The sequence below is a fragment of the Arsenicicoccus cauae genome (genome assembly GCF_009707125.1).
Lineage (GTDB): Bacteria > Actinomycetota > Actinomycetes > Actinomycetales > Dermatophilaceae > Arsenicicoccus > Arsenicicoccus cauae.
In genome coordinates, this window is record NZ_WLVL01000002.1 from 1 (window position 1) to 55,326 (window position 55,326).

Genomic DNA, 55,326 nt, shown 5'->3' on the forward strand with positions numbered 1-55,326 from the left:
CTACCTCTCCGAAGGCTCCATGGCCAAGCTCTACCCAACCCGCGATACTGAGACCGTCGCCCTCGAAAAGAGCGACCGGTAGGCAACGAGCATCACCTCAAAGCCCACCACTCAACGGGGCTCTATCGTATTGCACGGGCCGTCGTCCGCCGCCGAATAGCGTTTTCCCCATGACTCAGACGCGCGCGGAGAAGGACAGCATGGGCACCATCGAGGTGGCCGCGGACAAGTACTGGGGCGCGCAGACCCAGCGCTCGCTCGGCAACTTCGACATCGGTCGCGACACCTTCGTCTGGGGCCGCTCGATGATCCGCGCCCTCGGCATCCTCAAGAAGTCCGCCGCCCTGGCCAACGCCGAGCTCGACGAGCTGCCGCAGGACGTCGCCGACCCCGTGGCGCAGGCGGCCGACGAGGTCATCTCCGGCGACCTCGACGACCACTTCCCGCTCGTCGTCTTCCAGACCGGCTCGGGCACGCAGTCCAACATGAACTCCAACGAGGTCATCTCCAACCGCGCCATCGAGATCGCCGGCGGCGAGATGGGCTCGAAGACCCCGGTCCACCCCAACGACCACGTCAACCGCGGCCAGTCGAGCAACGACACCTTCCCCACCGCGATGCACATCGCGATCGTCCTCGACCTCAATGAGCGCCTCCACCCCTTCGTCACGCAGCTGCGCGAGACCCTGGCCGCCAAGGCCAAGGAGTTCGCCGACATCGTCATGGTCGGCCGGACCCACCTGCAGGACGCCACCCCGGTCACCCTCGGCCAGGTCATCGACGGCTGGGTCGCCCAGATCGACTTCGCCCTCGACGCGGTCAAGCACGCCTCGCAGGCGTAGATCCCTGGTCGCTGACCCGAAAGCCCCCTTGGCCTGAAGAGGCAAGCGCCCGGGCCGGATTCGGCAAGGCGCGGCGTCTCTCGACGCCTACCTTGAGTGCTTGCTCATCCCCAAACCTCAACGAAAAGGAGCAGCTCTGATGGTGGAGTACAAGAACAAGTTCCGGGTGGCGACCACGCAGATCGCGCCTGTCTGGCTCGATGCGCAGGCGACGGTGGACAAGGCCATCGCGTGGGCTGCCGAGGCTGCCGACAACGGTGCCGAGTTGATCGCCTTTCCCGAGGTCTTCGTGCCCGGGTACCCCTACCACCTGTGGGGCAACAGCGCTCTGGCAGGGATGGCGAAGTTCACCATCCCCTATCACCAAAACTCGCTGACCATCGACGGCCCCGAGGTGCAGAGCCTTCAAGCAGCCGCCGCGGAGCACAAGATCGCGATCGTCATGGGGATCAGCGAACGAGCAGGTGCGAGCCTCTACATGACCCAGTTGATCATCGACCCGGACGGGAAGTTGGTTGCCGGGCGGCGCAAGCTCAAGCCAACTCACCTCGAGCGCTCCCTCTTCGGCGAGGGCAATGGGTCAGACCTGGCGGTCTTCGACCTGCCGATGGCCCGAGTTGGCGCGTTGAACTGTTGGGAGCACGTGCAGCCGCTGTCGAAGATGGCGTTGTACTCGCAGCACGAGCAGGTGCACGTCGCGTCCTGGCCGGGGATGAGTCTGTACCAGCCGGAAGTCTTTGCCTTCAGTGTCGAGGCGCAACTGATCGCGACGCGGTCCTATGCCCTCGAAGGCGGCACCTTCGTGCTGTGTTCAACGCAGGTCGTCGATCAGGCCGCGCACGAGACCTTCACTACCACGGACGAGGAGCGCAAGCTGATCGGATCGGGTGGGGGGTTTGGTCGGATCTTTGGGCCTGATGGATCGCAACTATCCGAAGCGCTGCCCGAAGACGCCGAAGGCATCTTGTACGCCGACGTCGACCTGGCGATGATCGCCCTTGCCAAACAGTCCGCAGACCCTGTCGGGCACTACGCGCGCCCGGATGTCTACTCGCTGCATCTCAACACGACGAACACCGCGCCCGCGTACGAGTGGCGCGAGCCGGTCAGGACGGTCAACCTCAACCGTGACGGAGCGCCACTTGCGCCTGCGAAGGAGCGCGGTGAGCCGATGCTCATCGACAGTCCACGCCCGCAGATCGAGGCCGCTGGCAGCGAGTGGCTGGCCGACGAGTCACATGGACAGGATGCCGCTGCGATCGCAGGGAGCCAGTGATGGCAGCTCTCGAGAGGCCGATGCGTCCCACCTTCAGCGTGAGCGCACCTGCCCCTTCCGACATCCGGGACTGCTGAGTCGACAATGTGTGGTGCGGTCATCGTGAGGACTCCTTTCGAGAGTGCTGTGAGAGGTTCGCTCGAAGGATCACGCGGTGGCCGCACCCACGTGCACTACCGGGACCGGCTCGGCGACCGCGCTACACCACTGTCGGGGACTCAACTACGTCCTTACCCAGCGGGCGAAGGCCCACCAGCTCCCCGCCGGTGTCGTCATCCTGGCCGACGGGGACCAGCCCGCCGTGGATCCGGACCCCGGGATCGACCTGTCCGCCCTGACAGGGGCGTGCAGACACAGGAGTCACCAAACCGCTTGACCTGCCCCAGATTGACCTCTGGGGCTCAAGCGCAGTTTCAACTTCACACGAACATCTCGATACCCCCGAATGCAACCACAGCCTCGCGGGGGCACACGCGCACCCTGAGTCACCACAACGCGGCCCTGACCACCCAGTCAGGGCCGCGTTGTGGTGAACGCCCCATCCTCTCGGCATCGTCCGTGCCGTGAAACACGAAACTGAACCGCCCCGGGTCTGGTGGAGGCAGCGATCCACCGAGAAGGTGGATTCATGCCAGCACCGAGGAAGTATCCAGATGAGTTGCGCCAGCGCGGTATGCGCCTGGTGACCGATCTGCTCGAGGACGCTGCCCCGGCGAGCCCGAGCAGCGGCAGCCCCACCGACCGCAGCCCCACGCTCAGCAGCACGGGCGCGGTCAGGTGGATCCGCCGCGACTGCCCCAGCTGCACGCCCAGCTGCAGCAGCACCAGCGGTATGGCGGCGGCCGCGAGCAGCTCGATCCCCCGCATGACGCCGACGGGGACCGTCATACCGGTCAGCCGCACGACCGAGGCGAGCACCAGCGCCCACAGCACGGGCAGGCGCACGAGCGAGCGCAGCCCGGCCCCCAGCCCGTCGTGCGAGCCGTAGAGCACCGGCCCGATGGTGAACATCACGACCACCGAGACGATGAAGATCACGAGGGCCTGGTCCAGCCCGGGCTGGCCCAGTGCCAGCAGCGCCACCGGCAGCCCGAAGTTGCCGTTGTTGCCGATCACCGTGCACGCGACCACGCCCCGCCGGGTGCGCCCCGGCCAGCGAGCCGCGACGCCCCACGCGACGAGCCCCGCGAGCACGTTCGCGGCGACGTAGCCCGCGACCAGCCACACCCCCTGCCCCGGGGACACCTCCGTCTTGACGATCGAGGTGAAGGCCAGCGCTGGGGTCAGCCCGTGCATGCCCACCTTGTTGAGCGTCTGCCGGTCCAGCTCGAAGGACCGCGCCAGGACGTAGCCGACCGCGGCGACGAGCACGACGGGCAGGACGACCTGGACCAGGGCAGCAAGCACCCCGGCAGGCTAGCCAGCCGTGCCGGGGTGCGAGCGGGGCGTCTCAGCGGTAGTTGGTGAACTGCACCGCGAAGTCCAGGTCGGCCTCCTTGACCAGCCGCTGCACGGCCTGCAGGTCGTCGCGGGACTTGGACGTGACGCGCAGCTCGTCGCCCTGGATCTGCGCCTTGACCGACTTGGGTCCCTCGTCGCGGATCAGCTTGGAGATCTTCTTGGCGTTGTCCTGGCTGATGCCGTCGCGCATCGCCCCCTCGAGGCGGTACTCCTTGCCCGAGGGCTTGGCCTCCTTGTCGTCGCCGAAGTCGAAGGACTTGAGCGACACCCCGCGCCGCACCAGCTTGGTCTCGAAGACGTCGAGCACCGCGGCGCACCGCTCGGGGGTGTTGGCCTTGATCAGCACGTTGTCGCCGCTCCACTCGATGGAGGCGCCGACCCCCTTGAAGTCGTAGCGCTGGGCGACCTCCTTGGCCGCCTGGTTGATCGCGTTGTCGACCTCCTGCTTGTCGACCTTGCTGACGATGTCGAACGAGCTGTCCGCCATGGCTCCTCCTTGGGTGGTCTGTTGCCTCGATCTTACGGATTCGGCTTCACCGCTCCTCGTTGCTATGCTTGCCGACGCACCATGGCGGGTTGCCCGAGCGGCCAATGGGAGCGGACTGTAAATCCGTCGCGAAAGCTTCGAAGGTTCGAATCCTTCACCCGCCACCATGCAGTGCAGGGGCCCCGGACCGACCGCCGTCGGACCGGGGCCTTCGTCGTGCTCCTCCCCAGTCCGTCCAGCCTCCCCGGCCTCCCCAGGGTCCCCTCCCCGGTGCCTGGTGCGCTGGGCCATGATGGGCCGTATGCCGATGGCCCCCCGCGCGCCCGCGCCGCTGCCACGCGGCCGGTTGCTGGCCGGGTGGGTGCTGGCGGTGGCGGCGCCGGCGCTGCTGACGGGTCTGCTGCTGCTCGTCGGGGAGACCGACCGGTGGGTCCCGGCGGCGGCGGTGCTCGGGCTGCTGCGCCTCCACCGGAAGTACGCCCGGGAGGCCCAGATCCTCGCCACCCACCCCGTGGCGCAGCCGATGCGCATCGCGCCGACCTCGATCGTCGTGGTGCTGGTCGACACGGTGGACCTCGCCCTGGTGCGGGCGCTGCGCTTCGCCCGCACCCTCAAGCCGGCCCAGCTGCGGTGCGTGCACCTCGTGGTGGACTCAGCGCACGCGGAGCGGCTGCAGCAGGCCTGGGACCAGCTCGAGACCCGGGCCCTGCCGCTGGAGCTCGTCGACTGCCCGGGTCGCCGCCTGGACCGGACCGCGATGGTCTACACGCACCGCCCGGTCGACCGTCACCCCACGGCTCAGGTCACCGTGCTGCTGCCCCGGCGCACCTACGGCGCCGTCCTCGGCCGGCTGCTGCACGACAAGACCGCGGACCGGCTGGCGGCGGCGCCGCCCCGGTCCGCCGGCCGGGGCTGCGGGCGGCGGTCCGGTCCGGTTAGATGCTGGTCAGGACCGAGGAGGCTCGTATGCCGTTCACCGACGCCCCGCTCGCGGGGACCCGGGTCGTGACGCTCGCCGTCAACGTGCCGGGGCCGGTGGCCGCCGCGCGGCTGCGCCGGATGGGGGCGTCCGTGGTCAAGGTGCAGCCGCCGGCGGGCGACCCGCTCGGGGACTACGCCGCCGGCTGGCTCGCCGAGCTGGACGCCGACCTCGAGGTGCGGTCGCTGGACCTGAAGTCCCCCGACGGTCGCGCCGAGCTGGACGAGCTGCTGGCGTCGGCGGACGTACTGCTCACCGCCAGCCGAGGGTCGGCGCTGCGGCGGCTCGGGCTCGGCTGGGAGGAGCTGCACGCGCGGTGCCCCCGGCTCGTGCACGTCGCGATCGTGGGGCACCCCGCGCCCGACGACGATCTTGCCGGGCACGACCTGACCTACCAGGCCGCGGCCGGGCTGCTCACCCCGCCGCAGCTGCCCGCCGTCCTGGTCGCGGACCTCGCCGGTGCCGAGCGCGCGGTCTCCGAGGCGCTCGCCGGGCTGCTGCTGCGCGCGCGGACGGGGGAGGGGAGCCGCCGCGAGGTGGCCTTCGCAGACTGCGCCGCCGAGCTGGCGGCCTCGGTCCGGCACGGCCTCACCGCCCCCGGCGGGCTGCTGGGCGGCGGGTTCGCGGGCTACGGCCTCTACCCCGCGCAGGACGGCCACGTCGCGCTGGCGGCGCTGGAGCCGCACTTCTGGCAGCGGGCGCAGGAGCTGCTGGGCGGCGCCGACCACGACACCATCGCGGCGACGCTGCGCACGCGCACCGCCGCGCAGTGGCAGCGGGCCGCCGAGGAGCACGACGTGCCGCTCGTCGCCGTCGCCGGTGCCCCCGGCAGCAGCGGTCGGGGATCACGGTGACGCGCTACCTCGACGACCTGGGCCTGCCCGTCGTCGTCCGCGGGACGCCGCGCCGGGTCGTCAGCCTCGTGCCGTCGCTCACCGAGGCCGTCGCCTGGAGCGCGCCCGACGTGCTCGTCGGGGCGACCGACTGGTGCACCTACCCCGCCGACCTGGACGTCGTCCGGGTCCGCGGCACCAAGAACCCCGACCTGGACGCGGTCGTCGGGCTGCGCCCCGACCTGGTGGTCGCCGAGGACGAGGAGAACCGCCCGTCGGACCTCGCCGCGCTGCGCGACGCGGGGATCCCCGTGTGGACCACGCAGATCCGCACCGTCGACGGCGCGCTGCGATCGCTGGCCCGCCTGGTCGACGCCCTGGAGGTGCCGCCCCCGAGCTGGCTGGACGACGCCCACGAGGCGTGGGCCGCGCCGACGCGCGTCGACCCCGAGAGGAGGGTGCGCGCCGTCATACCCATCTGGCGTCGTCCTTGGATGTTCCTCGGGCAGGACACCTATGCCGGTGACGTGCTGCGCCGGCTCGGCGTCGACAACGTGCTGCGTGGGCACGAGGGGCGCTACCCGGCCGTGCCGCTGGACGAGCTGCCCGGCGCCGACCTCGCGATCCTGCCGGACGAGCCCTACCGGTTCACCGACGACGACGGGCCCGAGGCCTTCGACCCGCTCCCGAGCGCGCTCGTCGACGGACGTTCCCTCACGTGGTACGGCCCGGCGATGATCGGCGCGCCGGAGCGGCTCGTCCGCCAGCTGCGGGGGCGATGATCGACGCCACGGGCTCTAGGCTGTGGGTCATGTCGAGTCGGCCCTTCGAGTTCGAGTCCACCCCCACGGGCACCAAGGTCCGGGTCCGCGTCCGCGGCAACGACGTCCTGGCCATCCCGCTCATCAACCGCGGCACCGCCTTCACCAAGGCGCAGCGGGACTCGCTGCGGCTCAACGGCCTCATGCCGAGCGGCATCGTGTCCATCGAGGGGCAGATCTCCCGCGTCTACCAGCAGTTCCTCGAGCAGCCGGACGCGCTGTCCAAGAACGTCTACCTGTCGGCGATGCGCGACCGCAACGAGGTGCTGTTCTACCGCCTGCTCGCCGAGCACCTCGAGGAGATGCTGCCGATCGTCTACACCCCGACGATCGGCGAGGCGATCCAGCGCTACTCCCACTGGTACTCCCGCCCTCGCGGGGTCTTCCTGTCGATCGACGACCCGGACGGCATCGAGAACGCCTTCCTCAACTACGGCCTCGAGCCCGAGGACGTCGACCTCGTGGTCGCGACGGACTCCGAGGGCATCCTCGGCATCGGGGACCAGGGTGTGGGCGGCGTGCAGATCGCCATCGGCAAGCTCTCTGTCTACACCGCCGCCGCCGGCATCCACCCGCGCCGGGCCATCCCGGTGGTCCTCGACGTCGGGACGGACAACCTCGCCCTGCTCAACGACGAGCTCTACCTCGGCGTGCGGCACGCACGAGTGCGCGGCGAGCGCTACGACGCCTTCATCGACACGTTCGTCGAGGTCACGACCCGGTTGTACCCCAAGGCCATGCTGCACTGGGAGGACTTCGGGGCGAGCAACGCCCACCGCATCCTCGACAGGTACCGCAACGACATCTGCACCTTCAACGACGACGTGCAGGGCACCGCCGCCGTCGTGGCCGCCGCCGCCCTCGCCGGCGTCAAGGCCACGGGCGAGCGGATGAGCGACCAGCGCATCGTCGTGCACGGCGCCGGCACGGCCGGCGTCGGCATCGCCAACCTGCTGCGCGACATCATGATCCGCGAGGGTTCCTCGCCGGAGGAGGCCAACGCAAGGTTCTGGTGCCTGGGCTCGCGCGGCCTGATCACCGAGGCGCTCGGTGACCGCGTCCGGCCGTTCCAGAAGCCCTATGCCCGCACCGACGCCGACGTGCAGGGCTGGCGCCTGGACGTGGAGGGCCGGATCGGCCTGGCCGACGTCGTCCGCAACACCCACCCCACGATCCTCATCGGCACGTCCGGCCAGCCGGGCACCTTCACCGAGGCGATCGTCCGCGACATGGCGGCGCACACCCGCAACCCGATCATCATGCCGCTGTCCAACCCGACCAGCCTGTCCGAGGGCGTCCCGGAGCGCATCGTCGACTGGACCCACGGCAAGGCCATGATCGCCACCGGGTCGCCGTTCGCCCCCGTGACCTTCCACCAGCGCACCTACGAGATCGCCCAGGCCAACAACGCGCTCGTGTTCCCCGGTCTCGGCCTCGGTGTCGCCGTCTGCGGCGCCTCCAGGGTTTCCGACGGCATGATCGCGGCGGCGTCCGAGGCCATCGCGGGCATCAGCCAGGTGACCAGACCCGAGATGCCGCTGCTGCCGTCGATCAGGCAGCTGCGCTACGTGTCGGCGACGGTGGCGCTCGCGGTGGTGCGGGCCGCGCAGGAGGAGGGGCTGGCGACGGTCGAGGTCGACGAGCCGGTGCAGGCGGTCTACCAGCGCATGTGGCACCCGGTCTATCCCGACCTCGAGGTGGTCTGAGCGGCGCGGGTCCGGCAGCGCCGGGGACGCGACCCGGGTGAGCTCGCGCCGTCGGGGAATGCCGCGCCGTGACAAATGCTTATAGTGAGCACAATCGCGCCATCGCTGTCCACCCCCGCAGGAGCCCACCATGCCCGCCACCTCGACCGGACCGCTCGGTGCCACCGGCGTCGACCGCCACCTGACGCGCACGGAGCGGCTCGACCGCCTGCCGTTCACGAGCAAGCACCGGCGCCTGCTGGCGGGCTCCGGGGTCGGATGGGCCCTCGACGCGATGGACGTGGGCCTGATCTCCTTCGTCCTGACCGCGCTGGCCCGCCAGTGGCACCTGTCGCCGACCGAGGTGTCCTGGATCGCGTCGATCGGGTCCCTCGGCATGGCCGTCGGAGCCACGCTCGGCGGCCTGCTCGCCGACCGGATCGGCCGCCGCCAGGTGTTCGCGCTGACCCTGCTCGTCTACGGCCTCGCCACGGGGGCGTCGGCGCTCGCTGGCAGCGTGGCCGTGCTCATGGCGCTGCGCTTCGTCGTCGGGCTGGGCCTCGGGTCCGAGCTGCCCGTCGCGTCCACGCTGATCAGCGAGTACTCCCCGGCGCACATCCGCGGCCGCGTCGTCGTCGGCCTCGAGTCCTTCTGGGCCCTCGGGTGGATCCTCGCGGCGCTCATCGGCTACTTCGTCATCCCGACCAGCGCCGACGGGTGGCGCTGGGCCATGGCCCTGGGCGTCGTCCCGGCGCTCTACGCGCTGGTCGTGCGGGCCACCCTGCCCGAGTCGGTCCGCTTCCTCGAGTCCAAGGGCCGGTATGCCGAGGCGGAGTCCGCGGTCCGCAGCTTCGAGGAGCCGGCGGGGGTCCCCGCCCCGGACACCGCTGTCGATGGCCCCGTCGCGCCCTCCGTCGATGCCCCCGTCGCGCCGAGCGGCCCGGTTCCCGGCCTGTGGAGCGCGCGCTACCGGGTGCGCACGGCGGCGCTGTGGGCGGTCTGGTTCTGCGTGAACTTCTCCTACTACGGCGCGTTCATCTGGCTGCCGTCACTGCTGTTCGCGCAGGGCTTCGACATGGTCAAGTCCTTCGAGTACACCCTGTGGATCACCATCGCCCAGCTCCCCGGCTACGCCGTCTCGGCCTGGCTCATCGAGAAGTGGGGGCGCCGGGCCACCCTCACCACCTTCCTGGTCGGGTCGGCGTGCGCGGCCGGGGCGTTCGGGATGGCCTCCTCGGTGCCAGCCATCCTTGCGGCAGGCTGCGCGCTGAGCTTCTTCAACCTCGGCGCGTGGGGTGCGCTGTATGCCGTCACCCCCGAGATCTACCCCACCGTCATGCGCGGGACCGGCTCCGGGGCGGCGGCGGGCTTCGGCCGCATCGCCTCGATCCTCGCGCCGCTGGCGGTGCCGCCGCTCAAGGCGGGCGGGGGCACGGGCCTGGTGTTCACCACCTTCGCCGTCGCGTTCGCGATCGCGGCGCTGTCGGCCCTCGGCCTGCCCGAGCTGCGCGGCAAGGACCTCGAGGAGCTCTGACCTACCTCAGGGAGATGCTCACAGGGGCACACCGATCTGCCGCCGCACCTCGTCGAGCAGCCCCATGATGGCGACCGTCTCGTCGAGCGGCAGCAGCTCCGACTCCCGGCGCCCCTCGGCGACCAGCCGCGCGAGGTAGGCCGCCTCATAGCACAGCCCCCGGTGGCCACGCACCACCGGCTCCGGCCCCTCGACCACCTCGCCGTCCCGGGACACGAGCCGGACCCGGCCGGGCTGGTAGAAGTCGCCGTCCAGCTCGACCCGGGCCAGCGACCCCGAGATCGACGCGGTGGTGGGGGTCTTGGCGGCCAGCGTGGTCGTCAGCACCGCGTGCGCCCGGGGCGCCGCCGGGAAGTCCGACAGGATCATCGACGCCTGTGCCTCCACCCCGGTGAAGGCCGTCGTGCCGACGGCGGTGACGCGCTGCGGCATACCGAGCACGCCGCAGGCGAAGGACACCGGGTAGATGCCGAGGTCGAGCAGCGACCCGCCCGCCAGCTCCGGGGCGTACAGCCGGAAGGACCGGTCCTCGGCGAACCACTGCCCGTGGTCGGCGAGGACCGTCTCGATCTCGCCCAGCACCCCGTCGGCGACGAGCCGCCGGATGACATCGCTCTGCGGCAGGTAGCGCGTCCACATCGCCTCCATGCAGGTCACGTCGGCGGCGCGCGCGGCGTCGACGACCTCCTGCGCCTCGGCGGCGGTGCGGGCGAAGGCCTTCTCGACCAGCACGTGCTTGCCGGCGGCGACGGCCAGCAGCGCGTGCTCGTGGTGCTCGCTGTGCGGCGACGCCACATAGACCGCGTCGACCTGGGGATCCGCGACGAGCTCTGCATACGAGCCGTATGCCTTCGCGCCCCCCACCTCGCGGGCATAGGCCTCGGCGCGGTCCAGGGAGCGCGACCCCACCGCCACCACGCGGCCGCGCGTGTGCGTGTGCAGCCCGTCGGCGAACGCCCGCGCGATGCCGCCCGGCCCGATCACGCCCCAGCGCAGCGGCGGGGCGTCGCGCGGGTCGGGGACGCGGCTGTCGGGCAGGGTGGTGGGGAGGGGGCCGGGGAGGTCGCTCACCCGGTCGAGCCTAGGGGAGGATGGGCAGGTGCCCCAGTCCTACCTGACCGTCGCGTCGCCGGTCGACGTCGAGATCGAGGTGCGGCGCTCGCGGTTCCTGGCACGGCTGGAGCCTGCGGCGGACGAGGCGGCGGCGCGCCTGGTCGTCGAGCAGGCGCGCAAGGCGCACTGGGACGCGCGGCACCACTGCTCGGCGTTCGTGCTGGGCCCGGACGCGATGACCGAGCGGTCGTCCGACGACGGGGAGCCGGCGGGGACGGCCGGGGCGCCGATGCTGGAGGTGCTGCGCGGCCGCGGGCTGAGCGATGTCGTGTGCGTGGTGACGCGATGGTTCGGCGGGACCCTGCTCGGGACGGGTGGCCTGATCCGGGCGTATGGCGACAGCGTGCGCGCCGCCTGCGACGCGGCCACGGTGGTGGAGCGCCGTCTGGTGCAGCGCTTCTCGCTGGAGGTCGAGCACGCGGACGCCGGACGCGTCGAGGCGGCCCTGCGCGCTCGCGGGGTGCACGTCGCGGGGACGGACTATGCGGCGCGTGCGGTGCTGCGCCTCGACGTGGCGCCGCCGCAGCGGGAGGACCTCGCTGCGCTGGTGGCCGAGCTCACCGGGGGAGCCGGGCAGCTGCTCGACGGCCCCACCCGCTGGCACCCCTAGCGGGGGAGCGGGGAAGCGTCATGACCGGTCCGCTCGTCGACCGGACGGCGACACCGTCCGGTCGTTCGTGCTCGGGCTCCTGGCACGCCAGGGTCGACGGGCCCGCAGCCAGCAGGCCAGCAGCGGCGCCAGCGCCAGGATGGCGAGCAGCCTCGCGAGCTGCACCGCAAAGACGTAGGTCGGCTCCGCCCCGCTGTCCGTCGCCGTCGCGAGCACGGCGAAGAGGCCGCCGGGCGTCGTCGCGAGATAGGTCGTCAGCGGGTCGACGCCCGTCACCCGTGACAGCACCCAGCCGAGCAGGCCGCACAGGACCAGCAGGGCCGCGACGAGGACCAGCCCGGCGGGCAGCAGGCGACCGATGGCCCGCACGCTGTCGCGCGTGAACTTCACCCCGACCTGCAGGCCGATCGCCAGCATGGCCAGGGCCACGAGCACCGTCGGGGTCCGCGTGGGGCCGAGCCCGCCCCACAGCGTCAGCCCCCCGGCCACGGCGAGCGGGCCGATCAGCGTGAACGTCGACACGGGCACCAGTCGCGCCACCAGCAGCCCCGCCCCGACGGACACGGCGACGAAGGCCAGCGACGTGAGCCACCCGCCACAGGACCCGTCGGCGCCACCGGCACCGCTTGCGGCCCCCGCGCCCTGCCCCGTCTGCGGGTGGAACACCAGCCCCACCACGAGGGGCAGAGTCACCAGCACGAGCAGCACGCGGAGGTACTGCAGGATCGACACGACCCGTGCGTCCGCCCCCAGCTCCTCGGCGACGGACGTGATGCCGGACGCCCCGCCCGCCGCCATGGAGAACAGGCCGGTGGCCAAGGAGATCGGGTGCAGACGCGCCAGGATGACGCCCCCCAGCAGGCTCAGAAGCAGCGTCGCCACGGTGACTACCACCACGGACGGCCAGTCGGCGGCGATCTGGCGCAGCGCGGACAGGGTCACCGTCTCGCCGATGGTCACCCCGACGAGGGCCTGGGCGAGCACCACGCTCCAGCGCGGCAGTCGAGGTGCCTGCGGTGACCCGAGCGCCAGCACCGCCCCGGCCGTCAACCCGGCGAACAGCGACGGCGACGGCAGGTGCAGGAGCGCGAGCCCCACCCAGACGACGACACCCACGGCGAGGCCCCTTGCGAGCGAGCGCGCGGGTGGGGAGGTCACCCCAGCACCCTAGGTCCGGCTCGCCCTCAGGTGCGTCGCCGCCTCAAGACTCGACCATCACCCGGCCTGCCCACCACCTCCTGAACGCCGTTCAGGTACGCTTCGCCCCATGTCCTCCGCCGCCAGCACCACCTCGCCCGCCCAGCGGCGCGGCCTCACCGCCCGCGACCTCGCCCTCGTCGCGGCGTTCTGCGCCCTGATCGTCGCCCTGGTCCCCGTCAAGGTGCCGGTCGGCGGCGCCGCCCCCATCGTCCTGCAGAACCTCGGCATCATGCTCGCCGGCGCCGTGCTCGGCGCGCGCCGCGGGTTCCTGGCCGTCCTGCTCTTCGTCGTCCTGGCGCTCGCTGGGCTGCCGGTCCTCGCCAGCGGCGTGCGTGGCCTCGCGATCCTCACCGGCCCCACCGTCGGCTTCGCCCTGGGCTACCCGCTCGTGGCGCTGGTCATCGGGCTGATCGTCCAGCGCTTCCTGCCCCGCCTGCACGTCGCGGCCGCGATCGGCGCGTGCCTCGTCGGCGGGATCCTCGTGTCCTACGCGCTGGGGATCCCCGGCATGGCGTGGCGCTCGGCCAAGCTCGACCTCGCCGGCGCGGCGGCCTTCTCGGCGACCTTCCTGCCCGGCGACGTGGTCAAGGCGGTCGTCGCGGGCGTCGTCGCCACCGCCGTCCACAAGGCGCTGCCGGACCTCGTGCCGGTCCGTCGCCGCTGACGGCCGCCCCGAGAGCCAGCAGGCGTCCGGCATACGGCCCACGACCCAGCACGCCCATGCCCACCATCCGCATCGAGGACGTCGCCCATGCCTATGGGGATCGTCGCGTCCTCGAGCACGTCGACCTGACCCTCACGGAGCCGCGCATCGGCATCGTCGGCGCCAACGGGTCCGGCAAGTCGACCCTCGCCCGCATGCTCAACGGCCTCGTGGAGCCCACCCGGGGTCGAGTCACGGTGGACGGTCTCGACGCCGCGCGCGACGGGGCAGCGGTGCGGCGCAAGGTCGGCTTCGTCTTCCCCGACCCCGAGGCGCAGATCGTCATGCCGACGGTGCGTGAGGACGTGGAGTTCTCGCTGCGCCGTCGTCGCGACCTGAGTCCCGACGACAAGCGGCTGCTCGTCGACGAGGTGCTCGGGCGCTACTCCCTCGCGGATCACGCCGACCACCCCGCCCACCAGCTCTCCTCGGGTCAGAAGCAGCTCCTCGCCATCGCCGCGATCCTCGTCACCCGCCCCGACGTGCTGGTCTGCGACGAGCCCACCACCCTGCTCGACCTGCGCCACGCGCACCAGGTCTCGCGGCTGCTCGACACCCTGGACCAGCAGGTCGTGCTCGTCACCCACCACCTGTGGTTGCTCGAGGGGTGGGAGCGGGTCGTGTGCATCGACGAGGGTCGGGTCGCGGCGGACGGGCCGGCCGACGAGGTGGTCCCGTTCTACCGCCGGCTGATGGGGGTCTGAGGTGCTCACCGGCGCGTATGCCGAGGGCCGCTCCGTCCTGCACCGCCTCCCCGTGCCCTGGAAGCTGCTCGCGCTCGCGGTCTTCCTCGTGCCGGTGTCGCTCGTCCAGCGTCCCTGGATGACGGCCGCTTCGGCGCTGGTCGTCCTGAGTGCCTACGTCCTGTGCCGGGTCTCGCTCGGCCTGGCCTGGGGCGAGGTGCGGCCGCTGCGGTGGTTCCTGCTGGTGATGGCGCCGTTCCAGTGGTGGAGCGGCGGGTGGGAGGCCGTCGTGGTCGCCCTCGGCGGCATGGTCGTGGCGGTGGCGGCGGCCGGCCTGGTCACCCTCACGACGCGCGTGTCCGCGATGCTGGACGGGGTGCAGCGCCTCGCTCAGCCGCTGCGGCACGTGGGCGTCTCGCCGGAGCGTGTGGCCCTGACCGTCAGCCTGACGCTTCGCAGCATCCCCGTCGTGGGCCAGCTCCTGCAGCAGACGCTGGACGCGCGGCGGGCCCGCGGCCTGGACCGGTCCGTGCGCGCGGTGGCCACGCCCCTGGTCATCCGCACGGTCCGGCACGCCGAACGCGTCGGTGACGCCCTCGCTGCCCGCGGCGTCGACGACTGATCGCCGCAGCGGCCCCGGGGGTCGGCCCACCCGGGGCGCCCTCGATAGGGTGGAGGTCGCAGAGTCGCGACCGTCATGACCCTCATCCCGCTATCGCAGGAGGACCCTCCCGATGACCATCAAGCGCGTTGCCATGCTGACCGCCGGCGGCTACGCCCCCTGCCTGTCCGCCGCCGTCGGCGACCTGATCGAGCGCTACACCGAGGTCCTGCCGGACGTCGAGCTCATCGGCTACCGCCACGGCTACCACGGCGTGCTGACCGGCAGCTACACGGTCTTCGACGAGGAGACCCGCACGAACGCCGGGGTGCTGCGGGGCTTCGGCGGCAGCCCCATCGGCAACTCCCGCGTCAAGCTCACCAACGCCAAGAACCTCGTCGAGCGCGGTCTGGTCCAGGAGGGCGACAACCCCCTCGAGGTCGCGGCCAACCGCCTCAAGGAGGACGGCGTTGACGTGCTGCACACCATTGGCGGCGACGACACCAACACCACGGCGGCGGACCTCGCGGCCTACCTGCACGAGCAGGGCTACGAGCTGACCGTGGTGGGCCTGCCCAAGACGATCGACAACGACATCGTCCCCATCCGTCAGTCGCTGGGTGCGCAGACGGCGGCCGAGCAGGCCTCGATCTTCGCGCGCAACATCATCGCCGAGCACGGCTCCAACCCGCGCATGCTGATCGTGCACGAGGTCATGGGCCGCAACTGCGGCTGGCTGACGGCGGCGGCGGCGCGCGACTACATGACCTGGCACGGGCAGCAGACCTGGCTGCCGCAGGCCGGCCTCACGCCCGAGCGCTGGGCGATCCACGGCATCTACGTCCCCGAGGTGCACATCGACCTCGACGCGGAGGCGGCCCGCCTCAAGCAGGTGATGGACGAGATCGGCTGCGTCAACATCTTCCTGTCCGAGGGCGCCGGCGTCGACGACATCGTCCAGCAGCTCGAGGCGTCCGGCCAGGAGGTCGCCCGCGACCCCTTCGGCCACGTCAAGCTCGACACGATCAACCCGGGCAGCTACTTCGCCAAGGAGTTCGGCGCCAAGATCGAGGCCGAGAAGACCATGGTCCAGAAGTCCGGCTACTTCTCCCGCTCCGCCGCCGCCAACGACACCGACCTCGCGCTGATCAAGCAGATGTGCGACGTGGCGGTCGACGCGGCCCGGGCCGGCACGCCCGGCGTCGTGGGGCACGACGAGGAGCGCGGCGACGAGCTGCGGGTCATCGAGTTCCCGCGCATCGCGGGGCACAAGGCCTTCGACGCCTCGCAGGACTGGTTCCAGGACCTGCTGCGTCAGGTCGGCCAGGCCTGACCTCGGCCGTATGCCGGCGGTTGCCGCCGCGACACCCGGCGCCTCGCCACGCTGACGCCCTCTCGCGGGATATCGCGAGAGGGCGTCGGCATGCGTGCGTCCGACTCTCGCGAGCTGCGAGCTCACGTCATGTCGCCCGGGGGCCCCGGCAACCGTGGCCGAGCCAGTGGCTCCGAGGACTCCTCACCCTGACCACCGGCTGACGTCTGGCCGGCCCGCCATACGGCAGACTGGCTGCCATGCCTGACCAGGACTTCCGCCGCCCCGTCATCCTGACCGTCTGCGGCGAGCACGCCGAGGACATCGAGCGCGAGATGGCGGCGCGCTACGGGACCGACTACGACCTCGTCGTCACGAGCGGGCTGGACGAGGCGCTCGACGTGGCGCAGGGATTCGTGGCCCGGCAGCGGCCGGTGGCCCTCGTCGCCGCGGAGGTGGAGCTGCCGGACAGCACCGCGCTGCTGGCACTGCGCGTGCTGCACCAGGCGCTCCCCACCGCCAAGCGTCTCGTCCTGCTCGTCGGGCAGGAGGCCACCCAGCACTTCCCGTCGCTGCGGGAGGCCCAGCAGCGGGGGAGCATCGACACCTACCTCATGCTGCCTCGCGGCCCCCGCGACGAGGAGTTCCACGCCGCCGTCATCGACCTGCTGTCGGACTGGGGTGCGACGGTTGCGACGCCCGAGGTGGCGATGCTCACGATCGTGTGCGAGTCCAACTGCCCTCGCGCGGCAGGGATCCGGGACTTCCTCGACCGGATGGGCATGCCGTGCCGCTCCGTCGTCGACACCTCCGAGGAGGGGCGGGCGATCCTCGACGGCCTCGTCCGCGAGGGCCACCAGGATCCTGTCCTCCCGGTCATCGTCGGCGACGGCCGCGACACCATCGTCGACGCCACCATCGCGGACGTGGGGCGGGCCCTCTACGGCGGGTTCGACTCGCTGGGTGAGGGATTCGTGGCGGACTTGGCCGTGATCGGTGCGGGGCCCGCGGGCCTGGCGGCGGCCGTGTACGGCGCCAGCGAGGGCCTCACGACCGTGGTCGTGGAGGCGGACGCCATCGGCGGGCAGGCGGGCAGCAGCTCGATGATCCGCAACTACCTCGGCTTCCCGCGAGGGATCTCGGGGATGCGTCTGACGCAGCGGGCACGCATGCAGGCCAGCAGGTTCGGGGCACGGTTCTTCGCGGGCGCGCAGGTGGTCGGCCTCGAGCCGGGACGCGTCCACGGCGTCGTGCTTCGCCCCGGCGGGCTGCACCGCATCATGGTGGCCGACGGCGCGGTCCTCGAGGCCCGCGCCGTGGTGATCGCGACGGGGGTCACCTACCGCCGGCTCGGCGTCGAGCCGCTGGAAAGGTTGGTCGGTCGCGGCGTGCACTACGGCGCGGCCGCGTCCTCGGCCCGCGACGTCGCCGGCCAGGACGTCTACGTCGTCGGAGGCGGCAACTCCGCCGGGCAGGCCGCCGTGCACCTGAGCCGGTTCGCGCGCTCGGTGACCATCGTCATCCGGCGCGACGACCTGCGAACCACCATGAGCGACTACCTGATCCGTGAGCTAGCCGGCAACCGGAGGATCACCGTGCTGCCGCGCACCGAGGTCGTCGACGGTGGCGGGGACCCTCGCCTGTCCTGGCTGGCGCTGCGCGACCGGGCCACGGGGGAGGAGCGGCGGGTCGTCGCCGCCGGGCTCTACCTGCTGCTCGGCGCGCAGCCGCACTGCGCATGGCTCCCCTCCAAGATCTCTCTCGACGAGCGCGGCTTCGTGCTCACCGGGGCGGACACGGAGGAGGCCTGCTGGTCCGCCGGTCGCCCCCCGGCGTCCCTGGCCACCAACATCCCCGGGGTGTTCGCGGTGGGAGACGTGCGCTCCGGATCCATGAAGCGGGTGGCCTCGGCGTCCGGCGAGGGGGCTGCGGTCGTGGAGCTCGTCCACGCCTACCTCGACGAGCGCGCCCACCGCGCCCAGCCGTAGGCCGGGCGCGCTGCCACGGTCGCGTCGGCATACGGTGGGGTCATGAGCAGGGTGTCGCACCGCGGGCAGGTCCCGCCGTTCCACGTCATGGAGGTCATGAAGGCCGCCGCCCGCCGCCAGGTCAGCCACGGTGACGTGATCGGCCTGCACGTGGGTCAGCCGAGCACGGGTGCGCCCCGGGCGGCGCGGGACGCCGCCGTCGCGGCGATCGGCAACCAGGTGCTCGGTTACACCGAGGCCGTGGGCGACCTCGCCCTGCGGGAGGCGATCTGCGAGCACTACGCGGCGGACGACGACCTCGACGTTCACCCGGGGCAGGTGGTCCTGACGACGGGCAGCAGCGGCGGCTTCACCGCGCTCTTCCTGGCCGCCTTCGAGGCCGGTGACGAGGTCGTCGTGACGCGCCCGGGCTACCCCGCCTACCGCAACACCCTGCAGGCCCTCGGCTGCCGCGTCGTGGACCTCGACTGCGGACCCGAGACCGCCTACCAGCCGACCGTGGCCATGCTCGACGCGCTGCCCACCCCGCCCGCCGGCCTGATCCTCGCGAGCCCCGCCAACCCCACCGGGACGGTGGTCCCCGCCGACGAGCTCGCGGCGATCGCGCGCTGGTGCGAGGAGCACGACGTCCTGCTCGTGAGCGACGAGATCTACCACGGGATCTCGTATGCCGGCGCGCAGCCCACCACGGCGTGGAGCACCTCCCGCGCGGCCGCCGTCGTCGGCAGCTTCTCCAAGTACTTCTCCATGACCGGGTGGCGCCTCGGCTGGATGCTTCTGCCGGACCACCTGCTGCGGCCGATCGAGCTGCTCCTCGGCAACCTCAACCTGTGCCCGCCCGCCGTCAGCCAGGCCGCTGCCCTCGGTGCCCTCACGGCGGAGGCGCAGGCCGAGCTGCGTTCGCACGTCGAGCGATACGCCCACAACCGGGACCTCGTGCTGCAGCGCCTGCCGGAGATCGGCGTGCACGACCAGGTGCCGCCGTCGGGCGCGTTCTACGCGTGGTGCGAGATCGCGCACCTGACGCAGGACTCGGTGGCGTGGTGCACCCAGGTCATGGAGCACACGGGCGTGGCGCTCACGCCGGGCGTCGACTTCGCCCCGTCGCGCCCCGGCGGTGACCCGGCCCTGGACGGCAGCCACTTCGTGCGGATCTCTTACGCCGGCAGCGCTGCCGAGGTGACCGAGGGGCTCGACCGCCTCGCCGCCTACGTGGCCGGCGGGCGCTCGTAGGCCGCGGGTCGCCGCTGCACCGCCCGGATCCGCGCGATGTCCACCTTGGGGGAGCGGTCGGCGGCATAGAGGCCGTTCTGCTCCTGGAAGGTGTCCGTCAGCTGGGTGTAGCAATATCCCGCGAGGTCAGGGGAGTCCAGCAGCACCCTGGTCAACCCCTCGTAGCGGGAGTAGAACTCGCGCAGGTCGCGCACCCGATGGCCGTAGCCCCAGGAACTGTCCTGGTCCGTCCCGTCGGCCTCGCGGGCGTCGGGCGACCCGTCCGATCCCGGCGCCGCCCACCAGATCCCGCCGTACTCCGACAGCAGGTAGGGCTGCCCGGCGTAGGGCACGGACCAGTCCTTGCCGGGCAGGTCCACGAGCGGATCGCCGGCCGCGAGGCCCTCCATCAGGATCCGGAAGCGCCACGGCCGCTGCTCGTAGCAGTGCGCGTCGTAGACGTCCGTCTCGGGCACCCGGTGCGCCCAGCCAGAGGCGTCGATCACCGGCCGGGTCGGGTCGATCGCCTTGGTGGCGAGGAACATCGCCCGGGTGACGTCGTCGAGGACGGTGATGTCGTCGGCGAGGTCCTGCTCGGTCTCGTTGAGGGGGCACCACCCGATGATGGAGGGGTGGTTGACGTCGCGCTGCAGCACCTCGACCCACTGGGTGACGAATGACGCCGTGGGGGACTGGATCTCGCCGTGGCCGTCGCGCACCTTGGCGCCCCAGTCGCCGAACTCGCCCCACACGAGGTAGCCGAGGCGGTCGGCGTGGTAGAGGTAGCGCTCCTCGACGACCTTCTGGTGGAGCCGGGCCCCGTCGAACCCCGCGGCCAGGCCCAGCCGGATGTCGAGCTCCAGCGCGGCGTCCGAGGGCGCCGTCATCAGCGTGTCGGGCCAGTAGCCCTGGTCCAGCACGAGCCGCTGGAAGAGGCGCTCGCCGTTGAGGCGGATCTCGTTGCCGTGCAACGAGATCGAGCGCAACCCGGCGTATGACGTGAGCTCGTCGACGGTCGCCCCGTCACGGTCGAGCAGCCGCACGACGAGGCCGTAGAGGTGTGGGTCGGCGGGTGACCAGGGACGGATCTCCTGCTCCGGCAACGAGATCCGCAGGCGCGGCGCGAGGTCCAGGTCGGACCGCGTTGCGGCCGAGGCGATCACGGTGTCGTCGGCACCACCGGCCGATCCGACGCCGGCGTCGCCCAGCCCCGCGTCACGGGTGACCTCGACGACGACCTGACCGCCGGGCAGGTTGCCGCTCAACGGGATCGACAGGTCCAGCGCGGCACCGGCGAGGTCGGGCGAGACGTGCAGGCGACGCACGTGCACGGGCGGCACCGCCTCGAGCCAGACGGTCTGCCAGATGCCGGTGGTGCGGGTGTAGAAGCAGCCGGTCCGGGCGTAGCTGGTCGCCTGCTTGCCCCGCGCCTGGGGCCCGCGGCGCGGGTCGCGCGCCCGCACCACGATCTCCACGGTGTCGCCCGGCCCCACGCCCGCTCGCGACAGGGGCGCCCACACCGGCGTGAACCCCCCTCGGTGGCGGGTGATCTCGACACCGTTGGCCCACACCGTCGCGTCGTGGTCGACGGCGCCGAGGTGCAGCCACGCGTCCGCCCCCGCCCACGAGGAGGGCACGGCGACGGTCCGGCGATACCAGACGGCCTCGTGGAAGTCCTCGTCCCCGATGCCGGACGCGGTCGCCTCGGGGCAGAACGGCACGAGGATGCGTCCCGTCAGCGGGCGGGACACCAGCCCCCGCTCGTAGCCGCTGTCCCCGCGGTCGGTCTCGAACTCCCACTCGCCGTTGAGGTTCAGCCAGCGGGACCGCACCAGCTGCGGGCGCGGGTGCTCGGGTCGTGGGATGCCCGACCCGAGCACCCCGACGGACAGGTCGGGCGCCACCCCCACCATCGGCCGCGGCGCCGAGCGCAGGGTGGGGCGGCGGCGCCATACGGCCTGCTGGGCTCGCCACGCGAGCCGCGCCGCCCGCCCGGCCAGCCTCAGCCGATGGTCCACGTGTCCTTGCCGCGCAGCAGGGCGTCCAGGTCGTCGTCGGAGGCGGGGCCGCCGGCCGACGTGACGGCGCCGGCGATCTGGCCTCGCACGAGGTCGTCGTAGGTCGGCCGCGAGACCGAGCGGAAGATCCCCATGGGCACGTGCAGGTGGTCGCCGGAGTCGAGCCGCGACAACGCGAAGGCCTGAGCCGGGTCGTCCGCCCCGGCGTCGTGCACGACGATCCGGGAGGGGTCGGTGACCGAGCCCTCGTGGACGACGTCGAGCGAGCCGGAGTCCGAGCGCACGACGACGTGGTCGGCGCTGGCACGGACCGGCTGCCCGTCCTCGAGGTGCACCAGTCGGGCCGCCGCCTCGCCGCGGTCCTTGAGCAGCTGGAAGGCGCCGTCGTTGAAGATCGGGCAGTTCTGGTAGATCTCGACGAACGACGTCCCGCGGTGCTCCGCCGCCGCCCGCAGCACCTCGAGCAGGTGCTTGCGGTTGGAGTCCATGGTGCGGGCGACGAAGGTCGCCTCGGCGCCGAGGGCCAGCGACAGCGGGTTGAAGGGGTGGTCCACCGAGCCGGCCGGGGTCGACTTGGTGACCTTGCCCACCTCGGAGGTGGGGGAGTACTGCCCCTTGGTCAGGCCGTAGATCTGGTTGTTGAACAGCAGGATCGTCATGTTGACGTTGCGGCGCATCGCGTGGATGAGGTGGTTGCCGCCGATCGACAGCGCGTCGCCGTCCCCGGTCACCACCCACACCGACAGGTCCGGTCGGGCGGTGACCAGCCCGGTCGCGATGGCCGGCGCCCGCCCGTGGATCGAGTGCATCCCGTAGGTGTCGAGGTAGTACGGGAAGCGGCTCGAGCAGCCGATACCGGAGATGAACGAGATGTTCTCGCGGCGGAGCCCCAGCTCGGGGAGGAAGGACTGCACGGCGGCCAGCACGGCGTAGTCGCCGCAACCGGGGCACCAGCGCACCTCCTGGTCGGAGGTGAAGTCCTTCTTGCTCTGCTGGGCGTCGCCCTCGCCGAGGCGGGGCACGCCGCTCAGGCCGTGGGTGGGCATGCCGAGGTCGATGGTGGTCATGCGCGCTCCTCCTGGGGGGTCGCGGGAGCGGGGGTGTGCCGGGGGTCCAGCTCGTGCAGGGCCTCGTGGATGGCGTCGGACAGCGTGCTCGCCGTGAACGGCAGGCCCCGCACCTGGGTCAGCGCCCGCACGTCCACGAGGTATTCCGCGCGGAGCATCGTCGTCAGCTGGCCCATGTTCATCTCCGGGACGATCACCCGGTCGTAGGCCCGCAGGACCTCGCCGAGGTTGGCGGGGAAGGGGTTGAGGTGCCGGATGTGGGCCTGGGCGACCTCGGCCCCCGTGGAGCGCGCGTAGCGCACCCCGGCGCTGATCGGGCCGAAGGTCGAGCCCCAGCCCAGCATCAGGACCTTGGCCTCGCCGGTCGGGTCGTCGACCTCGACGTCCGGTATGCCGGCCACGCCCGCCACCTTGGCCGCCCTCAGCCGGGTCATCCGGTCGTGGTTGTCGGGGTCGTAAGAGATCTCGCCGGTGACGTCCTTCTTCTCGATGCCGCCGACGCGGTGCTCGAGGCCGGGCGTGCCGGGGATCGCCCAGGGGCGGGCGAGGGTGTCGGGGTCGCGCAGGTAGGGGTGGAAGACGGGGGTGCCGTCGGCGGCGGTCGCGTTGGGCTCGGTGGCGATGTCCGGGTCGATCGCGGGCAGCTCCGACACGGAGGGGACCTGCCACGGCTCGGACCCGTTGGCGAGGTAGCCGTCCGAGAGCAGGAAGACCGGCGTGCGGTAGGTCACCGCGATGCGCACCGCCTCCAGCGCCGCGTCGAAGCAGTCGCTGGGCGACTGGGCGGCGACGATGGGCACGGGTGCCTCGCCGTTGCGGCCGTACATCGCCTGCAGCAGGTCGGCCTGCTCGGTCTTGGTGGGCAGGCCGGTCGAGGGGCCGCCGCGCTGGACGTCGACGATCACGAGGGGCAGCTCGAGCGAGACCGCGAGGCCGATGGTCTCGGTCTTGAGCGCGATGCCGGGGCCCGAGGTGGTGGTCACGCCGAGGGCGCCGCCGAAGGATGCGCCGAGCGCCGCACCGATCCCCGCGATCTCGTCCTCCGCCTGGATGGTCGTCACGCCATATCTCTTGAAGCCGGACAGGGCGTGCAGGATGTCGCTGGCCGGGGTGATCGGGTAGGCGCCGAGCACGAGCGGCAGGTCGGCCTTGTGGGCGGCGGTCGCGAGGCCGTAGGCGAGGGCGGTGTTGCCGGTGATGTTGCGGTAGAGGCCGGGTCGCATCGGCGCGGGGCCGATCTCGTAGGCGACGGCGAAGTCCTCGGTGGTCTCGCCGTAGGCGTGGCCGGCGTGCAGGGCGGCGACGTTCGCCGCGAGGATGTCGGGCTTGCTGCCGAACTTGGCGGCGAGGAAGCTCTCGGTCGACTCCAGCGGTCGGGTGTAGAGCCAGGACAGCAGCCCGAGGGCGAACATGTTCTTGGCCCGCTCCTTGTCCTTGCGGGACAGCGGGAAGTCGGCCAGGGCGTCGACCGTGATGGAGGTCAGCGGCAGGGCGTGCAGGTGATAGCTGTCGAGGGAGCCGTCCTCGAGCGGGTTGCTGTCGTAGCCGACCTTGCCGAGGTTGCGCTTGGTGAACTCGTCCTGGTCCGCGATGACGGTGGCGCCGCGCGGCACGTCGGGCAGGTTCGCCTTGAGCGCCGCGGGGTTCATCGCCACGAGGACGTCGGGGTTGTCGCCCGGCGTGAGCACGTCGTGGTCGGCGAAGTGCAGCTGGAAGCTCGACACGCCCGGCAGCGTGCCCTGGGGCGCGCGGATCTCCGCCGGGAAGTTCGGCAGGGTGGACAGGTCGTTGCCGAGGACGGCGGTCTGCGACGTGAACCGGTCGCCGGTCAGCTGCATGCCGTCACCGGAGTCTCCTGCGAACCGGATGACGACACGCTCGAGCCGGTGGACTGCCTTGGTGGCCATAGGGGCGAACTCACTTCGCTTTCATCGACACGACATCTTTGGATCAACCAAACGCCATGTTATGCACGGCTGGTGCCGACATGGCACTTCCGTCCATGGTAGGGCTCACATGCTGGGCGCCGTCGTGCTGCGGACGCACGGGCGGGGCCTCCCCTCGATTTCATCTCACGGCCCGATCCGTGTACCTTGGTCGACGCACTCCCAACGAGTGCACTTCCGAGCGCCTAGGTGCTCGGGCCCCCTTAGCTCAGTCGGCAGAGCGTTTCCATGGTAAGGAAAAGGTCGTCGGTTCGATTCCGACAGGGGGCTCTCGCAAGTCTCGCCCATCCCGGCGGGGCTTGTCCCAAGGCGGGGTAGCTCAGCTGGTTAGAGCGCACGACTCATAATCGTGAGGTCGCGGGATCGAGCCCCGCTCCCGCTACCAAGTTCATCCTTGTCGCAAGGCCGGATCCTCCGGCGCCCACTCCGAGAGCAGGTTGCCCCGTGGCTAGCAAGTCCGCAGACGTTCGCCCCAAGATCACCATGGCGTGCACTGACTGCAAGGAGCGCAACTACATCACCAAGAAGAACCGTCGGAACCACCCCGACCGGCTCGAGCTGGCGAAGTACTGCCCTCGCTGCAAGAAGCACACCGCGCACCGCGAGACCCGCTGAGCGCGTCGCCCGCATCCCGAGCGCCGTCCCTCCACCCGGAGGGGCGGCGCTCGTGCGTCATACCTGCTCGTATGCCGGACGCCCCACCCCCGCCGACTGGTCAGTTCCGGACAGGCCCTCGACCGGCGGGTAACCGCACGACGCCGTTAGGGTGACGCCCATGCCAGTCAACGAGCAGTTCGCCGGGCGGACCTACCCGCCGACGGCGCCCTACCAGGTCGGGCGGGCCAAGATCGCGGAGTTCGCCGAGGCCGTGGGCGCCGTCGACGAGGTCCACACCGACGTCGAGGTCGCCCGCGCCCGCGGCTACGCCGACGTCATCGCCCCGCCGACCTTCGCGGTCCTGATCGCCCAGCAGGCGGACCGCCAGCTGATGGAGGACCCCGAGGCGGGCGTCGACTTCAGCCGGGTGGTCCACGGCGAGCAGAGGTTCGTGCACCACCACCCCCTCACCGCCGGCGACGAGATCGTCGCCACGATGACCGTCGACACCGTGAGGCTCGTCGGGGGGCACGCCATGGTGACGACCCGCAGCGAGCTGGCCACCGTCGGCGGCGAGGCCCGCTGCACGGCGACGAGCACCCTCGTGATCCGGGGAGAGGACTGACATGACGATCGACCTCAGCACCGTCGAGGCCGGCCACGCCCTGCCCGAGCGCACCCTGACGGTCACCCGCGCGATGCTCGTGGCCTACGCCGGCGCGAGCCTGGACCGCAACCCCATCCACTGGGACGAGCGCTTCGCCACGGGCGTCGGCCTGCCCGACGTCATCGCCCACGGCATGCTCACGATGGGCTCGGCCGTGCAGGTGGTCGTGGACTGGTGCGGCGACGCGGGCCGCGTGGTGGAGTACTCCACCAAGTTCGTGGCCCCGGTCGTCGTTCCCCACGGCACCGGGGCCGAGGTCGTGGTCGGTGGTGTCGTCAAGAAGGTCGAGGACGGACGGGCTACGGTCGAGCTCACCGCCACGTGCGAGGGCAAGAAGGTCCTGGGGCGGGCGCTCGCCGTCGTCCGCCTCTGACGGCGAGACGCCGCGCCCTCCGCTCGCCGCGGGCCCGTCATCCCTCCGATCCCCCGAAGGACATCCATGCAGGTCGAGCACGACGTGCCCCTCGCGCCGCTCACCACGATGCGCGTCGGCGGCCCCGCCCGGCGCCTCGTCACCGTCTCGACGACGGACGAGCTGGTCGACGCCGTCCGTGAGGTCGACGACGCCGACGAGCCGCTGCTGCTGGTCTCGGGGGGCTCCAACCTCGTGATCAGCGACGAGGGGTTCGATGGCACGGTCGTCCGGGTGGCCACGCAGGGCGTGGACGTCCAGTCGCAGGACTACTGCGGCGGCGCCTTCGTGCGGGTCGCGGCGGGGGAGTCCTGGGACGGCCTGGTCGAGCGGGCCGTGGCGGAGGGCTGGGCCGGCATCGAGGCCATGTCCGGGATCCCCGGCCTCACCGGCGCCACCCCCGTGCAGAACGTCGGCGCCTACGGCCAGGAGGTCGCCCAGACCATCGCGCAGGTCCGGGTCTTCGACCGCCGCGAGCAGCGTGTGCGCACGTTCTTCCCCGACGACTGCGCGTTCACCTACCGCCACAGCGTGCTCAAGGGCACCGACCGCTACGTCGTCCTCGACGTCGCCTTCCAGCTCGAGGTCGCCGACCTCTCCCGTCCGGTGGCGTATGCCGCCCTCGCGGCCGGTCTCGACGTGCCGCTGGGCACGCGCGTGCCGCTGCAGGACGCCCGCGACGCGGTGCTGGCGCAGCGCCGGCGGCGGGGGATGGTCCTGGACGCCGAGGACCACGACACGTGGTCGTGCGGGTCCTTCTTCACCAACCCGATCCTGCTGGCGCGCGAGTTCGCGGACCTGCAGGAGCGGGTGCGGGCCCTCCTCGGCGCGGACGGTCCGGAGCCGCCGCGCTTCGACGCGGGCGAGGGCATGGTCAAGACCAGTGCTGCGTGGCTGATCGACAGGGCGGGGTTCGCCAAGGGCTTCGGCCTCCCGGGCGCGGCGGCGCTGTCCACCAAGCACACCCTCGCCGTCACCAACCGGGGCGACGCCTCGGCCGAGGACGTCCTGGCCCTGGCGCGCGCGGTGCGCGACGGCGTCCGTGAGACTTTCGGGGTGACGCTGGTCAACGAGCCGGTGCTCGTCGACCTCTCCCTCTAGCCCTCCCGGCGGCCCTCACTCAGTCGGCAGGCAGGGCGAGCCACACGTCGACGTCCTCCTCCGCCTGCGCGACCACCTCGCGGGGCGCAGTCGAGGCCCGCAGCGACATCCGCGCCAGGTCGGCCAGCGCCTCGTCGTCGAGCCCGTGCACCTCCCGCGCCGTGCGGTACTGGTCCACCAGCCGCGAGCCGAACAGCAGCGGGTCGTCCGCGCCCAGCGCGACCTGGATCCCCGCGTCGAGCAGCGGCCGCAGCGGCACGGCGGGCGCGGCGTCATACACCCCGAGGGCGACGTTGCTCCCCGGGCAGACCTCGAGAGCGACCCCCTCGCGCGCCAGGCGCTCCAGCGCCCGCGGGTCCTCGGCCGCGCGCACGCCGTGCCCGATCCGGTCGGGCACCAGCGCGTCGAGGGTCCGTATGACGGCCTCCGGCCCCGCGAGCTCGCCGCCGTGGGGCACGAGGGCCAGGCCCGCACCCCGGGCGATCCCGAAGGCCGGCGCGAAGTCCTCGACCACGCCACGGTGCTCGTCGTTGGACAGGCCGAAGCCGACGACCGTGCCGGTCCCCTCGCCGGCGTACCGCGCGGCCAGCCGGGCCAGCGTCCGGGCGTCGAGGGGGTGCCTGATGCGGCTGGCCGCCACGATCACGCCCACGCCGATCCCGGCCTCCGCCGCGGCGGCCGACGCCGACTCGAGGACGAGCTCGAGCGCGGGCGTCAGCCCGCCGCAGAATGGCGCGTAGGACGTCGGGTCCACCTGGATCTCCAGCCACCGCGAGCCCTCGGCGGCGTCGTCGAGGGCAGCCTCGAGCACGATCCTGCGCATAGCCGCGGGCGACCGCACGCACGCCCGCGCGGCGTCGTACAACCGCTGGAACCGGAACCATCCGCGGGACTCGACGGAGGTGAGCGTGGGGGGCCAGTCGTCGACGAGGGCATGGGGGAGCCTGAGGCCCTCGTCGCGCGCGAGCTCGGTCAGCGTCGACAGCCGCAGGGACCCGGTGAAGTGCAGGTGCAGGTGCGCCTTGGGGAGCTGGTCGAGGGGGCGGGGCATGGCGCCATCCTCACAGACGGTGGCCGGCCGGGCGCCCACGGTCTTCACCCCGCGTGCCGCGTCCCGTCAGGGCGGCCGGACGCCTACGGTGGGGTGGTCCCGCACCCTCCCGCCGAGGTCCTCATGCCGATTCCCGACCGCCTCCTCGCCCGGTCCCGCCGCAGCACCGCCGTGGGTCTGCTGGCGGTGGTCGCGACCGCCGCCAGCGCGGGAGGGCTCGCGGTCGCCGACGCCTTCGGTCCGCCCGACCCCACCCCGGCATCGCTGGCTCGGGCGGGTGAGGCGCCTGCAGGGCGGGCGACGGTGGGTGCCACCTCGACGGCCGGGACTCCTGCCGCCGAGACGTCGGCCCGGGCGGTGGCGCCGGTCGAGCGCGCCCGGCGCCGGGGGGCGCCCGGGGCGGAGCCCATCACGCTGGCGTTCGGCGGGGACACCCAGGCCCATGGGGCCGCCGGCCGCATCGTGGGCGAGGGGCTGGGTGCCACGGGTCGGTTGCTGGCGGGCGCCGACCTGGCCATGGTCAACCTCGAGACGGTGGTCGCCGCCGATCGCACGGGGCTGCGGCCGCAGCCCAAGCCGTTCACCTTCGTCACTGGTCCCTCCATCCTGGACGCGCTCCACCGGGAGGGGGTCGACGTGGTCACGGCGGCCAACAACCACACGATGGACTTCGGTGAGCGGGGCATGGCGCAGATGCTTGCCGTCAAGGCGTCCTCCCCGGTCCCGATGGTGGGTCTGGGCAAGGACGACGCCGAGGCCTGGGCGCCCTGGTCCACGCTGGTCAAGGGCCGCCGCGTGGTGGTCTTCGGGGCGACCGACGTGCTCGACGCCCACCTCGACTGGAAGGCCGGGCCGGGCAAACCCGGTCTGGCCAAGGTCATGGATGACGACGGCCTCGAGGCGCTCCTCGACGGCGTCCGTCGCGCCCGTGCCGCCGGCCCGACCGACGTGATCGTGGTCTACCTGCACTCCGGCATCGAGAAGCAGCGCTGCCCCACGCCCCGCCAGCTCCGGACCGACTCCGCGCTCGCCGAGGCGGGCGCCACCGTCGTGGTCGGCGCGCACGCCCACGTGCTGCAGACCACGACGACGGTGGGGGACACGGCCGTGGCGTACGGCATCGGCAACTTCGTCTTCGGCAGCGGGAGCAGTGCCGAGACCCGCGCGTCGGGAGTCCTCACGGTCACCGTGCCGGGCGACGCCGGCGCCCCGACCATGACCTTCGACCCCGCGCGGGTGACCCAGGGGCTGCCGGTGCTGCTCGAGGGGGCAGAGCGCGAGCGGGCCCTGCGGAGCTGGCGGGCCCGGGGCGAGGGCTGCTCCTGACCGTATGCCGTCCGCCCGGCGTCAGGGCTGGTCGCCGCTCCCGCGTCGGTTCGCCTTGGGCCGTCCCTCTGACGTATGCTCATCTCTTGGATGGATCCCGCGTCGATCGTCGCTGTGCTGCGCTGGCCGCCTCGAGACCGTCCCGAAGGGTAGTAGCTCAATTGGTAGAGCACCGGTCTCCAAAACCGGCGGTTGGGGGTTCGAGTCCCTCCTGCCCTGCGGATCACGTGATCATCTGACGAAGCGAGGGGCCGTGAGCGAGGTCAACACCCGTGGTGGTGCTGGGCGCGACACCGCGACCCGTCAAGGCTTCTTCGCTCGCATCACGTTGTTCGTCGCCCAGGTGCTGGACGAGCTGCGCAAGGTCGTCCGTCCCACCCGCGAGGAGCTGGTCACCTACACCACGGTCGTGATGGTCTTCGTGATCGCGGTCATGCTGTTCGTCGCGGCCCTCGACTACGGGATCGGCAAGCTCGTCTTCTGGGCGTTCGCCGGCAGCTGACGGCCGACCGCTCCTGCGGTCAGCCCACCGCCCGTGGCGGCACCCGCCCGATCACCAGCAAGGAAGTAGGCCCGTACCGTGTCCGACCAGCCCTCGAACGACCCGTTCGCCACCCGCGACGAGGCCGACGTCGACGCTCCCGTCGAGCCGACCGAGGTCGAGGTGGTCGAGGTCGACACGGCCAGCGAGCCCGCCGGTGCCGACGTGAGCGACGTGACGGAGGAGTCCGACGAGTCTGACGTGACCGAGGGGTCTGTCGAGTCTGATGTGACCGACGAGTCCGACGAGCAGGTGTCCGTGCCGGATGCCCCCGCGGTCAACCCGCTCGAGGAGTTCAAGCGTGACCTGCGCATGCTCGAGGGCGACTGGTACGTCGTGCACTCCTACGCCGGTTACGAGAACCGCGTCAAGACCAACCTCGAGACCCGCGTGACCAGCCTCAACATGGAGCCCTACATCTTCCAGGTGGAGGTCCCCATGGAGGAGGTCACCGAGATCAAGAACGGCCAGCGCAAGGTCGTCCGCCGCGTGCGGATGCCCGGGTACGTCCTGGTACGCATGGACCTCACCGACGAGAGCTGGGGCGCCGTGCGCCACACCCCCGGCGTCACGGGCTTCGTCGGTCACACCCACCAGCCGGTGCCGCTGAGCCTCGACGAGGTCGTCACGATGCTGGCCCCGACCTTCGAGGAGCCCGCGGCCCCGGCCGCATCCGGCGCCGCCGCGCAGCCCGGCGCCGGCCAGGCCGCCTCCCCGCGCCCCACGGTGGACGTGGAGTTCGAGGTCGGCGAGTCGGTCACCGTCATGGAGGGCCCCTTCGAGACCCTCGACGCCACGGTCTCCGAGATCAACGTCGAGACTCAGAAGCTCAAGGTTCTGGTGTCGATCTTCGGCCGGGAGACCCCGGTCGAGCTGGGCTTTAACCAGGTCGCCAAGATCTGATCGCAGCCCATCCGGCCCCGCGGCACCCCGCGGCGGTCCTGCAACCGGGTCATCGCCCACGGCGTCGGCCCATCACACAGCAAGGAAGTTCCACATGCCTCCCAAGAAGAAGGTCTCCGGCTTCATCAAGCTGCAGATCCAGGCCGGTGCCGCGACCCCGGCGCCGCCCGTCGGCCCGGCCCTCGGTCAGCACGGCGTCAACATCATGGAGTTCGTCAAGGCGTACAACGCCGCGACGGAGTCCCAGCGCGGCAACGTCATCCCGGTCGAGATCACGGTCTACGAGGACCGCTCCTTCACCTTCATCACCAAGACGCCGCCCGCCGCCGAGCTGATCAAGAAGGCCGCGGGCGTCCCCAAGGGCTCCGGCGTCCCCAACAAGACCAAGGTCGCGACGCTGTCCGCGGACCAGGTCCGTGAGATCGCCCAGCAGAAGATGGACGACCTCAACGCCAACGACGTCGAGATGGCCGCCCGCATCATCGCGGGCACCGCCCGCTCGATGGGCATCAACACCCCCGGTTACGAGTCCTGACTCGTGACCCGCGGACCCGCCGGGTCCGCTGTGGCAGGACCAGCGCTGGTCCGTTCGACCACGACTCCAGCAGGGTGAGCCCCCGGGCCGCCCGACCCTCACCAAGGAGCAGCACATGAAGCGCAGCAAGGCCTACCGCGCGGCAGCCGAGCGCGTCGACGCGGACAAGCTGTACGCCCCGCTCGACGCCGTCCGCCTCGCCAAGGAGACGGCCTCCAACAAGTACGACGCGACCGTCGAGGTGGCCTTCCGCCTCGGTGTCGACCCGCGCAAGGCGGACCAGATGGTGCGCGGCACCGTCAACCTGCCGCACGGCACGGGCAAGACCGCTCGCGTCCTCGTCTTCGCCAACGGCGACAAGGCCGAGGCAGCCCGCGCGGCCGGCGCCGACTTCGTCGGATCCGACGACATGCTCGAGAAGGTCCAGGGCGGGTGGCTCGACTTCGACGCCGTCGTCGCGACCCCGGACCTCATGGGCAAGGTCGGCCGTCTGGGCAAGGTGCTGGGCCCCCGTGGTCTCATGCCCAACCCCAAGACCGGGACCGTGACGATGGACGTGACCAAGGCCGTCAACGACATCAAGGGCGGCAAGATCGAGTTCCGCGTCGACAAGCACGCCAACCTCCACTTCATCATCGGCAAGGTCTCGTTCGACGAGAAGGCGCTGGTGGAGAACTACGCGGCGGCGATGGAGGAGATCCTCCGCCTGAAGCCGTCCGCCTCCAAGGGTCGCTACATCACCAAGGCGACGCTGGCGACGACGACGGGCCCCGGCATCCCGCTGGACCCCAACCGCACCCGCAACCTCACCTCCGAGGAGGAGGTCCAGGCCTGAGCCTGCCCTCCTGACCCGCGAAGCCCGGACCGACCTCGTCGGCCCGGGCTTCGCGCGTCCCGGGTGAGCCTTCCCGTATGCCGTGCGCCCGGCCTCTAGGATCGTGAGTCATGCGCGCTGCCCGTCCCCGCCACCGGCCGACGCCGTCCGCCGGACCCGCGCGGGTCTCCCGCAGCGGTGCCCTGGCCGTCGGCGCGGTGCTGCTGCTGTCGGGGTGCGTCGCCGGGTCCCGCACCACGACTTCCACCATGGGCGCTGCGACTTCCGCCCCCTCGACGACCGCGACCGCGACGCTGCCCACGGACGGAGCCTCGCTGGCGGGCAGCACCCCGGACCCCAACGCCCAGCCGGTGCCGTCCGGCGAGGGTGTCCCCGGCGACCAGTTCGCGCAGACGATCAAGGATCTCGTGGCCGCCAAGGGCACCGTGCGCATGACGATGGCTACCCCGGCCGGGGCGGCCAAGGCGCAGGTGGACACGCGCACCAAGGCCGTTCGGGTGGAGGTCGACGCGGCGGGACGCGCGGTCACCCTGGTGCACCTCGGGGACCGCACGTGGGTCAGGGGAGCGGGCACCGTGGAGGTCCCCGTGCCCGCCCCGACGCCCGGGACCCGGTCCCAGCGCGACGTGCGTCGCTGGCTGCTCCTCGACCCGGGCGGCGCCGACGCGATCAGCGCCAAGCTCGGTGCCCAGGCCAAGGTGGCGCAGACCGTGGACCCGGCCCGGTTCACGGCCATGCTGAACGGCTTGCTGGGGGACCGGACGCCTCGCGGTGACGGTGCCCAGGTGGCGTTCACGGTGCCGCCCGCGCAGTACCTCGACGCGGTCTCCGCGCCCGCGGCGCTGCGTGGGGCGGTCACCAAGCCGGTCAGGCTCGTGGTGGCGCTCGACGCGACCGGGGCGCCGACCTCGGTGACCGCCACCGTCCCCACCAAGAAGTCCGACCTGGTCGACCGCACGGAGTACGCCCGCTGGGGCGAGCCGGTCACGATCGAGGCCCCTCCCGCAGACGACGTCGCCCCGGCGCCGGGGTCCCAGCGGCCCACCCCCACCTCCACCTCCACCTCAACGGCCACCGCCCCGCCGCGCTGACCAGCCGATTTGGCGGCCGGTCGGGTGGCCCGTACTCTGGTCGGGACCAATGACCGCCGGTCTGCCGTCATCACCCCAAGCCCTGCTCGGGTCCGATAACGGCACGAAGGTCCCCATGACGGGGCGTCCGGCGCAGGCTACGACGATCGTGCTCGCCCCTGGCGAGAGCTCGAGCCCCGTGCGCCTGCGCCGGGGCTCTTTGTCATGCGGCCACCGGCTTCACGCTACGGAAGGAGGCCACATGGCAACCGCTGAGAAGCACGCTGCCATCGCCGAGATCGCGGACAAGTTCCGCTCCTCGGGTGCGGCCGTGCTGACGGAGTATCGCGGTCTGACCGTGAAGCAGCTCTCCGAGCTGCGCGGCTCGATCCGTGAGCACGCAACCTACGCCGTGGTCAAGAACACGCTGACCCAGCGTGCCGCCGAGGAGGCCGGTATCACGGCCTTCGACGGGCACCTGAGTGGCCCGAGCGCCATCGTCTTCATCACCGGTGACCCGGTGGAGACGGCCAAGGGTCTGCGTGACTTCGCCAAGGCCAACCCGGCCCTTGTCATCAAGGCCGGGGTTCTCGACGGCAAGCCGTTGAGCCCCGAGGACATCACCAAGCTCGCGGACCTCGAGTCCCGCGAGGTGCTCCTCTCCAAGCTGGCTGGCGCCATGAACGCCTCGCTCAGCAAGGCTGTTTACCTCTTCGCCGCTCCTTTGTCGCAGACGGCCCGCGTGGTCGACGCCCTGCGCGCAAAGGTCGAGGCCGAGGGTCCCGTCGAGGCTGCCCCGGCGGCCGCCGACACCGCCGAGGCCCCGGCCGAGGCTACCGACGACGTCGCCGCGGGTGGCGACGAGAGCTGATCCGCACGGATCCGCTCGTACCCAGCACACGCCACTCACGGCACAGACAGGAAGGAAGCCACCATGGCTAAGCTCAGCAACGACGAGCTCCTTGAGGCCTTCAAGGAGATGACCCTGATCGAGCTCTCCGAGTTCGTCAAGCAGTTCGAGGACACCTTCGGTGTCACGGCTGCCGCCCCGGTTGCCGTCGCGGCCGCCGGCGCCCCGGCCGGCGGTGGCGGCGACGCCGCCGCTGCGGAGGAGAAGGACGAGTTCGACGTCATCCTCACCGCCGCCGGCGACAAGAAGATCCAGGTCATCAAGGAGGTGCGCGCGCTCACGTCTCTCGGCCTCAAGGAGGCCAAGGACCTGGTCGACGGCGCCCCCAAGCCGGTCGTCGAGGGTGTCAACAAGGAGACCGCGGACAAGGCCAAGGCTGCCCTCGAGGGCGCCGGCGCCTCCGTCGAGCTCAAGTGATCTCGGGCCGGATCACGTCCGGTCGCTGATCTGTTCGCGGGAGCGGGTCGCACCTTCGGGTGCGGCCCGCTCCCGCGTACCCGGGCATGCGCCTGCCCGTCGCCCCACCGGCACCCGCACGCTGCGTCGATCGGCGTAACGATCGGCGCGTCGCAGGGCGTTGCCCTTGACGCCGTCGCAGGCCACGCCCATAGTGATGGGGCATCCGCGTCCCCCGCGGTCAGGCCCGCGGTCCTGGGTCGGGGGAGTCGGGCTGGACGCAGGGTGGCGTCTTGTACTATGCTGTCGCTTTGCGCTGCCTCATAGCCTGGCGTCCTGGCGGACGTTCGGCGCGTGCGCGCTTCGACTCCATAGCTCCAGGCCCGTGGAAGGACCATCCTTGGCTGCCTCGCGACCCGCGACCCAGACTGTGTCCACTGCTCAGACGGCTTCCGGTCGTCTGTCCTTCGCAAAGATCAAGGAGCCGCTGGAGGTCCCGGACCTCTTGGCGCTCCAGACGGAGAGCTTCGACTGGCTGCTCGGCAACGAGCGTTGGCAGGCCCGCGTGGCCGCCGCCAAGGACGCCGGGCGCAACGACGTCCCCGACCGGTCCGGTCTGGAGGAGATCTTCGAGGAGATCTCCCCGATCGAGGACTTCTCGGGCTCCATGTCCCTGTCCTTCCGCAACCACCGGTTCGAGGAGGAGAAGCACTCGATCGAGGAGTGCAAGGAGCGGGACATGACCTACTCCGCCCCGCTGTTCGTCACCGCGGAGTTCATGAACACCAACACCGGTGAGATCAAGTCCCAGACGGTGTTCATGGGCGACTTCCCGCTCATGACCGAGCGCGGCACCTTCATCATCAACGGCACCGAGCGCGTCGTCGTCTCCCAGCTCGTCCGGTCCCCGGGCGTCTACTTCGAGCGCACGCCCGACAAGACCTCCGACAAGGACATCTACTCCGCCAAGGTGATCCCGAGCCGTGGCGCCTGGCTGGAGTTCGAGATCGACAAGCGCGACATGGTCGGCGTTCGCGTCGACCGCAAGCGTAAGCAGTCGGTCACCGTCCTGCTCAAGGCCCTGGGCTGGACCGAGGCGCAGATCCTCGAGGAGTTCGGCGACTACGAGTCGATGCGCCAGACCTTGGAGAAGGACCACACGGCCGGCCAGGACGACGCCCTGCTCGACATCTACCGCAAGCTGCGTCCGGGCGAGCCGCCGACCAAGGAGGCCGCCCAGGCCCTCCTGGACAACCTGTACTTCAACCCCAAGCGCTACGACCTGGCCAAGGTCGGTCGCTACAAGGTCGACAAGAAGCTCGGCATCGAGGCGGGCCTGGACGAGTCCGTCCTGCGCATCGAGGACGTCGTCGCGACGATCAAGTACCTCGTGGCCCTGCACAACGGCGACGCGACCCTCCCGGGCAGCCGCAACGGCGAGGCCGTCGACGTGCGCGTCGAGGTCGACGACATCGACCACTTCGGCAACCGTCGCCTGCGCAACGTCGGTGAGCTCATCCAGAACCAGGTCCGCACCGGCCTGTCCCGCATGGAGCGTGTCGTCCGCGAGCGCATGACCACGCAGGACGTCGAGGCGATCACCCCGCAGACCCTGATCAACATCCGCCCCGTGGTGGCCTCGATCAAGGAGTTCTTCGGGACCTCGCAGCTGTCGCAGTTCATGGACCAGAACAACCCCCTGTCGGGGCTGACGCACAAGCGTCGCCTGTCGGCCCTGGGCCCGGGTGGTCTGTCCCGCGACCGTGCCGGCATGGAGGTCCGTGACGTCCATCCCTCGCACTACGGCCGCATGTGCCCGATCGAGACCCCTGAGGGTCCCAACATCGGCCTGATCGGCTCGCTGGCCTCCTACGGGCGGATCAACCCCTTCGGCTTCGTCGAGTCTCCCTACCGCAAGGTCAACGACGGCGTCGTGTCCGACGAGGTGCACTACCTTTCGGCCGACGAGGAGGACGAGCTCGTCATCGCGCAGGCCAACGCCCCGATGGAGGCGGACGGTCGTTTCTCCGAGGAGCGCGTCCTGGTCCGCACCAAGGGCGGCGAGGTCGACTTCGTGCCCGCCGCGGACGTCGACTACATGGACGTGTCCCCGCGTCAGATGGTGTCGGCCGCGACGGCGCTGATCCCCTTCCTGGAGCACGACGACGCCAACCGCGCGCTCATGGGCTCCAACATGATGCGTCAGGCCGTGCCGCTGGTGCGCTCTGAGTCCCCGCTGGTCGGGACCGGCATGGAGCACCGCACGGCGCTCGACTCCGGCGACGTGGTCCTCGCGACCAAGGCGGGCGTGGTCCAGGAGGTCTCGGCCGACCTGGTCAGCGTCGCCAACGACGACGGGTCCTACCAGACCTACCGGATCATGAAGTTCTCCCGGTCCAACCAGGGCAACTGCTACAACCAGCGCGTCATCGTCAGCGCCGGCGACCGTCTCGAGGTCGGTTCGGTCATCGCCGACGGCCCCGCGACCGACGGCGGCGAGATGGCCCTCGGCAAGAACCTCCTCGTGGCCTTCATGCCGTGGGAGGGCCACAACTACGAGGACGCCATCATCCTGTCGCAGCGCCTGGTGCAGGACGACACGCTCTCCTCGATCCACATCGAGGAGCACGAGGTCGACGCCCGCGACACCAAGCTCGGTGCCGAGGAGATCACCCGGGACATCCCCAACGTCTCCGAGGAGGTCCTCGCGGACCTGGACGAGCGGGGTATCATCCGCATCGGCGCCGAGGTCCGCGACGGCGACCTGCTCGTCGGCAAGGTCACGCCCAAGGGTGAGACCGAGCTGACCCCGGAGGAGCGCCTGCTGCGCGCCATCTTCGGCGAGAAGGCCCGCGAGGTCCGCGACACGTCGCTCAAGGTCCCCCACGGCGAGACCGGCACGGTCATCGGCGTCAAGGTCTTCGACCGCGAGGAGGGCGACGAGCTTCCCCCGGGTGTCAACCAGCTGGTGCGCGTCTATGTCGCCAACAAGCGCAAGATCACGGACGGTGACAAGCTCGCCGGTCGTCACGGCAACAAGGGCGTCATCTCCAAGATCCTCCCGATCGAGGACATGCCCTTCCTGGAGGACGGCACGCCGGTCGACGTCGTGCTCAACCCGCTGGGCGTGCCCGGCCGCATGAACGTCGGTCAGATCCTCGAGATCCACCTCGGGTGGGCGGCCAGTCGCGGCTGGAACATCCCCGAGGGGGCCGAGTGGGCCCTGCGCATCCCGGAGGACGCCCACCAGGCCCCGGCCGGGTCCCGCGTGGCCACGCCGGTGTTCGACGGCGCCAAGGAGGAGGAGATCAAGGGTCTGCTCGAGTCGACCAACGCGACCCGCGACGGTCAGCGCCTGGTCGGCGAGTCCGGCAAGTCCCGGCTGTTCGACGGACGCTCCGGCGAGCCGTTCCCCGAGCCGGTGTCGGTGGGCTACATGTACATCCTCAAGCTCCACCACCTGGTCGACGACAAGATCCACGCCCGTTCGACCGGCCCGTACTCCATGATCACCCAGCAGCCGCTCGGTGGTAAGGCCCAGTTCGGTGGTCAGCGCTTCGGTGAGATGGAGGTGTGGGCCCTCGAGGCCTACGGTGCCGCCTACACGCTGCAGGAGCTGCTCACCATCAAGTCGGACGACGTCCCGGGCCGCGTCAAGGTCTACGAGGCGATCGTCAAGGGCGAGAACATCCCCGACTCGGGCATCCCGGAGTCGTTCAAGGTGCTCCTCAAGGAGATGCAGTCCCTGTGTCTCAACGTCGAGGTCCTGTCGAGCGACGGCAACACCATCGAGATGCGCGACGCCGACGAGGAGGTCTTCCGCGCGGCGGAGGAGCTCGGCATCGACCTGAGCCGGCGCGAGCCGAGCAGCGTCGAGGAGGTCTGACGGTTTCGTGATGTATGACGAGGCGCGGCTGCCCAGCCGCACGGCCGAGCAGCCGCGCCCGCCATACGACCGAGGCCCGCACGACATGGATCGCCGCCCCGGACCGGGGTCGGCCACGAACACCGTTCAGACCCACAGACTTTGAATCAGTCGCAAGACGAGAGAAGGACACACGTGCTCGACGTCAACTTCTTTGACGAGCTGCGTATCGGCCTCGCCACCGCGGACTCCATCCGCCAGTGGTCCCACGGCGAGGTCAAGAAGCCCGAGACCATCAACTACCGCACCCTGAAGCCGGAGAAGGACGGGCTCTTCTGCGAGAAGATCTTCGGTCCCACCCGGGACTGGGAGTGCTACTGCGGCAAGTACAAGCGCGTCCGCTTCAAGGGCATCATCTGCGAGCGCTGCGGCGTCGAGGTCACCCGCGCCAAGGTGCGTCGCGAGCGGATGGGCCACATCGAGCTGGCCGCGCCGGTCACCCACATCTGGTACTTCAAGGGCGTGCCGAGCCGCCTCGGCTACCTGCTGGACCTCGCGCCCAAGGACCTCGAGAAGGTCATCTACTTCGCGGCCTACATGATCACCTCCGTGGACGAGGAGTCGCGGCACCGCGACCTGCCCTCGCTCGAGGCGCAGATCGAGGTCGAGAAGAAGGAGCACGTCAACCGTCGCGACGCCGACGTGGAGGCCCGCGCCAAGAAGCTCGAGACCGACCTCGCGGCCCTGGAGGCCGAGGGGGCCAAGTCCGACGTCAAGCGCAAGCTCAAGGACTCCGCCGAGCGCGAGATGAACGCCATCCGCAAGCGCGCCGACGTGCAGATCGAGCGCCTCGAGCAGGTCTGGGACCGCTTCAAGAACCTCAAGGTCCAGGACCTCGAGGGCGACGAGATGCTGTACCGCGAGATGCGTGACCGCTTCGGTCTCTACTTCGAGGGCGGCATGGGTGCCGCGGCGATCCAGAAGCGTCTCGAGACCTTCGACCTGGACGCCGAGTCCGAGTCGCTGCGCGAGATCATCGCCACCGGCAAGGGTCAGAAGAAGACCCGCGCCCTCAAGCGCCTCAAGGTCGTCACGGCCTTCCAGACGACCAGCAACAGCCCCACGGGCATGGTGCTGGACTGCGTCCCGGTCATCCCGCCGGACCTGCGCCCCATGGTGCAGCTCGACGGTGGCCGATTCGCGACGTCGGACCTCAACGACCTCTACCGTCGCGTGATCAACCGCAACAACCGGCTGAAGCGCCTCCTCGACCTCGGTGCGCCCGAGATCATCGTCAACAACGAGAAGCGCATGCTGCAGGAGGCCGTGGACGCGCTGTTCGACAACGGCCGTCGTGGTCGCCCGGTGACGGGCCCCGGCAACCGTCCGCTGAAGTCGCTGTCCGACATGCTCAAGGGCAAGCAGGGCCGCTTCCGTCAGAACCTCCTCGGCAAGCGCGTCGACTACTCCGGCCGCTCGGTCATCGTCGTGGGCCCGCAGCTCAAGCTGCACCAGTGCGGCCTGCCCAAGCAGATGGCCCTCGAGCTGTTCAAGCCGTTCGTGATGAAGCGTCTGGTCGACCTCGACCACGCGCAGAACATCAAGTCGGCCAAGCGCATGGTCGAGCGCGCCCGCCCGGTCGTGTGGGACGTGCTCGAGGAGGTCATCACCGAGCACCCGGTGCTGCTCAACCGCGCACCGACGCTGCACCGCCTCGGCATCCAGGCCTTCGAGCCGCAGCTCGTCGAGGGCAAGGCCATCCAGCTGCACCCGCTCGTCTGCGGCGCGTTCAACGCCGACTTCGACGGCGACCAGATGGCCGTGCACGTGCCGCTGTCGGCGGAGGCGCAGGCCGAGGCCCGCATCCTCATGCTGTCCTCCAACAACATCCTCAAGCCCGCCGACGGTCGGCCCGTGACCATGCCCACCCAGGACATGATCATCGGGCTGTTCCACCTCACCTCCGAGGTGGCCGACGGCAAGGGCTCCGGTCGTGCCTTCCGCACGGCGGACGAGGCGCGCATGGCCTTCGACGCCGGCGAGATCGAGCTGGGCTCGCCCATCAAGGTCCGTCTGCAGGACACCGTCCCGCCGATGGGGCAGGAGCTGCCGGAGGGCGTGGAGCTCAGCGACGAGGGGCGCGGGGACTTCGTCCTCGACACCACCCTCGGGCGCGCGATCTTCAACCTCACGCTGCCCGTGGACTACCCCTTCGTCAACGAGCCGGTCGACAAGAAGCGTCTGTCCGCGATCGTCAACGACCTTGCGGAGCGCTACCCCAAGGTCCTCGTCGCCAACTCGCTGGACGCGCTCAAGGAGACGGGCTTCCACTGGGCCACGCGCTCGGGCACGACCGTCGCCATCTCCGACGTGGTCACCCCGTCCAACAAGGAGGCGATCCTCGAGGGCTACGAGGCCAAGGCCGCCAAGGTCCAGGTCCAGTTCGAGCGCGGCCTGACGACCGACGACGAGCGACGCCAGGAGCTCATCGAGATCTGGCAGCAGGCGACCAACGAGGTCTCCAAGGAGATGGAGGCCAACTTCCCGCGGGCCAACCCGATCTTCCGCATGGTCAACTCGGGTGCTCGTGGTAACTGGTTCCAGCTGCGTCAGATCGCCGGCATGCGCGGCCTCATGGCCAACCCCAAGGGCGAGATCATCCCGCGGCCGATCAAGTCGAACTTCCGCGAGGGTCTGTCCGTGCTGGAGTTCTTCATCTCCACCCACGGTGCCCGCAAGGGTCTGGCCGACACCGCCCTGCGGACCGCCGACTCGGGCTACCTGACCCGTCGCCTCGTCGACGTGTCCCAGGACGTCATCATCCGTGAGGACGACTGCGGCACCGACCGTGGCCTGATGATGCCCATCGCCGTCCGCGGCGCCGACGGGTCGCTGCGCGAGCACGAGGACGTGGAGTCCAGCGTGTACGCCCGCACCCTGGCCGAGGACGTCGTCCACGAGGGCGAGACCCTGGCCGAGGCCGGCATCGACCTCGGTGACGTGGTCATCGACGCGCTCGTCGCCGCTGGGGTGGAGGAGGTCCGGGTCCGCTCGGTCCTGACCTGCGAGTCCCGCGTGGGCACCTGCGCCAAGTGCTACGGCCGCTCGCTGGCCACCGGCAAGCTCGTCGACATCGGCGAGGCCGTCGGCATCATCGCCGCCCAGTCGATCGGTGAGCCCGGCACGCAGCTGACGATGCGTACCTTCCACACCGGTGGTGTGGCCGGTGACGACATCACCCAGGGTCTGCCCCGTGTGGTCGAGCTCTTCGAGGCTCGCACGCCGCGCGGTGTCGCCCCGATCGCCGAGGCCACCGGCCGCGTGCAGATCGAGGACACCGACAAGGCCCGCCGCGTGGTGCTGGTGCCGGACGACGGCACCGACGAGCACGCCTACCCGGTCAGCAAGCGCTCGCGCCTGCTCGTCGGCGACGGTGACCACGTGGCCGTCGGCACCCAGCTCGTCCAGGGTGCGATCGACCCCAAGCAGGTGCTGCGCATCCTGGGTCCCCGCGCCGTGCAGATGCACCTCGTGGACCAGGTCCAGGCGGTCTACCGCCAGCAGGGTGTGTCGATCCACGACAAGCACATCGAGGTCATCGTGCGGCAGATGCTGCGTCGCGTGACGATCATCGAGGCCGGCGACGCCGACCTGCTCCCGGGCGAGCTCGCCGAGCGTGGCCGCTTCGAGTCCGAGAACCGCCGGGTCGTGTCCGAGGGCGGCAAGCCTGCCTCCGGTCGCCCGGAGCTCATGGGCATCACCAAGGCCTCGCTGGCGACGGAGTCCTGGCTCTCGGCGGCGTCCTTCCAGGAGACGACGCGGGTCCTCACCGAGGCCGCGATGCACGCCAAGAGCGACCCGCTGCTGGGCCTCAAGGAGAACGTCATCCTCGGCAAGCTCATCCCGGCCGGGACGGGTCTGCCGCGGTACCGCAACGTCAGGGTCAACCCCACCGAGGAGGCCAGGGCGGCGATGTACTCCATGCCGGGTTACGACCAGTTCGACTACACGGCCTTCGGCCCGGGGTCGGGCGAGGCCATCCGTCTCGACGACATCACGCTGGGCTTCGACGCCCACTGATCGTCGCAGGCATCACGGCGCGGGCCGGTTCCCTCCCGGGAGCCGGCCCGCGCCGTGGTGTACCCCCCCCCGTCACCTGAGGCCCCCGCGAGATGGTGAGTCCGTCGTCCGGCATCCCTGCACCACACCATCACGATCGCGGCGGGGAGGGAGTAGGGGGGTGTCGTCATACGGGCTGGTGACCGGCTCGCCGTGCAGGTGGGGCGGGATTTGGAGCGGTCCGTGATAGCGCGGTAATCTTGTCCACTGTGTCGTGCTTGACACGGACACGGCGTGCCCTCTCCGGCGGGCAGCCCACGAGGACCGATGGCCCTCGTGGTGTCTCGCGGGTGATCACGCACCCTCTGCCTGGCGCCCACGACCTCTGGTCGGGGGAGTGCGGGGAGGGGCACCGCTCGACACGCCCGACATCGGGGCGCGGCGCGCGGCATGACAAGGAGTCCGGCCGGGAGACCGGAGGGCTGACCATCAGATACGTACGGAGACTACGTGCCAACCATCAACCAGCTCGTCCGCAAGGGGCGGCAGGACAAGGTCGACAAGAGCAAGACCCCTGCCCTCAAGGGCAGCCCGCAGCGCCGCGGCGTCTGCACCCGCGTCTACACCACCACCCCCAAGAAGCCGAACTCCGCACTGCGCAAGGTCGCACGCGTGAAGCTGACCTCCGGCATCGAGGTCACGGCCTACATCCCCGGGGTCGGCCACAACCTGCAGGAGCACTCCATCGTGCTCGTCCGTGGTGGCCGTGTGAAGGACCTTCCCGGCGTCCGCTACAAGATCATCCGTGGCTCGCTCGACACCCAGGGTGTCAAGAACCGCAAGCAGGCTCGCAGCCGCTACGGCGCCAAGAAGGAGAAGAAGTAATGCCTCGTAAGGGCCCCGCGCCGAAGCGCCCCCTGGTCGTCGACCCCGTCTACGGCTCGCCGCTGGTCACCCAGCTGGTCAACAAGATCCTGCTCGACGGCAAGAAGTCCATCGCGGAAGGGATCGTCTACGGCGCCCTCGAGGGCTGCCGCGACAAGACCGGCTCGGACCCGGTCGTGATCCTCAAGCGCGCCCTGGACAACGTCAAGCCCGCCCTTGAGGTGAAGTCCCGCCGCGTCGGCGGTGCGACCTACCAGGTCCCGGTCGAGGTCAAGCCCGGCCGTGCGACCACCCTGTCCCTGCGTTGGCTCGTGGGTTACTCGCGCCAGCGTCGCGAGAAGACCATGACCGAGCGTCTGATGAACGAGATCCTGGACGCGAGCAACGGCCTCGGCGCCGCCGTCAAGCGCCGCGAGGACACGCACAAGATGGCCGAGTCCAACAAGGCCTTCGCGCACTACCGCTGGTAAGACCCGCACGCCGGCGACCCGGGGCACCACCTGGGTCGCCGGCACCACCGGGCCTCCCGATCGTGGAGACACCCGGCCTGCTTCATCACCGACTCGAAGAGATGAGAAAACAGACGTGGCACTCGACGTCCTGACGGACCTGAAGAAGGTCCGCAACATCGGCATCATGGCCCACATCGATGCCGGCAAGACGACGGCGACCGAGCGGATCCTGTTCTACACCGGCATCAACTACAAGATCGGTGAGACGCACGACGGCTCCGCGACGATGGACTGGATGGAGCAGGAGCAGGAGCGCGGCATCACCATCACCTCCGCCGCGACGACGTGCTTCTGGGAGGGCCACCAGATCAACATCATCGACACCCCTGGGCACGTGGACTTCACGGTCGAGGTGGAGCGCTCCCTGCGCGTCCTCGACGGTGCCGTCGCGGTCTTCGACGGCAAGGAGGGCGTCGAGCCCCAGTCCGAGACCGTGTGGCGCCAGGCCGACAAGTACCAGGTGCCCCGCATGTGCTTCGTCAACAAGATGGACAAGCTCGGCGCGGACTTCTACTACACCGTGCAGACGATCGTCGACCGCCTCGGGGCCGAGCCGCTGGTGCTGCAGATCCCGATCGGTGCCGAGAATGACTTCGTCGGCGTCATCGACCTCGTCTACAACCGCGCGCTCGTGTGGCGCGGCGACGTCAAGATCGGTCAGGACTACGAGATCGAGGAGATCCCGGCCGAGCTCGCCGACAAGGCCGAGGAGTGGCGCAACAAGCTCGTCGAGCGCGTCGCCGAGTCCGACGAGGTCCTGCTGGAGAAGTACCTCGGTGGCGAGGAGCTGACCCCGGAGGAGATCAAGGCGGCCATCCGCGCGATCACCCTCGCCGGCGAGGTCAACCCGGTCCTGTGCGGCACCGCGTTCAAGAACAAGGGCGTCCAGCCCCTGCTCGACGCGATCGTCGACTACCTCCCCTCGCCGCTGGACGTGCCGGCCATCCAGGCCCACGACCCCAAGGACGAGGAAAGGATCATCGAGCGTCACTCCGACGCCTCGGAGCCCTTCTCGGCCCTGGCCTTCAAGGTCGTCTCGCACCCCTTCTTCGGTCGCCTCACCTACGTCCGCGTCTACTCCGGCGAGGTCAAGCAGGGCGACATGATGCTCAACGCGACCAAGGGCAAGAAGGAGCGCGTGGGCAAGCTCTTCCAGATGCACGCCAACAAGGAGAACCCGGTCGATCACGCGACCGCGGGCCACATCTACGCGATGATCGGCCTGAAGGACACCACCACGGGTGACACCCTGGCGGCCCAGGACGCTCCGGTGCTGCTGGAGTCCATGACCTTCCCCGAGCCGGTCATCAACGTGGCCATCGAGCCCAAGACCAAGGGTGACCAGGAGAAGCTCTCCACGGCCATCCAGAAGCTCGCCGAGGAGGACCCGACCTTCCGCGTCGAGCTCGACGAGGAGACGGGCCAGACCATCATCAAGGGCATGGGCGAGCTCCACCTCGACATCCTCGTCGACCGCATGCGTCGCGAGTTCAAGGTCGAGGCCAACGTCGGCAAGCCGCAGGTCGCCTACCGCGAGACGATCCGTCGCACGGTGGAGAAGTACGACTACACCCACAAGAAGCAGACGGGTGGCTCCGGCCAGTACGCCAAGGTGCAGCTCTCCTTCGAGCCCATGGACACCTCCGAGGGCAAGATGTACGAGTTCGAGAACAAGGTCACCGGTGGTCGCGTCCCGCGCGAGTACATCCCTTCGGTCGGCGCCGGCATCGAGGAGGCCATGAACCAGGGTGTCCTCGCCGGCTACCCGATGGTGGGCGTGAAGGCGATCCTGCTGGACGGTGCCTACCACGACGTCGACTCCTCGGAGATGGCGTTCAAGATCGCCGGTTCGATGGCCTTCAAGGAGGCCTCCCGCAAGGCCGACCCGGCCCTGCTCGAGCCGATGATGGCCGTCGAGGTGCGTACGCCCGAGGACTACATGGGCGACGTCATCGGTGACCTCAACTCCCGCCGTGGTCAGATCCAGGCCATGGAGGACATCAGCGGCGCCAAGATCGTTCGCGCTCTCGTGCCGCTGTCCGAGATGTTCGGCTACGTGGGCGACCTGCGTTCCAAGACCCAGGGTCGCGCCAACTACACGATGCAGTTCGACTCCTACGCCGAGGTTCCCAAGAACGTCGCCGAGGAGATCATCAAGAAGACCCGAGGCGAGTAACCGATTCGGAGGTCTGGCGGCTCGACCGCTAGACTTCCGGATTGCGTCTCAAACAAGCACCATCCCTGACAGACGACGCCACGTCCTGCTTGGTCGTACGGCGTAACACCAAAGAAGTCCTGAGGAGGACCCCCAGTGGCGAAGGCTAAGTTCGAGCGGACCAAGCCGCACGTCAACATCGGCACCATTGGTCACATCGACCACGGTAAGACGACGCTGACGGCTGCGATCTCGAAGGTTCTGCACGACGCGTACCCGGACCTGAACCCCCAGTTCGCGTTCGAGGACATCGACAAGGCTCCCGAGGAGCGCCAGCGCGGCATCACGATCTCGATCGCTCACATCGAGTACCAGACCGAGGGTCGTCACTACGCGCACGTCGACTGCCCGGGGCACGCCGACTACGTCAAGAACATGATCACCGGTGCTGCTCAGATGGACGGCGCGATCCTGGTCGTTGCCGCCACCGACGGCCCCATGCCGCAGACGAAGGAGCACGTCCTCCTGGCCCGCCAGGTCGGCGTCCCCTACATCGTCGTGGCGCTCAACAAGACCGACATGGTCGACGACGAGGAGATCCTCGAGCTCGTCGAGATGGAGGTCCGCGAGCTGCTCTCCGAGTACGAGTTCCCGGGCGACGACCTGCCGGTCGTGCGCATCTCCGCGCTGAAGGCGCTCGAGGGCGACGCCGAGTGGGGCAAGACGGTTCTCGAGCTCATGAACACCGTCGACGAGTACATCCCCGAGCCGGCTCGTGACACCGACAAGCCGTTCATGATGCCGATCGAGGACGTCTTCACGATCACCGGTCGTGGCACCGTCGTCACCGGTCGCATCGAGCGCGGCATCCTCAAGGTCAACGAGGAGGTCGAGATCGTCGGTATCCAGGAGCGCACCCAGAAGACCACGGTCACCGGCATCGAGATGTTCCGCAAGCTCCTCGACGAGGGTCGCGCGGGCGAGAACGTCGGTCTGCTGCTTCGTGGCACCAAGCGCGAGGACGTCGAGCGCGGCCAGGTCGTCTGCAAGCCGGGTTCGATCACCCCGCACACCGAGTTCGAGGCCAGCGTCTACATCCTGTCCAAGGACGAGGGTGGCCGTCACACGCCGTTCTACGACAACTACCGTCCCCAGTTCTACTTCCGTACCACTGACGTGACGGGCGTCGTCCACCTCCCCGAGGGCACCGAGATGATCATGCCCGGCGACAACACTGAGATGAAGGTCGACCTCATCCAGCCCATCGCCATGGAGGAGGGCCTGAAGTTCAACATCCGTGAGGGTGGTCGCACCGTGGGTGCGGGTCAGGTCACCAAGATCCTGAAGTGATCTCGGCTCCTTCGGGAGCGACTGATCTCCAAAAGGCGGGGTCCGGACACCAGTCCGGGCCCCGCCTTCGTGCGTCCGTGTGGTGCCCCCGGGCGCCTGCCCGCGCCCGTGGACGGTGTGCAGCCCGTATGGCGAGCACCACGTCCCGGTGGGCTCGGCATACGCGCCGGCATGGGGCAGGCTGGGTCGCGGAACCCGACCACCCGCACCCTGGAGGAGAGTCCATGGACCTCGGCACCTTCGAGACCCTGCTGGTCGAGCAGGCAGGCGACGCTCTCGTCGTCACCGTCAACCGCCCCTCGGCCATGAACGCCCTGGCTGGGCAGGTGATCGCCGACCTCGAAGCCTTGACGGTCGCGGTGGAGACCCAGGTCGGCTCTGACGGGCGGTGGCCGGTGAAGGGCATCGTCGTCACCGGGGCGGGGGAGAAGGCATTCGTCGCGGGAGCCGACATCGTCGAGATGCAGACCATGAGCCCGGACCAGGGCGAGGCGTACTCCCGCCGGATGCAGGGGGTCACGCGGCGGCTCGAGGCGCTGCCCGTGCCCGTCATCGCTGCGGTCAACGGGTTCGCGCTCGGGGGCGGGTGCGAGCTGGCCATGGCCTGCGACTGGATCTACGCCTCGCGCAACGCACGCTTCGGCCAGCCCGAGGTCAACCTCGGCCTCGTGCCGGGCTTCGGCGGATCGGTGCGCCTCGCGCAGCGGGTCGGGATCGCCCTGGCGCGCGAGCTCATCCTCACCGGTCGCATGATCGACGCCGACGAGGCGCTGCGGGTCGGCCTGGTCAACCGGGTTTTCGACGACCCGGTGGCGCTCCTGCAGGGGGCACTGGACACGGTCGCCGAGCTCGCCACCAAGAGCCCCGTCGCGGTCGCCTCCTGCAAGGCGCTCATGGGAGAGGTCCTGCCCCTGCCGGTCGTCGAGGGGCTGGACCGCGAGGCGCAGGCCTTCCGGCGCGCGTTCGAGACCGAGGACAAGGCCGAGGGAGTGCGGGCCTTCGTGGCCAAGGAGAAGCCGACCTTCCCCGGGAGGTGACCCACCGTCGACGACCCGGACTGAGCTTCCAGCTCACAACCCGCCGTACCCCGCCCGCACGACCGGGGAGTGCCCCTCACCCTCTGGGCGGGCCGTGGCCTCATCGGCCGTCGGGATCGACCACGTCGCCCGGGTTGCAGCCCGCCGCCACGGTCGCCGGGTAGCCCACGTCCGGGCGTCCGGGCTCCAGGTTCCAGCGATCCTTGCTCGACGCGAACGCGACGTGGCACCGCAGCTGGTCCACCATTCCCGGCCGGGTGACCTCCGGGATGCTCGTCCGCACCTCGGCGACCACCGCCTCCGTGGCGCCGGGCCAGGTGCGTGCCAGCCACGAGGGTGTGATCTGGAGAGACCGGGCCGGCCCGTGACCCGCCCACCGGGCCTGGGTCATGAGGGAGGTCGTCATGCGCACCACGCGGGTGTCGGCGCGGTCGGAGCAGACGCGCCCCTTCCATACCGACAGCCGAGCCTGTTCCGGGGCGATCCGCCATCCCGCGACCCTGGACGTGCCGGGCGGGCTGGCCCCGCTGGACGTGACGACCCAGGTGCCGTGGGTGCCCTCGCCGAGCGTCTGGCCGGGCTCGACACGGGGGGTCGACTCGACCAGATGGGAGCAGCCGCTCGGAGCCGGGGTGCCGGCGGGGAAGGTCGCGGGCGTCGCGGTGCCAGGCGCGGGCGGGGCGCCGGTGGGTCCGTCGGAGGCGGAGGCCGAGGCGGGCACGGACGCCGGGCCGCCGTGGCATCCGGTGAGGCCCGCCGTGATCACCAGGGCCGCCAGGCCGGCTGCCCTGCCATGGCCTAGGCGTCGGTCCACGACCGGCGCCAGGAGTGCGCATGGGTCAGGCAGGCCAGGGGCACGACGTCGAAGGAGCGGGTGTGCGTGTCCGGTGCCCGCAGGAGCTGCACGAGGTGGTTGCCACCGCCCTCGCGCTCCTTGCGCCGCAGGGCGGCGCCCCACGGCGTGGGGGAGAGCGCGGCCAAGACGGTCTCGGACATGGGGCCATGCTCCCAGACGCACGTTGTCCTCGGTCGACGGCGTGTCGGCTGGCGCACGCGCATGGCCCGGTTCCCCTGGCCGTCCCAGGATTTGGATCCTGCTGCGCGATCTGTCAGACTGGACAGGTTGCTTGACGCGTGGTCGATGCCTGTTCCCTGGGGAATCGGACAGGCCACCGTCCCTCGTGAGAGGTTACTAGCACCACCGGACGGTCCTCGGACTGGCTGATGGACTGTGACTTCCCTGCGGGGGAAGTGCAAGCCCCGGCCCAGACGGACCGGCCCCACCACGGGTTAGCCCGCAGATGCTGCGTGCACCCGTGCCGCGAAGCGGGTGCGACACGCCCGACCGCGGGGGTCGGAGGGCGACTGGATCGGCCACAGACCAGCAGGACAGACGAGAGAGAGTCAACGAAGCGATGGCGGGACAGAAGATCCGCATCCGGCTTAAGTCGTACGACCACGAGGTCATCGACAGCTCGGCGCGCAAGATCGTGGACACCGTGACCCGTGCGGGCGCGACGGTGGTGGGCCCCGTGCCCCTCCCGACGGAGAAGAACGTCTTCTGCGTCATCCGTTCGCCCCACAAGTACAAGGACAGCCGCGAGCACTTCGAGATGCGGACGCACAAGCGTCTGATCGACATCATCGACCCGACGCCCAAGGCCGTCGACTCGCTGATGCGTCTCGACCTGCCGGCGGACGTCAACATCGAGATCAAGCTCTGAGGAACCCGACATGACCAACGCTGCTATCGAGCGCAACGTCAAGGGCGTCCTTGGCGAGAAGCTCGGCATGACCCAGGTCTGGGACGCGGACAACCGCCTCATCCCCGTCACGGTCATCAAGGCGGGCCCCTGCGTCGTCACGCAGGTCCGCGACGCCGAGAAGGACGGCTACCAGGCCGTCCAGATCGCCTTCGGCGCGATCGACCCGCGCAAGGTCAACAAGCCGCTGACCGGGCACTTCGACAAGGCCGGTGTGTCGCCGCGCCGCCACCTGGTCGAGCTCCGCACCGCCGACTCCGCCGACTACTCCGTGGGCCAGGAGATCACCGCCGAGGCCTTCGAGGCCGGGACGGACGTCGACGTCACGGGGACCACCAAGGGCAAGGGATTCGCGGGCGTCATGAAGCGCCACGGGTTCAAGGGCGTCTCTTCCTCCCACGGTGCGCACCGCAACCACCGCAAGCCGGGATCGATCGGCGGCTGCTCCACCCCCGGTCGCGTCTTCAAGGGCATGCGCATGGCCGGCCGCATGGGCGGCGTGCGCCAGACCACCCAGAACCTCACGATCCACGCCGTGGACGCCGACAAGGGCCTGCTGATCATCAAGGGTGCCGTCCCCGGCCCCCGCGGTGGCGTGGTCCTCGTGCGCACGGCCGCCAAGGGGGCCTGATCGACATGACGACCATCGACATCCTGGACGCCACGGGCGCCAAGGCCGGCACCGTCGAGCTGCCCGCCGAGGTTTTCGACGTCCAGACCAACATCCCGCTGATCCACCAGGTCGTGGTGGCGCAGCTCGCGGCCGCCCGTCAGGGCACCCACAAGGCCAAGACGCGCGCCGAGGTGCGTGGCGGTGGCGCCAAGCCTTACCGCCAGAAGGGCACCGGCCGGGCTCGCCAGGGCTCGACTCGTGCGCCGCAGTTCGCCGGCGGTGGCGTCGTCCACGGACCGGTGCCGCGCGACTACTCGCAGCGCACCCCCAAGAAGATGAAGGCCGCCGCCCTGCGCGGGGCCCTCTCGGACCGCGCCCGTCACGGCCGCGTCCACGTCTTGTCCTCCCTCGTCGAGGGTGACGCGCCGTCCACCAAGGTGGCCGCGAACGTCCTGGGCGGCATCAGCGAGCGCAAGAACCTGCTCGTCGTCATCGAGCGCGAGGACACGCTGGGCATGGCGTCGGTGCGCAACATCGCCAACGTGCACATCCTGGTCGCCGACCAGCTCAACACGTACGACGTGCTCTGCGCGGACGACGTGGTCTTCACCCAGGGCGCTCTCGAGGCCTTCCTGGCCAAGGGCACCCCGGCGGCCGCCAAGGCTGAGGAGGACACCAAGTGAGCACCATCAAGGACCCCCGCGACATCCTGCTCGCGCCGGTCGTCTCCGAGAAGTCGTACGGACTGATGGACCAGGGCAAGTACACCTTCGTCGTGGACCCCCGGGCCAACAAGACCGAGATCAAGATCGCCATCGAGCAGATCTTCAAGGTCAAGGTGGACTCCGTGCACACGCTCAACCGCCCGGGCAAGACCCGCCGCACGCGGTTCGGCCTCGGCAAGCGCAAGGACACGAAGCGCGCGATCGTCACCCTCAAGGAAGGGTCGATCGACATCTTCGGAGGCGCTGGCGTCTGACGCCGGCGACCGAGGATCGACTAGGACACTGAGGGATCAGACATGGCTATCCGTAAGTACAAGCCCACGACGCCGGGTCGTCGTGGCTCGAGCGTCGCGGACTTCGTAGAGGTCACGCGCAGCACGCCCGAGAAGTCGCTGGTGCGCCCGCTGCCCAAGAGCGGTGGACGCAACTCGAGCGGCCGCATCACCACGCGCCACATCGGCGGTGGCCACAAGCGCGCCTACCGCGTGATCGACTTCCGTCGTCACGACAAGGACGGCGTGCCCGCCAAGGTCGCTCACATCGAGTACGACCCCAACCGCACGGCCCGCATCGCGCTGCTGCACTACGCGGACGGCGAGAAGCGCTACATCCTCGCGCCCAACCGCCTCTCGCAGGGTGACGTGGTGGAGAACGGCCCCGGCGCCGACATCAAGCCGGGCAACGCACTGCCGCTCAAGAACATCCCCGTGGGTACCGTCATCCACGCGATCGAGCTGAAGCCCGGTGGCGGCGCCAAGATCGCCCGCTCGGCGGGTGCTCGCGTGCAGCTCGTCGCCAAGGATGGCCCCTACGCCCAGCTGCGTATGCCGTCCGGCGAGATCCGCAACGTCGACCTGCGCTGCCGCGCCACGGTCGGCGAGGTGGGCAATGCCGAGCAGAGCAACATCAACTGGGGCAAGGCCGGCCGTATGCGGTGGAAGGGCAAGCGCCCCACCGTCCGTGGTGTGGCCATGAACCCGATCGACCACCCCCACGGTGGTGGTGAGGGCAAGACGTCCGGTGGTCGCCACCCGGTCAGCCCCTGGGGCCAGCCCGAGGGCCGCACCCGCAAGCCGGGCAAGCCGAGCGACAAGCTCATCGTCCGTCGTCGTCGTACTGGCAAGAAGCGCTGATAGGAGCCTTTGGACATGCCTCGTAGCCTGAAGAAGGGCCCCTTCATCGACGACCACCTCCAGAAGAAGGTGGACGCCCAGAACGAAGCCGGCACCAAGAACGTCATCAAGACCTGGTCGCGCCGTTCGGTGATCTCGCCGGACATGCTCGGCCACACCCTCGCCGTCCACGACGGTCGCAAGCACGTCCCGGTGTTCGTCACCGAGTCGATGGTCGGCCACAAGCTCGGCGAGTTCGCCCCCACCCGTACCTTCAAGGGACACGAGAAGGACGACAAGAAGGGGCGTCGTCGCTGATGGCCAACAACGACAAGGAATTCCAGATGGAAGCCAAGGCCGTTGCGCGCCACGTGCGCGTCACGCCCATGAAGGCTCGCCGCGTCGTCGACCTGATCCGTGGCAAGCAGGCCGGCGAGGCGATCGCCACGCTGCAGTTCGCCCCTCAGTCGGCGAGCGACCCGGTGCTCAAGGTTCTCCAGAGCGCCATCGCCAACGCCCGCGTCAAGGCCGACCAGGCCTCTCAGGCCTTCGACGAGCGCAACCTCGTCATCACCAAGGCGTACGTGGACGAGGGCCAGACCATGAAGCGGTTCCAGCCGCGTGCCCAGGGTCGCGCCTTCCGCATCCGCAAGCGCACGAGCCACATCACCGTCTTCGTGGCCCAGCCGGAGGCCGCTAGCAAGGGAGGCACCCGCTAATGGGTCAGAAGGTCAACCCGCACGGTTTCCGCCTCGGTATCACCACCGACCACCGCAGCCGGTGGTTCGCCGACAGCACCAAGGTCGGTCAGCGGTACCGCGACTACGTGAAGGAAGACGTCGCGATCCGACGTCTCCTGTCCAACGGCATGGAGCGCGCCGGCATCTCCCGCGTGGAGATCGAGCGCACCCGTGACCGCGTCCGCGTGGACATCCACACGGCGCGCCCCGGCATCGTCATCGGTCGCCGAGGCGCCGAGGCCGACCGCATCCGCGGCGAGCTCGAGAAGCTCACGGGCAAGCAGGTCCAGCTCAACATCCTCGAGGTCAAGAACCCCGAGGTCGACGCCCAGCTGGTCGCCCAGGGCATCGCCGAGCAGCTCTCCGCCCGTGTCTCCTTCCGCCGTGCCATGCGCAAGGGCATGCAGTCCGCCCAGCGCGCTGGCGCCCAGGGCATCCGGGTCATGTGCGCCGGCCGTCTCGGCGGCGCCGAGATGTCCCGCTCGGAGTTCTACCGCGAGGGTCGCGTCCCGCTGCACACGCTGCGCGCCAACATCGACTACGGCTTCTACGAGGCTCGTACGACCTTCGGCCGCATCGGCGTCAAGGTGTGGATCTACAAGGGCGACGTGACCGCCAAGGAGCTGGCTGCCCAGCAGGCCGCCGCCCCGCGTCCGTCCCGCGGCCCGCGCCGTGACGGTGCCGACCGTCCCGGCCGTGGTGGCCGTGGCCCCCGTCGTGACAGCAACCGCGACGCCGCCCCGGCCGAGGCCGGCGCCGCGTCCGACACCGCGCAGGCCCAGCCTGCGGAGCAGGGAGCTGAGTCCTGATGCTGATTCCCCGTCGTGTGAAGCACCGCAAGCAGCACCACCCCGGTCGCAGCGGCGCTGCCAAGGGCGGCACCACCGTCGCGTTCGGTGACTACGGGATCCAGGCGCTCGAGCCGGCCTACGTCACCAACCGGCAGATCGAGTCCGCTCGTATCGCCATGACGCGGTACATCAAGCGTGGTGGAAAGGTCTGGATCAACATCTACCCGGACCGCCCGCTGACCAAGAAGCCCGCCGAGACCCGCATGGGTTCCGGAAAGGGCTCGCCCGAGTGGTGGGTCGCCAACGTCAAGCCCGGCCGCGTCATGTTCGAGCTGGCCGGCGTCCCGGAGCCCGTTGCCCGCGAGGCCATGCGTCTGGCGATGCACAAGCTCCCGATGAAGTGCCGTTTCGTGGCGCGTGAAGGTGGTGACATCTGATGGCAGTCGGATCCAAGGACCTGACCTCCGAGCAGCTGCGTGGCCTCGGCGACGACCGTCTGGTCGACGAGCTCAAGAAGGCCAAGGAGGAGCTGTTCAACCTCCGGTTCCAGTCCGCCACGGGCCAGCTGGAGAACCACGGCCGTCTGCGCGCTGTCCGCAAGGACATCGCTCGCATCTACACCGAGATGCGCGAGCGCGAGCTCGGCATCGGTGCCGCCCCGTCGAAGGGTGGCCAGGCATGAGCGACAACCAGAAGGAAGCTGCCAACACCGTGAGCGAGACGACTCTCGAGCGCAACGACCGCAAGACCCGCCAGGGCTATGTGGTGAGCGACAAGATGGACAAGACCGTCGTGGTCGAGGTCGAGGACCGCGTCAAGCACGCGCTCTACGGCAAGGTCCTGCGGCGCAGCAGCAAGGTCAAGGCGCACGACGAGGAGAACTCGGCGGGCATCGGTGACCGCGTCCTGATCATGGAGACCCGCCCGCTGTCCGCCTCCAAGCGGTGGCGCGTGGTGGAGATCCTCGAGCGCGCGAAGTAGTTCGGCCGCTCACCCGCACGCAT

Annotated in this window: 53 protein-coding genes, 4 tRNA genes and 1 pseudogene; 48 read left to right on the plus strand and 10 right to left on the minus strand. The window is 70.4% G+C overall.

The genetic code is table 11. The annotated features are described in order from the left end of the window. Nucleotides 1-170 precede the first annotated feature (170 nt). Together GGG17_RS00010 and GGG17_RS00015 are read left to right on the plus strand one after the other, a co-directional pair. Nucleotides 171-836: pseudogene (locus tag GGG17_RS00010) on the plus strand (lyase family protein); the annotation flags it as partial. 145 nt (nucleotides 837-981) lie between these two features. Beyond that, nucleotides 982-2,118, plus strand: coding sequence for a carbon-nitrogen hydrolase family protein (locus tag GGG17_RS00015; RefSeq protein WP_154591789.1), 1,137 nt, complete (start codon nucleotides 982-984; stop codon nucleotides 2,116-2,118). Between the two features lie 513 nt (nucleotides 2,119-2,631). On the opposite strand, the gene GGG17_RS00020 is transcribed toward GGG17_RS00015, so the two are convergent. Then, entirely contained in the window at nucleotides 2,632-3,525 is an 894-nt protein-coding gene (locus GGG17_RS00020; protein ID WP_154591790.1) for an AEC family transporter, read from the minus strand. A gap of 43 nt (nucleotides 3,526-3,568) precedes the next feature. Continuing rightward, nucleotides 3,569-4,066, minus strand: coding sequence for a YajQ family cyclic di-GMP-binding protein (locus tag GGG17_RS00025; protein ID WP_154591791.1), 498 nt, complete (start codon nucleotides 4,064-4,066; stop codon nucleotides 3,569-3,571). 83 nt (nucleotides 4,067-4,149) lie between these two features. Here GGG17_RS00025 and GGG17_RS00030 point away from each other — a divergent pair. The 6 genes from GGG17_RS00030 to GGG17_RS00055 all read left to right on the plus strand — a co-directional run bounded on the left by GGG17_RS00030 (nucleotide 4,150) and on the right by GGG17_RS00055 (nucleotide 9,918). After that, nucleotides 4,150-4,233, plus strand: a tRNA-Tyr gene (locus tag GGG17_RS00030). 134 nt (nucleotides 4,234-4,367) lie between these two features. Then, entirely contained in the window at nucleotides 4,368-5,075 is a 708-nt protein-coding gene (locus tag GGG17_RS00035) for a hypothetical protein (protein WP_154591792.1), read from the plus strand. After that, complete coding sequence (locus GGG17_RS00040; protein ID WP_154591793.1) at nucleotides 5,033-5,899, plus strand: CoA transferase; 867 nt, start codon at nucleotides 5,033-5,035, stop codon at nucleotides 5,897-5,899. Before GGG17_RS00035 ends, GGG17_RS00040 begins: the two co-directional genes overlap by 43 nt. Continuing rightward, nucleotides 5,896-6,660, plus strand: a complete 765-nt coding sequence (locus tag GGG17_RS00045) for a helical backbone metal receptor (protein ID WP_311966312.1) — start codon at nucleotides 5,896-5,898, stop codon at nucleotides 6,658-6,660. The genes GGG17_RS00040 and GGG17_RS00045 overlap by 4 nt, the downstream gene beginning before the upstream one ends. A gap of 29 nt (nucleotides 6,661-6,689) precedes the next feature. After that, complete coding sequence (locus GGG17_RS00050) at nucleotides 6,690-8,405, plus strand: NAD-dependent malic enzyme (protein WP_154591794.1); 1,716 nt, start codon at nucleotides 6,690-6,692, stop codon at nucleotides 8,403-8,405. A 130-nt stretch (nucleotides 8,406-8,535) separates the two neighbouring features. After that, nucleotides 8,536-9,918, plus strand: coding sequence for an MFS transporter (locus GGG17_RS00055; protein ID WP_154591795.1), 1,383 nt, complete (start codon nucleotides 8,536-8,538; stop codon nucleotides 9,916-9,918). An 18-nt stretch (nucleotides 9,919-9,936) separates the two neighbouring features. Here GGG17_RS00055 and GGG17_RS00060 read toward each other — a convergent pair whose 3' ends face one another. Further along, a complete protein-coding gene (locus GGG17_RS00060; protein WP_288798967.1) occupies nucleotides 9,937-10,989 on the minus strand; it encodes a Gfo/Idh/MocA family oxidoreductase in 1,053 nt (350 codons plus the stop codon). Between the two features lie 28 nt (nucleotides 10,990-11,017). Here GGG17_RS00060 and GGG17_RS00065 point away from each other — a divergent pair, with 28 nt between their 5' ends. After that, nucleotides 11,018-11,641: a YigZ family protein gene (locus GGG17_RS00065; protein ID WP_288798966.1), complete on the plus strand. Its 624-nt coding sequence runs from the start codon at nucleotides 11,018-11,020 to the stop codon at nucleotides 11,639-11,641. Between the two features lie 18 nt (nucleotides 11,642-11,659). On the opposite strand, the gene GGG17_RS17015 is transcribed toward GGG17_RS00065, so the two are convergent. Continuing rightward, nucleotides 11,660-12,799 carry an AbrB family protein gene (locus GGG17_RS17015; protein WP_311966313.1) on the minus strand — a complete coding sequence of 380 codons (1,140 nt, stop codon included), beginning with the start codon at nucleotides 12,797-12,799 and terminating at the stop codon, nucleotides 11,660-11,662. A 109-nt stretch (nucleotides 12,800-12,908) separates the two neighbouring features. Here GGG17_RS17015 and GGG17_RS00075 point away from each other — a divergent pair, with 109 nt between their 5' ends. The 6 genes from GGG17_RS00075 to GGG17_RS00100 all read left to right on the plus strand — a co-directional run bounded on the left by GGG17_RS00075 (nucleotide 12,909) and on the right by GGG17_RS00100 (nucleotide 19,361). Then, a complete protein-coding gene (locus tag GGG17_RS00075) occupies nucleotides 12,909-13,505 on the plus strand; it encodes a biotin transporter BioY (protein WP_154591797.1) in 597 nt (198 codons plus the stop codon). 56 nt (nucleotides 13,506-13,561) lie between these two features. Then, complete coding sequence (locus GGG17_RS00080; protein WP_154591798.1) at nucleotides 13,562-14,248, plus strand: energy-coupling factor ABC transporter ATP-binding protein; 687 nt, start codon at nucleotides 13,562-13,564, stop codon at nucleotides 14,246-14,248. Nucleotide 14,249: 1 nt separating this feature from the next. After that, a complete protein-coding gene (locus GGG17_RS00085; RefSeq protein ID WP_288799362.1) occupies nucleotides 14,250-14,849 on the plus strand; it encodes an energy-coupling factor transporter transmembrane component T family protein in 600 nt (199 codons plus the stop codon). A 112-nt stretch (nucleotides 14,850-14,961) separates the two neighbouring features. After that, a complete protein-coding gene (locus GGG17_RS00090) occupies nucleotides 14,962-16,161 on the plus strand; it encodes a pyrophosphate--fructose-6-phosphate 1-phosphotransferase (RefSeq protein WP_154591799.1) in 1,200 nt (399 codons plus the stop codon). A gap of 239 nt (nucleotides 16,162-16,400) precedes the next feature. Next, nucleotides 16,401-18,128 carry an NAD(P)/FAD-dependent oxidoreductase gene (locus tag GGG17_RS00095; protein WP_154591800.1) on the plus strand — a complete coding sequence of 576 codons (1,728 nt, stop codon included), beginning with the start codon at nucleotides 16,401-16,403 and terminating at the stop codon, nucleotides 18,126-18,128. 42 nt (nucleotides 18,129-18,170) lie between these two features. Further along, nucleotides 18,171-19,361, plus strand: a complete 1,191-nt coding sequence (locus GGG17_RS00100; RefSeq protein WP_154591801.1) for an aminotransferase class I/II-fold pyridoxal phosphate-dependent enzyme — start codon at nucleotides 18,171-18,173, stop codon at nucleotides 19,359-19,361. Here GGG17_RS00100 and GGG17_RS00105 read toward each other — a convergent pair. The 3 genes from GGG17_RS00105 to GGG17_RS00115 all read right to left on the minus strand — a co-directional run bounded on the left by GGG17_RS00105 (nucleotide 19,337) and on the right by GGG17_RS00115 (nucleotide 24,332). Further along, nucleotides 19,337-21,253, minus strand: coding sequence for a glycoside hydrolase family 2 protein (locus GGG17_RS00105; RefSeq protein WP_154591864.1), 1,917 nt, complete (start codon nucleotides 21,251-21,253; stop codon nucleotides 19,337-19,339). The genes GGG17_RS00100 and GGG17_RS00105 overlap by 25 nt on opposite strands. Before the next feature lie 89 nt (nucleotides 21,254-21,342). Beyond that, nucleotides 21,343-22,425 carry a 2-oxoacid:ferredoxin oxidoreductase subunit beta gene (locus GGG17_RS00110; RefSeq protein ID WP_154591802.1) on the minus strand — a complete coding sequence of 361 codons (1,083 nt, stop codon included), beginning with the start codon at nucleotides 22,423-22,425 and terminating at the stop codon, nucleotides 21,343-21,345. After that, entirely contained in the window at nucleotides 22,422-24,332 is a 1,911-nt protein-coding gene (locus GGG17_RS00115; protein ID WP_154591803.1) for a 2-oxoacid:acceptor oxidoreductase subunit alpha, read from the minus strand. Before GGG17_RS00115 ends, GGG17_RS00110 begins: the two co-directional genes overlap by 4 nt. Before the next feature lie 236 nt (nucleotides 24,333-24,568). Between GGG17_RS00115 and GGG17_RS00120 the strand changes: the two genes are divergently transcribed. The 6 genes from GGG17_RS00120 to GGG17_RS00145 all read left to right on the plus strand — a co-directional run bounded on the left by GGG17_RS00120 (nucleotide 24,569) and on the right by GGG17_RS00145 (nucleotide 27,148). Further along, nucleotides 24,569-24,641 (plus strand) — tRNA-Thr (locus GGG17_RS00120). A 38-nt stretch (nucleotides 24,642-24,679) separates the two neighbouring features. Next, nucleotides 24,680-24,756, plus strand: a tRNA-Met gene (locus GGG17_RS00125). 59 nt (nucleotides 24,757-24,815) lie between these two features. Continuing rightward, nucleotides 24,816-24,986 carry a 50S ribosomal protein L33 gene (gene rpmG, locus GGG17_RS00130; RefSeq protein WP_029211260.1) on the plus strand — a complete coding sequence of 57 codons (171 nt, stop codon included), beginning with the start codon at nucleotides 24,816-24,818 and terminating at the stop codon, nucleotides 24,984-24,986. Nucleotides 24,987-25,146: 160 nt separating this feature from the next. Then, nucleotides 25,147-25,593 (plus strand): FAS1-like dehydratase domain-containing protein, encoded by a 447-nt coding sequence (locus GGG17_RS00135; protein ID WP_154591804.1) that lies wholly within the window; start codon nucleotides 25,147-25,149, stop codon nucleotides 25,591-25,593. Between the two features lies 1 nt (nucleotide 25,594). Further along, nucleotides 25,595-26,008, plus strand: a complete 414-nt coding sequence (locus GGG17_RS00140; RefSeq protein WP_154591805.1) for a MaoC/PaaZ C-terminal domain-containing protein — start codon at nucleotides 25,595-25,597, stop codon at nucleotides 26,006-26,008. A 66-nt stretch (nucleotides 26,009-26,074) separates the two neighbouring features. Next, nucleotides 26,075-27,148, plus strand: a complete 1,074-nt coding sequence (locus tag GGG17_RS00145; protein ID WP_154591806.1) for a UDP-N-acetylmuramate dehydrogenase — start codon at nucleotides 26,075-26,077, stop codon at nucleotides 27,146-27,148. A gap of 19 nt (nucleotides 27,149-27,167) precedes the next feature. Here the strand turns inward: GGG17_RS00145 and GGG17_RS00150 are convergent, their stop codons facing one another. Continuing rightward, nucleotides 27,168-28,199, minus strand: a complete 1,032-nt coding sequence (locus GGG17_RS00150; protein ID WP_154591807.1) for an adenosine deaminase — start codon at nucleotides 28,197-28,199, stop codon at nucleotides 27,168-27,170. A 123-nt stretch (nucleotides 28,200-28,322) separates the two neighbouring features. Here GGG17_RS00150 and GGG17_RS00155 point away from each other — a divergent pair, with 123 nt between their 5' ends. The 16 genes from GGG17_RS00155 (at nucleotide 28,323) to GGG17_RS00230 (ending at nucleotide 48,578) form a co-directional block, all read left to right on the plus strand. Next, nucleotides 28,323-29,525 carry a CapA family protein gene (locus GGG17_RS00155; protein ID WP_195849063.1) on the plus strand — a complete coding sequence of 401 codons (1,203 nt, stop codon included), beginning with the start codon at nucleotides 28,323-28,325 and terminating at the stop codon, nucleotides 29,523-29,525. Nucleotides 29,526-29,671: 146 nt separating this feature from the next. Further along, a tRNA-Trp gene (locus GGG17_RS00160) sits at nucleotides 29,672-29,744 on the plus strand. A gap of 34 nt (nucleotides 29,745-29,778) precedes the next feature. Continuing rightward, on the plus strand, nucleotides 29,779-30,027 hold the full coding sequence (gene secE, locus GGG17_RS00165; protein WP_288798053.1) for a preprotein translocase subunit SecE: 249 nt from the start codon (nucleotides 29,779-29,781) through the stop codon (nucleotides 30,025-30,027). 78 nt (nucleotides 30,028-30,105) lie between these two features. Further along, nucleotides 30,106-30,969 (plus strand): transcription termination/antitermination protein NusG, encoded by an 864-nt coding sequence (nusG, locus tag GGG17_RS00170; RefSeq protein WP_311966314.1) that lies wholly within the window; start codon nucleotides 30,106-30,108, stop codon nucleotides 30,967-30,969. A 94-nt stretch (nucleotides 30,970-31,063) separates the two neighbouring features. Further along, nucleotides 31,064-31,504 (plus strand): 50S ribosomal protein L11, encoded by a 441-nt coding sequence (gene rplK, locus GGG17_RS00175; RefSeq protein ID WP_154591810.1) that lies wholly within the window; start codon nucleotides 31,064-31,066, stop codon nucleotides 31,502-31,504. A 115-nt stretch (nucleotides 31,505-31,619) separates the two neighbouring features. Beyond that, nucleotides 31,620-32,339 carry a 50S ribosomal protein L1 gene (rplA, locus tag GGG17_RS00180; protein WP_154591811.1) on the plus strand — a complete coding sequence of 240 codons (720 nt, stop codon included), beginning with the start codon at nucleotides 31,620-31,622 and terminating at the stop codon, nucleotides 32,337-32,339. A gap of 110 nt (nucleotides 32,340-32,449) precedes the next feature. Then, nucleotides 32,450-33,430 (plus strand): hypothetical protein, encoded by a 981-nt coding sequence (locus GGG17_RS00185; RefSeq protein WP_154591812.1) that lies wholly within the window; start codon nucleotides 32,450-32,452, stop codon nucleotides 33,428-33,430. Between the two features lie 241 nt (nucleotides 33,431-33,671). Further along, complete coding sequence (gene rplJ / locus GGG17_RS00190) at nucleotides 33,672-34,280, plus strand: 50S ribosomal protein L10 (RefSeq protein ID WP_154591813.1); 609 nt, start codon at nucleotides 33,672-33,674, stop codon at nucleotides 34,278-34,280. A 63-nt stretch (nucleotides 34,281-34,343) separates the two neighbouring features. Next, the gene (rplL, locus tag GGG17_RS00195; protein ID WP_154591814.1) at nucleotides 34,344-34,736 is read left to right on the plus strand and encodes a 50S ribosomal protein L7/L12; all 393 of its coding nucleotides are present in this window, start codon (nucleotides 34,344-34,346) and stop codon (nucleotides 34,734-34,736) included. 379 nt (nucleotides 34,737-35,115) lie between these two features. Continuing rightward, complete coding sequence (gene rpoB / locus GGG17_RS00200; protein ID WP_154591815.1) at nucleotides 35,116-38,601, plus strand: DNA-directed RNA polymerase subunit beta; 3,486 nt, start codon at nucleotides 35,116-35,118, stop codon at nucleotides 38,599-38,601. A gap of 174 nt (nucleotides 38,602-38,775) precedes the next feature. Beyond that, nucleotides 38,776-42,660 carry a DNA-directed RNA polymerase subunit beta' gene (locus GGG17_RS00205; RefSeq protein ID WP_311966315.1) on the plus strand — a complete coding sequence of 1,295 codons (3,885 nt, stop codon included), beginning with the start codon at nucleotides 38,776-38,778 and terminating at the stop codon, nucleotides 42,658-42,660. A gap of 489 nt (nucleotides 42,661-43,149) precedes the next feature. Then, nucleotides 43,150-43,524, plus strand: coding sequence for a 30S ribosomal protein S12 (gene rpsL / locus GGG17_RS00210; protein ID WP_019286362.1), 375 nt, complete (start codon nucleotides 43,150-43,152; stop codon nucleotides 43,522-43,524). Next, nucleotides 43,524-43,994, plus strand: a complete 471-nt coding sequence (gene rpsG, locus GGG17_RS00215) for a 30S ribosomal protein S7 (RefSeq protein ID WP_154591817.1) — start codon at nucleotides 43,524-43,526, stop codon at nucleotides 43,992-43,994. Before rpsL ends, rpsG begins: the two co-directional genes overlap by 1 nt. 115 nt (nucleotides 43,995-44,109) lie before the next feature. Further along, a complete protein-coding gene (gene fusA / locus GGG17_RS00220) occupies nucleotides 44,110-46,212 on the plus strand; it encodes an elongation factor G (protein ID WP_288798062.1) in 2,103 nt (700 codons plus the stop codon). Between the two features lie 135 nt (nucleotides 46,213-46,347). Further along, the gene (gene tuf / locus GGG17_RS00225) at nucleotides 46,348-47,541 is read left to right on the plus strand and encodes an elongation factor Tu (RefSeq protein ID WP_289032768.1); all 1,194 of its coding nucleotides are present in this window, start codon (nucleotides 46,348-46,350) and stop codon (nucleotides 47,539-47,541) included. Nucleotides 47,542-47,765: 224 nt separating this feature from the next. Then, nucleotides 47,766-48,578, plus strand: a complete 813-nt coding sequence (locus tag GGG17_RS00230; protein WP_154591818.1) for an enoyl-CoA hydratase/isomerase family protein — start codon at nucleotides 47,766-47,768, stop codon at nucleotides 48,576-48,578. A gap of 100 nt (nucleotides 48,579-48,678) precedes the next feature. Here the strand turns inward: GGG17_RS00230 and GGG17_RS17020 are convergent, their stop codons facing one another. Together GGG17_RS17020 and GGG17_RS00240 are read right to left on the minus strand one after the other, a co-directional pair. Further along, nucleotides 48,679-49,392, minus strand: coding sequence for a DUF2599 domain-containing protein (locus GGG17_RS17020; protein WP_154591819.1), 714 nt, complete (start codon nucleotides 49,390-49,392; stop codon nucleotides 48,679-48,681). Next, the gene (locus GGG17_RS00240) at nucleotides 49,377-49,574 is read right to left on the minus strand and encodes a hypothetical protein (protein WP_154591820.1); all 198 of its coding nucleotides are present in this window, start codon (nucleotides 49,572-49,574) and stop codon (nucleotides 49,377-49,379) included. Before GGG17_RS00240 ends, GGG17_RS17020 begins: the two co-directional genes overlap by 16 nt. A gap of 419 nt (nucleotides 49,575-49,993) precedes the next feature. On the opposite strand from GGG17_RS00240, the gene rpsJ reads away from it, so the two are divergent. The 11 genes from rpsJ to rpsQ are packed head-to-tail and all read left to right on the plus strand — an operon-like array spanning nucleotide 49,994 to nucleotide 55,303. Next, nucleotides 49,994-50,302 carry a 30S ribosomal protein S10 gene (rpsJ, locus tag GGG17_RS00245; RefSeq protein WP_012867945.1) on the plus strand — a complete coding sequence of 103 codons (309 nt, stop codon included), beginning with the start codon at nucleotides 49,994-49,996 and terminating at the stop codon, nucleotides 50,300-50,302. 10 nt (nucleotides 50,303-50,312) lie between these two features. Next, nucleotides 50,313-50,972 carry a 50S ribosomal protein L3 gene (gene rplC, locus GGG17_RS00250; RefSeq protein WP_154591821.1) on the plus strand — a complete coding sequence of 220 codons (660 nt, stop codon included), beginning with the start codon at nucleotides 50,313-50,315 and terminating at the stop codon, nucleotides 50,970-50,972. Between the two features lie 5 nt (nucleotides 50,973-50,977). Next, a complete protein-coding gene (gene rplD, locus GGG17_RS00255) occupies nucleotides 50,978-51,637 on the plus strand; it encodes a 50S ribosomal protein L4 (protein ID WP_154591822.1) in 660 nt (219 codons plus the stop codon). Next, nucleotides 51,634-51,933, plus strand: coding sequence for a 50S ribosomal protein L23 (gene rplW, locus GGG17_RS00260; RefSeq protein WP_019286353.1), 300 nt, complete (start codon nucleotides 51,634-51,636; stop codon nucleotides 51,931-51,933). Before rplD ends, rplW begins: the two co-directional genes overlap by 4 nt. A gap of 42 nt (nucleotides 51,934-51,975) precedes the next feature. Beyond that, nucleotides 51,976-52,812, plus strand: coding sequence for a 50S ribosomal protein L2 (rplB, locus tag GGG17_RS00265; protein WP_154591823.1), 837 nt, complete (start codon nucleotides 51,976-51,978; stop codon nucleotides 52,810-52,812). Nucleotides 52,813-52,827: 15 nt separating this feature from the next. Continuing rightward, on the plus strand, nucleotides 52,828-53,109 hold the full coding sequence (gene rpsS / locus GGG17_RS00270; protein WP_050347847.1) for a 30S ribosomal protein S19: 282 nt from the start codon (nucleotides 52,828-52,830) through the stop codon (nucleotides 53,107-53,109). 26 nt (nucleotides 53,110-53,135) lie between these two features. Next, nucleotides 53,136-53,510, plus strand: a complete 375-nt coding sequence (gene rplV, locus GGG17_RS00275; protein ID WP_029211831.1) for a 50S ribosomal protein L22 — start codon at nucleotides 53,136-53,138, stop codon at nucleotides 53,508-53,510. After that, nucleotides 53,510-54,340 (plus strand): 30S ribosomal protein S3, encoded by an 831-nt coding sequence (gene rpsC / locus GGG17_RS00280; RefSeq protein ID WP_154591824.1) that lies wholly within the window; start codon nucleotides 53,510-53,512, stop codon nucleotides 54,338-54,340. The genes rplV and rpsC overlap by 1 nt, the downstream gene beginning before the upstream one ends. Continuing rightward, entirely contained in the window at nucleotides 54,340-54,759 is a 420-nt protein-coding gene (gene rplP, locus GGG17_RS00285; protein ID WP_154591825.1) for a 50S ribosomal protein L16, read from the plus strand. The genes rpsC and rplP overlap by 1 nt, the downstream gene beginning before the upstream one ends. Next, on the plus strand, nucleotides 54,759-55,004 hold the full coding sequence (gene rpmC, locus GGG17_RS00290; RefSeq protein WP_154591826.1) for a 50S ribosomal protein L29: 246 nt from the start codon (nucleotides 54,759-54,761) through the stop codon (nucleotides 55,002-55,004). Before rplP ends, rpmC begins: the two co-directional genes overlap by 1 nt. Further along, entirely contained in the window at nucleotides 55,001-55,303 is a 303-nt protein-coding gene (gene rpsQ, locus GGG17_RS00295; protein ID WP_154591827.1) for a 30S ribosomal protein S17, read from the plus strand. Before rpmC ends, rpsQ begins: the two co-directional genes overlap by 4 nt. Nucleotides 55,304-55,326 lie beyond the last annotated feature (23 nt).

What these genes read in the sequence shown, in the direction of transcription:
- GGG17_RS00015 (WP_154591789.1), top strand. Translation starts at nt 982, where the DNA reads ATGGTGGAGTACAAGAACAAGTTCCGGGTGGCGACCACGCAGATCGCG.
- GGG17_RS00025 (WP_154591791.1), bottom strand. Translation starts at nt 4,066, where the DNA reads ATGGCGGACAGCTCGTTCGACATCGTCAGCAAGGTCGACAAGCAGGAG.
- GGG17_RS00035 (WP_154591792.1), top strand. Translation starts at nt 4,368, where the DNA reads ATGCCGATGGCCCCCCGCGCGCCCGCGCCGCTGCCACGCGGCCGGTTG.
- GGG17_RS00040 (WP_154591793.1), top strand. Translation starts at nt 5,033, where the DNA reads ATGCCGTTCACCGACGCCCCGCTCGCGGGGACCCGGGTCGTGACGCTC.
- GGG17_RS00050 (WP_154591794.1), top strand. Translation starts at nt 6,690, where the DNA reads ATGTCGAGTCGGCCCTTCGAGTTCGAGTCCACCCCCACGGGCACCAAG.
- GGG17_RS00055 (WP_154591795.1), top strand. Translation starts at nt 8,536, where the DNA reads ATGCCCGCCACCTCGACCGGACCGCTCGGTGCCACCGGCGTCGACCGC.
- GGG17_RS00075 (WP_154591797.1), top strand. Translation starts at nt 12,909, where the DNA reads ATGTCCTCCGCCGCCAGCACCACCTCGCCCGCCCAGCGGCGCGGCCTC.
- GGG17_RS00080 (WP_154591798.1), top strand. Translation starts at nt 13,562, where the DNA reads ATGCCCACCATCCGCATCGAGGACGTCGCCCATGCCTATGGGGATCGT.
- GGG17_RS00090 (WP_154591799.1), top strand. Translation starts at nt 14,962, where the DNA reads ATGACCATCAAGCGCGTTGCCATGCTGACCGCCGGCGGCTACGCCCCC.
- GGG17_RS00095 (WP_154591800.1), top strand. Translation starts at nt 16,401, where the DNA reads ATGCCTGACCAGGACTTCCGCCGCCCCGTCATCCTGACCGTCTGCGGC.
- GGG17_RS00100 (WP_154591801.1), top strand. Translation starts at nt 18,171, where the DNA reads ATGAGCAGGGTGTCGCACCGCGGGCAGGTCCCGCCGTTCCACGTCATG.
- GGG17_RS00105 (WP_154591864.1), bottom strand. Translation starts at nt 21,253, where the DNA reads ATGGTGGGGGTGGCGCCCGACCTGTCCGTCGGGGTGCTCGGGTCGGGC.
- GGG17_RS00110 (WP_154591802.1), bottom strand. Translation starts at nt 22,425, where the DNA reads ATGACCACCATCGACCTCGGCATGCCCACCCACGGCCTGAGCGGCGTG.
- GGG17_RS00115 (WP_154591803.1), bottom strand. Translation starts at nt 24,332, where the DNA reads ATGGCCACCAAGGCAGTCCACCGGCTCGAGCGTGTCGTCATCCGGTTC.
- GGG17_RS00135 (WP_154591804.1), top strand. Translation starts at nt 25,147, where the DNA reads ATGCCAGTCAACGAGCAGTTCGCCGGGCGGACCTACCCGCCGACGGCG.
- GGG17_RS00140 (WP_154591805.1), top strand. Translation starts at nt 25,595, where the DNA reads ATGACGATCGACCTCAGCACCGTCGAGGCCGGCCACGCCCTGCCCGAG.
- GGG17_RS00145 (WP_154591806.1), top strand. Translation starts at nt 26,075, where the DNA reads ATGCAGGTCGAGCACGACGTGCCCCTCGCGCCGCTCACCACGATGCGC.
- GGG17_RS00150 (WP_154591807.1), bottom strand. Translation starts at nt 28,199, where the DNA reads ATGCCCCGCCCCCTCGACCAGCTCCCCAAGGCGCACCTGCACCTGCAC.
- GGG17_RS00155 (WP_195849063.1), top strand. Translation starts at nt 28,323, where the DNA reads ATGCCGATTCCCGACCGCCTCCTCGCCCGGTCCCGCCGCAGCACCGCC.
- rplK (WP_154591810.1), top strand. Translation starts at nt 31,064, where the DNA reads ATGCCTCCCAAGAAGAAGGTCTCCGGCTTCATCAAGCTGCAGATCCAG.
- rplA (WP_154591811.1), top strand. Translation starts at nt 31,620, where the DNA reads ATGAAGCGCAGCAAGGCCTACCGCGCGGCAGCCGAGCGCGTCGACGCG.
- GGG17_RS00185 (WP_154591812.1), top strand. Translation starts at nt 32,450, where the DNA reads ATGCGCGCTGCCCGTCCCCGCCACCGGCCGACGCCGTCCGCCGGACCC.
- rplJ (WP_154591813.1), top strand. Translation starts at nt 33,672, where the DNA reads ATGGCAACCGCTGAGAAGCACGCTGCCATCGCCGAGATCGCGGACAAG.
- rplL (WP_154591814.1), top strand. Translation starts at nt 34,344, where the DNA reads ATGGCTAAGCTCAGCAACGACGAGCTCCTTGAGGCCTTCAAGGAGATG.
- rpsG (WP_154591817.1), top strand. Translation starts at nt 43,524, where the DNA reads ATGCCTCGTAAGGGCCCCGCGCCGAAGCGCCCCCTGGTCGTCGACCCC.
- GGG17_RS00230 (WP_154591818.1), top strand. Translation starts at nt 47,766, where the DNA reads ATGGACCTCGGCACCTTCGAGACCCTGCTGGTCGAGCAGGCAGGCGAC.
- GGG17_RS00240 (WP_154591820.1), bottom strand. Translation starts at nt 49,574, where the DNA reads ATGTCCGAGACCGTCTTGGCCGCGCTCTCCCCCACGCCGTGGGGCGCC.
- rpsJ (WP_012867945.1), top strand. Translation starts at nt 49,994, where the DNA reads ATGGCGGGACAGAAGATCCGCATCCGGCTTAAGTCGTACGACCACGAG.
- rplC (WP_154591821.1), top strand. Translation starts at nt 50,313, where the DNA reads ATGACCAACGCTGCTATCGAGCGCAACGTCAAGGGCGTCCTTGGCGAG.
- rplD (WP_154591822.1), top strand. Translation starts at nt 50,978, where the DNA reads ATGACGACCATCGACATCCTGGACGCCACGGGCGCCAAGGCCGGCACC.
- rplB (WP_154591823.1), top strand. Translation starts at nt 51,976, where the DNA reads ATGGCTATCCGTAAGTACAAGCCCACGACGCCGGGTCGTCGTGGCTCG.
- rpsS (WP_050347847.1), top strand. Translation starts at nt 52,828, where the DNA reads ATGCCTCGTAGCCTGAAGAAGGGCCCCTTCATCGACGACCACCTCCAG.
- rplV (WP_029211831.1), top strand. Translation starts at nt 53,136, where the DNA reads ATGGAAGCCAAGGCCGTTGCGCGCCACGTGCGCGTCACGCCCATGAAG.
- rpsC (WP_154591824.1), top strand. Translation starts at nt 53,510, where the DNA reads ATGGGTCAGAAGGTCAACCCGCACGGTTTCCGCCTCGGTATCACCACC.
- rplP (WP_154591825.1), top strand. Translation starts at nt 54,340, where the DNA reads ATGCTGATTCCCCGTCGTGTGAAGCACCGCAAGCAGCACCACCCCGGT.
- rpmC (WP_154591826.1), top strand. Translation starts at nt 54,759, where the DNA reads ATGGCAGTCGGATCCAAGGACCTGACCTCCGAGCAGCTGCGTGGCCTC.
- rpsQ (WP_154591827.1), top strand. Translation starts at nt 55,001, where the DNA reads ATGAGCGACAACCAGAAGGAAGCTGCCAACACCGTGAGCGAGACGACT.